This is a genomic window from Catenulispora sp. EB89 (genome assembly GCF_041261445.1).
GTDB lineage: Bacteria > Actinomycetota > Actinomycetes > Streptomycetales > Catenulisporaceae > Catenulispora.
Genome location: NZ_JBGCCU010000007.1, coordinates 115344 through 172452, shown reverse-complemented (window position 1 = coordinate 172452; position 57109 = coordinate 115344). Strand labels below are relative to the sequence as shown.

Here is a 57109-nt window from a genome sequence, read left to right as displayed (position 1 = left end):
AGGTACCGGGCGCTCCAGGTGCAGCACATGCCGGTGTCCGCGGTGAACACGGCGTCCTCGGCCGCGAGCTCGTCGATCACGGCGGCCAGGTGCTCGGGGTGGATCGGCCGGTGCTTGGCGATGTGGGTGCTGTACGTGTCGACGCTGTGCTGGACGGCCTTGGCGTGCGCGTGCAGCATCTTGTCCAGGAACCGCCGGTCGGTGCGCTGGTCGAGCCGCTCCAGCAGGGCGGTGATCGTCTGGCCGACGTCGGCGGCGACGCCCTGGACCAGCGGGGCGCGGCGGCCGAGGCGGGCCGGGTCGACATCCACCTGGATGACGTTCTTCGTCGGCAGGAAGTCGTCGTAGGGGAAGTCCGTGCCGAGCAGAAGCACCAGGTCCGCCTCGTGCAGGGCGTCGTAGCAGGCTCCGTATCCCAGCAGGCCAGTCATGCCGACGTCGTAAGGGTTCTCATACTGCATGACGTCCTTGCCGCGCAGCGTGTGCCCGATCGGCGCGTGCAGGCGGCCGGCCAGCGCCAGGACCTGCTCGCGGGCGTCGGTGCACCCGATGCCCGCGAAGATGGTGACCTTCTCCGCGGCCGCTATCCGCTCAGCCAGCTCGTCGACGGCGGCCGCAGCGGGAGCGGGCAGCGGCCGGGCCGTCAGCGTGACGCTGTGCGGCACGGCGCCGCTGGAGTCGTCGGCGAGGATGTCGCCCGGCAGCACCAGGACCGACGCCCCGCTGCGCCCGGTCGCGGCCTGGATCGCGCCGCGCGCCAGCCGGACGACCTGGTCGGGGTGCGCGACCGTCTCACAGAAGTGGCTGGCCTGCGCGAACAACGCCTCCGGCTTGGTCTCCTGGAAGTAGCCGGTGCCGATCTGCCGGCTGGGGATGTGCGAGGCCAGGGCGAGGACCGGCGCGCCGGAGCGGTGCGCGTCCATGACGCCCTGGATGAGGTGCGTGTTGCCCGGCCCGCAGCTGCCGGCGCAGACCGCGAGGCGGCCGGTCAGCTGCGCCTCGGCGGAGGCCGCGAACGCGGCGGCCTCCTCGTTGTGGACGTGGATCCAGTCGATGCCGCCGTTGGCCGAGCCACCGCTGCGGCGCACGGAGTCGCTGAACGCGTTGAGGCTGTCGCCGACCAGGCCGTAGATGCGGTGCACCCCGGCCTGGACGAGGACTTCGACAAGGTCGTCTGCCACGGTGTGGCTCATGGGCACTCCTGGAGCTGCGAAGCGGTGTGGATCATGCGGCGGGCTACGTTTCAGGGTACGGGTCGGAGCGCGCGGGGATGTCCTGTGGGTGCACCGGTTCTGTCTTCTTACAGATTGGTGACGGAGCCCGCGCCGTCAGCAGACCATCAGTCTTCCGATGCAGGATGAAGACGTGATCACTCTGGTTCTGATCGGGCTCGTCGGCGGACTCATCACCGGCATCTCGCCATGCGTCCTGCCGATGCTTCCGGTGCTGTTCTTCACCGGCGGAGCCGTCGGGGCGGAACCGGCAGCCCGTCCCGCACCGCGCCGAGCCAGCCGCCGTCCGTACCTCATCGTCGCGGGACTGGTTCTGAGCTTCAGCGTCTTCACCCTGCTCGGGACGCTGGTGGTGAGCGCGTTGCCGGTACCGAAGGACATCATCCGGTGGGCCGGCCTGGTCGTGCTGGTGCTGCTCGGCATCGCCATGATGTTCCCGCGTGTGGAAGACCTGCTGGAGCGTCCCTTCAACCGCATCCCGCAGCGCCGGGTCGCCGACGAACACGGCGGCTTCGTCCTGGGGCTGGCCCTCGGCACCGTCTACGTGCCCTGTGCCGGCCCGGTGCTCGCGGCCATCACCGTCGCCGGCGCCTCGGGGCGGATCGGGGTCGGGACGGTCGCGCTCACCGTCGCCTTCGCCGTCGGCACCGCGGTGCCGCTGCTGGCGTTCGCGCTGGCCGGCCGGCGGGTGGCCGAGCGGGTGCGGGCGTTCCGCACCAGGCAGCGCGGGGTTCGGATCACGGCCGGGGTCGTCGTCATAGCGCTGGCCGTGGCGCTCACGTTCAACGTCACCGACGCGCTGCAGCGTGCCGTCCCGGACTACACCTCGAACCTGAACGCCGCGCTGGACAAGTCAGGGGCCTCACACGCACTCGCGCCGGCGTCGCCCAAGGCGCTCGCGAACTGCGTGCAGTCGCAGATGACCGCGTTGGGCGACTGCGGCAGGGCGCCGGCGATCTCCGGCATCCAGCAGTGGTACAACACGCCGGCCGGCGCGGCGCTCACTCCGGCTTCGTTGAGCGGCAAGGTCGTCCTGGTCGACTTCTGGGCGTACTCCTGCATCAACTGCCAGCGCGCCATCAAGCACGTGCAGGCCTGGTACTCCGACTACGCCGCCGACGGCCTGGTGGTGATCGGCGTGCAGACGCCCGAGTACACGTTCGAGGCCGACCCCGGCGACGTCGCGGCCGGCGCGAAGCGGCTGGGCATCACGTACCCGGTCGCGCTCGACAGCAAGTACACGACGTGGAACAGCTTCGGCAACGACTCCTGGCCCGCCGACTACCTCATCGACTCCACCGGAGAAGTCCGCTTCGCCTCCGTCGGCGAGGGCGCGTATTCGAACACTGAGTCACCGATCCGCCAACTCCTCACCGCCGCGCACCCCGGCGGCCTGACCCTGCCGCCGGCCACCGACGTCCCCGACACCACGCCTACCGACGCGGCGCAGACCCCTGAGACGTATCTGGGCGCCGAGCGCGCGAACAGCTTCGCGCCGGGCCAGGCCGGCACGTTCCACACCGGGACGCAGTCCTTCGCCTACCCGGCGTCCGTCCCCGACGACGAGTTCGCTCTGACCGGGTCCTGGACGGTGGACTCGCAGTCGCTGACCGCCGGACAAGGTGCCGGCATCCAGCTGAACTTCATGGCCGGCAAGGTGTACCTCGACGTCGGCGGGACCGGCACGATCACCGCCACCGTGGACGGGAAGACCACCAGCTATCCGGTGTCCGGGGCGCCGAACATCTACACCCTCGTCGACCGCTCAGCCCCGGAACGCAGCACCCTGACAGTGACGCTGTCGCCGGGGCTGAGCGCGTACTCGTTCACGTTTGGATAGCGAAGGCAGTCTCTACACGATCGGCGTGAGCTCGAACCCGACCGTCTGGCCGGCAGTGTTCGAGGCCGTCCCGACGATCACACCGCTGTTGTTGATCCCCTCAGCGTTGCGCAGCGTGACCCCGGATCCCGGCGCGATCAGGCCGTTCAGGTCGGCGGCCTGGCCGCTCTGGTAGACGAACGCGTGGCCGTTGCCGCCGGCGCCGACGATCACGCCGCTGTCGTTGATCGCGTGCGCCACCGCGTCCCCGGCGCCGGTGCCGGGGGCGTTGAGGTCGGTGACGGTGCCGTTGGCGAAGAGGACGGCGTGCGCGTCGGTGTCGGCGTTCTCCACATCGGCGCCGACGGCCTGGCCGGCGGAGTTGACCGCCAGCGCCTCGGAGGTGAAGCTGCCAGGCAGCATGCCGAGCGCCTTGACGGTGCCGTTCTGCCACGCGGCGGCCTGGAAGACCGAGGTGCTGCTGTCGGCCTGGCCGACGATCAGGCCCGAGTCGTTGACCGCGATCGGCTCGACGTCGACGCCGCCGCCCGGCAGCGCCGGCAGCCTGGTGACGGTGTTCCCGCTGATCGTGAAGCCGACATCGCCCCGGTTGGAGCCGAACCCGATGATCAGACCGTTGTCGTTGATCGACGTCAACGCGGGCGAGGCGACGAGGTTCTGGAGCCCGACCCTCGCCCCCACATCGGTCGGGGTCGCGCTGCCGGCCCACTCGACCGCGGCCTGGTTGCCGGTGGTGAACGACGTGGCCGTGCCGACGACGGCCTTGCTGTTGTTGATCGCCTCGGGGCTGGAGACGGAGTTGGCGTTCGCGAGATCACCCGGCGACCCGAGGAACACCATCTTCGTGCTACCGGCCGCCAGCAGGAAGCCCTCCTGCACCCTGGCTCCCGTTTCGTCGGCGATGCCGAAGACGTCTCCGTTCTTGGTGATCCCGAACAATTCCGTGCCGGCACCGCCGACGATCGTCAGCTTGTACCGCGGCGTCGTCGCCGCGTGCGCGGGAGCCGCGAACGCGGGGGCCGCGAGCGCCGGGGCTGCGAGCGCCGCCGCGGCGGCCACCGCGGCCAGGCGTATGCGAGTCATCGATGTTCCCTTTCGTGGAGGGGTCGAGCCGCGTGAGTGTGTTCGACCGCGGCTCCGATCTCGTCTCGCTGAGTAATAGGAGCGCGGGTTACTCCACCGAACGCTGCGGCCATCTGTCACTGCGCCTCGCTACTGTCCTGCGCGGTGCAGTCAGGCGCGGCGCAATCGGGCAAGCGGTGGAGGGTTCGTGGAGCAGGTGGGAATCAGGCACCTGACAAGCAGCTCCACGCGTCCGACTCCGAGTACGCCGCGGTCCTGGCCGCGATGGCCCCGCTTCGCGACGGCAGCACGGAGCGCAATGCCCTGATATCGTTCCTGTTCCCGGACCGGCAGGACTGGGTGGACCAGGACGTCCTGCCGGGCCCCAGGGGAGTCGTCTCGCGCGGGGAACGCGCCGCGGCGCTCCTGGCCGGTGCGCTGTCGACCGTCGAGCAGGGCCTGGCCTTCGCGCAGGCGGCGCGGTGCTCGGAGGTCGTCGGCAACCGGACGATGGCGAACGTCCTGGCGGGGTTGGGTACCCGCGCGGTGCCGATGCTCGAACACTGGCTCGACGCCGGCGACGGCTCCAGCGCGGCGGACATCCACGGCCTGCTCGCGCGCATCCCCTGCGACACGGCGTTCGCCCGGCTGCTGGCGGTGGGACCGGACGCGACGCCGCAGCTCATCGCGGCGGCCGAGCGCTTTCCCCGGCGCGGGACGCGGATGCTGGCCGAGGCCGCTCCCAAAGACGCGACGATGCGGTGGACGGTGGCGTACGCGCTGCGGCGCCAGGTCCTCGCCCGGCGGGAGCTGGCCGAGGAGACCATGCCGATGCTGGGAAACGCCGCCCGCGCGCGTATCAAAGCTCTGCTGGAGCTGACCGCCGCCGTCCCCGACGCCGAACCCGACACGCTGCCGGTGCTGCTCGTCAAGCCGCCGTGGGTCATGGGTCAGAAACCTGCGAAGCAGGTGGTGTTCCGGGAGTTAGTGACGTCCGCGGAGAACGAGATGGCCTGGCGGTCCGCGACCTCGCGACCCTGGTCGCGGCCTGGCCGGCCACCGGCGGCGACCCCGGCGTGGAGACCGGCCTGGACGTGCTGACGGAGATCGGCGGTGACACCGCGCTGATCCACCTGCACCTGCCGTCCCGCAAGATCCGCAACCCGGGCCTGCGCGCTCTGGCGGAGCAGCGCGTCCAGACCATCGCCGACGATCTCCAGCTGACCACCGACCAGCTCGGCGACCGCCTGGTCCCGGACTCGGGACTGGATGATCAGGGTTCGATGACGCTGGACTACGGACCGCGGCGCTTCGTGGTCGGCTTCGACGAACAGCTGGCCCCGTACATGCGCGACGAGACCGGCAAGCAGCTGCGGACGCTGCCGAAACCGGGCCCCAAGGACGACCCGGAGCTGGCCGAGGCCGCGTATCGACGCTTCACCGGCATGCGCAAGGACCTGCGCACGCTGGCCGCCGACCAGATCAGGCGCTTCGAGCAACTGGCCCGGCAGACCCACGCCTTCACTCCCGCCGAATGCGACGAACGTGTCGCGACCCGGTTCGCCACCGCCGCGATACCGCCTTACAGGGCCCTGAGTCTCGAACACCACGGCTGGCACCGCGCGCCGGCCGGCTTCGGCGGCCTCATCCACCACCTGCTCCGCGAACTCCCGGACGGCCACACCGTCGTCGCCGATCTGGCGCCGGAGCTGGTGATCTCGGACATCGGCGAGTCCGGCGACCAGAGGATCGTCCGCGTCCGTCTGTGCGAATCCGCCTACGGCTACGAGGATCCGGATGAGGCGCTGTCCTTCGGGCCGCTCGACGCGGTGACGGCTTCGGAGGCGTTGCGGGATCTGATCGGGATCACCTCCGACTGAACCCTGCTACACCTCTACACCTCTATGCCGCTACCTCCAGGTCGATCAGCAGTCCGTCGAGCACGACCGAGGCCCGCCACGCCCGGGTCATGCCGGACGTCGCGGTGGCGCGGACGGCGGCCCGGACCTCGTCGGGTGTCACCCCCGCGCTGAGCGCGCGGCCGACGTGGATACGGAAGCTCTCCTCAAGGGTCTGGTAGATGACGTCGACCGTCACGCAGGCAAGTGCCCGCTCGCGGATGCTGATCCGGGACATGTCGGCGCGCATCCGGGACTGCAGGTCCATGTATTCGGCGAAGCCCGGGTCGATGGCGGTCATCTCGGCGCGCAGCGTCGCGGGCATGGGGCTGCCGGTGCCGTCGGCGTTCACCTGGTGGCGCCGGCCGGTCGGGCCGGGCAGGCCGTGCTCGCGCTCGACCTCGGCCAGGCGCTCCAGGGCGGCGAGCGCCGCCGGGTAGCCGCTGTCGTAGGAGACGAAGCGCAGCAGTTCGCGGAGGTCGTCGGCGTCGAGGCCGGCGTTCAGGGCGGCGTGCACGTGCAGTTCGAACGGCGTCCCGAGGATCTGCTCGCAGACGTCGGCGACTAGGCTGACGATGGTGCGTTCGCGCGGCGGCAGCTGCGCTCCCGACGTGGTGGGCCGGAAGCTCGCGGCGGCCATTTCGGCGAACACCGGGTCGAGTTCTTCCAGCGTGCTCTGGGTGGGCAGGGGCATGGTGACTCCCGTAGGTGAATATCCGTAAGGCTACAGCTGTAGCTCTACGAGAGTAGCCCTACAGGGCGTCGCCTACAATGGGAATCCATGGATGCGACCACTCCGGCGGAAACGGCCGACGACGACGCCGATCCCGCTGCCCCCGCCGCGCCGCGCGGCCGCAACCGGCGCGGCCAGGGCGAGCGGCTGCGCGCCGAGATCATCGACGCGGCGCTGCGTTTGCTGGACGAGCTCACCGACGACGAGGCGCTGTCCATGCGCGCGGTCGCCCGCGAGGTCGGCATCGCCGCGACCTCGGTCTACATCCACTTCGCCGACCGCGACGCGCTGGTGCTGGCCGCGCTCGAGCACTGCCACGCGGACCTGCAGCGCGCGGCGAGCGAGGCGGAGTCGGGCGCCGCCGACGCGGTGGCCGGGCTGCGCGCGCGGGCGATGTTGCTCGGCACTTGGTCGCGTGAGCATCAGGGCCTGTACAAGGTGCTGCACGAGAGCTCGCTCAACCGGCGTACGGACATGTCGTTCAAGGAAGAGATGGCGCTGCGCACGACGGCGGCGATCCGTCGCTGCATGGACGCCGGCCTGGTCCCGCAGGCCGATGCGGAGACCGTCTCTTTTGACCTGCGCACGGCCGTGCACGGTGCGGTCTCGCTGCGCGTCAACCAGCCGGAGCTGCCGTGGCCTCCGTTTGAGGAGCAGCTGGACCGGTTCCTGGTGAAGCTGGTTGGCGTTCCGCCGGTCGGTCAGTAGAACGAGTTGGACGAGCTGGACGAATAGCTGTCGGCGGCGCCAGTCAGGTCTGACGCGAGGGCCCCGAGCAGTGCCAGCCGTTCGGCGTCCGGGCTGCCGGGCTCGGCGCTGCCGACCAGCAGGTACTGCCCGGGGGCGTCCTGGAGCTCAAAGGTCTGATAGGTGAGGGTCAGTCTGCCCGCATCCGGGTGGTCGAAGGTCTTGGTTCTGCCGGCCAGACGGCCGACGTCCTGGCGGCTCCACAGCTCCGCGAACTCCGCGCTCTCGGTCACGAGTCCGTTGATCAGGGCTGGCATGCGGGGGTCGTGGAGGTCGTGGCCGTAGGCGGCACGGAGGGCCGCGACGGTGTCCTGGGCTACGGAAGACCAGTCGACGAAGAGGTCGCGTGCGGCGGGGTCGCAGAACAGCGCATGCACGATGCCGCGCGGGTCGGTGAGCGGCGAGAGCAGGGCGTCGGCGAGGGGGTTCGTGGCGAGGACTTCGAGGCGGCGGTTCACGAGGTAGGCGACGGCGCCGGGGAAGGCGTGCATCAGGCGGAGCAACTCTGGCTTCGGTTCGGACTCGGTCGTGGGCTCGGGCTCAGACGTCGCGGTCGCGGTCGCGGTCGCGATCAAGGTTTCGGTCCTCGGGACCAGGCCGGCCAAGCGGTAGACGTGCCAGCAGGCGTCGGAATCCAGGCACAGCGCCCGCGCGATCGCGTCGACGACCTGGCCGGAAGGATGACGCTCGCGTCCCTGCTCCAGCCGGGCGTAGTAGTCGGCGCTGACGCCGGCCAGGACGGCGACTTCCTCGCGCCGCAACCCGCGCACGCGGCGCCCCTGCGAGGTGGGAAAGCCGACGTCGGCCGGGAGGACGCGCGACCGGCGCGCCAGCAGGAATTCCCCCAGCTCGTTGCCGCTCATGCTGTTGATCGTACGCCGGTGATCCTAGGAGTCGGGCACCTAGGAAGGCCTGTCCTGCCGCTTTCGCCGGAGCAGACTCATCCTTTCGGTAGCGGTCAGCGCACGACGCGACCACCGACGCCCCGAAAGGCAGACCATGTCCCAGCCGTCCACCGAAACCATCTCAAAAGCGGTCCTGATCACCGGGGCCAGCAGCGGAATCGGCGAGGCCACCGCCCGACGGCTCGCCGCCGCGGGCCACCGCGTGGCGCTCGGAGCGCGCCGCACGGACCGGCTCGCCGTCCTCGCCGAGGAGATCGAGGCGGACGGCGGCAGCGCCCTCGCGCACGAGCTGGACGTGACCGACCTCGGCAGCGTGCAGGGGTTCGTCGCGGCCGCGCGCGAGCGGTTCGGGCGCGTCGACGTCCTGGTCAACAACGCGGGCGTCATGCCGTTGTCGCCGCTGGCCGCGCTCCGGGTCGACGAGTGGAACCAGATGATCGACGTGAACCTGCGCGGGGTGCTGCACGGTATCGCGGCCGTCCTGCCGATCATGCAGGAGCAGGGCTCGGGACACGTCGTGAACATCGGCTCGGTCTCCGGCCTGCGGGTCGACCCGACCTCCGCGGTCTACAGCGCCACCAAGTTCGCGGTCCGCGCCCTGTCGGAGGGGCTGCGCCAGGAGAGCCGCGACGTCCGGGTCACGGTGGTCCACCCGGGGCTGACGCGCAGCGAGCTGGCCGCGTCCATCAGCGACGACGGGATCAAGGGCGCGGTGGACGAGATGATGGCGATCGCCATCCCGGCCACCGCGATCGCCGAGGCGATCCGGTACGCCGTTTCGCAGCCTGCTGATGTGGATGTGAACGAGATCGTCGTCCGGCCGACGGCTCAGGGGTGAGGGCGCGCGATGCGGCGGCCGTCGCCGGAAACCGGATGGCTGCCGTAGTCGTGATCCGGCCTGGCAGAATTCAGCCCCATGACGGCTCCGCCCCTGCCGCAAGCGCCCCAGGCGCCGGTACTCGACGTTCCGCCGGAGCGGGATGTGCGGAGGGCCGCCGATGCGGTGCGGCTGATCGTGTCCGGTGCGGTGCTCGTGGCCACGGTGCTGCTCGCAGTGGCGACGCGGTCGTTCGCGCGGCAGGTGCAGCACGGGCTGATCACGGCGGTCGCGGCGCTGCCGGTCGGGGTGCGGGACGTGCTGGTCGCGGTGGTGCAGATCGCCGCGGTGCTCGGGCCGGTGGCGGCCGTCGTGGTGGTGGTCCGGCGGCGGCGCGGCGATGCGCTGCTGCGGGTGCTGCCGGCCGCGGCGCTCGGCGCGCTGCTGGCCGGGGCGCTGGTGCACACGGTCCTGACCCACAGCCGGCCGGCGGAGTGGCCCGCGGTGCTCACCGATCACCGGGCCCTGCTTCCGGTGGGGTGGCCGTCGGCGGTGTACCTGGCGAGCTGCGCTTCTGCCGCCGTGACGGCCGGGCCGTGGCTGTCGCGGCGGTGGCGGCATGCGGTGTGGCAGTCGGTCGCGGGGAGCGTGGTGCTCAGTGCGGCGGCGGCCGCGGTGCTGCCGATGGACGGGGTGGCGGCGTTGGCGATCGGGGGCGTCGCGGCCTCGATCGTGCTGCTGTTCGGCGGGGCGCCGCCGGATCGGCCGGGGCCTCGGGCTGTGGCGAACGCGCTGGTGGCCTGCGGGCTGCCGATCACGGTGCTGCACGAAGTGCCCGCCTCCGATCAGCGGGACAGCGAGGGGATCCGCTACCTCGCCGAGACCACTGAGGGACGCAACTCGGTGCGGGTCCTGGGCCGGGAGGACCACAACCGGGACTTGTTCCACCGGCTGTGGCGGCGCCTGTTGCTGACCGAGCCCGGGGATCTGGCGATCGAGCCGTTGGCGGCTGCCGAGCATGAGCTGGTGATGCTGGTCGCGGCCGGGCACACCGGGGCGCGGGTGGTGGAGCCGGTGACGGCGTTCCCGGTGGCCGGGGGCGGGGCGATGCTGGTCACGGATGATGATTCGCGGGAGCGGGTGCTTTTCGGGGGCGCGGCGGGCGGGGCCTGGTCCGGCTCGTTCGGCGGTTCCTCCGGCGGTTCCTCGGCCGGCCCCGAGGATGCGGCCGGTTCGCCCGACTCCGAGGACGCGGCCCTCACCGACGCCTGGCGCTCGGTCGCGCACCTCCAACAGCACCGCATCGCCCACAGAGCCCTGACACCCGACCACATCCTCGTCGCCCCCGACGGCAGCACCCGGCTGGAGGCCTTCGCCCGCGCCCGCCTGGACGCCTCCCCCACGCAGCTCGGCACCGATCTGGCCGTCCTGCTGGCGACGTCCGGCGCCCGGATCGGGCCCGAACGCGCGGTCGCCTGCGCCCTGGCCGGCCTGGGCCCGGACCGTCTGGCGACGGTGCTGCCTTACCTGCAGACGCTGGCGTTGATAGGGAGCCCGGCCCGGCACGCCGTCGCCGAACACGACCGCGCCGCGGCCCAGGCGGCACGCGCGGCGGCGAAGCACCGGACGCTGCGCGCCGGCGGCGGGCCGAGCCTGCTGCGTGACCTGTCCGCGGCGGTGCGCGAGGCGTGCCATGTCGAGGAGCCGAAGAAGGCGCACCTCGCGCGGCTGACCTGGAAGAAGGCGCTGGCCCTGGTCGGGGCGCTGCTGGTGATCCACCTGATCCTGCCGCAGCTGGCCAACGCCGGGACCGCGACCGCGGCGCTGAAGACGGCGGACTGGTGGTGGGTGCTCGCGGCGGTGCCGATCGTGCTGCTGTCGCAGGTCTTCTCGGCGTTCCTGCAGGCCGGCACGATCCCGGAGCGGCTGCCGTTCCCGCCGAACGTGCTGGTGCAGTTCGCGTCCTCGTTCCTGAACCGCATCACCCCGAACAACGTCGGCGGCATGGCGCTGAACCTCAGGTTCCTGCAGAAAGCGGGCGTCGAGACCGGCTCGGCCACCGCGGCCGTCGGCCTGCAGAGCGTGGCCGGCGCGCTGGCCAGCGGCATCGTGTCAGTGACCTTCTTCGCCTGGACCGGCCAACGCCACTCCGGCGTCCACCTCGGCACGCCCTCCGGCCACTGGCTGCTGCCCGCGATCTGCGCGCTCCTGGTCGCCGCCGGCCTGCTCGCCCTGACCGGCCCCGGCCGCCGCTTCGTCCACGACAAGGTCTGGCACTTCCTGAAAGCGGCCGGCCAAACCGTGGCCGCGGTCGCGACCAGCCCCACCCGCCTCACCGAGATCGCCGGCGGCGCCCTGGGCCTGCCCCTGATCCAGATCAGCGCCCTGGCGATCTGCCTGCACGCCTTCGGCGTCCACATCCCCCTCGGCCAAGTCGGCGCCGTCTACATGGCCTCCCGCATAGTCGCCAGCGCCACCCCCACCCCCGGCGGCCTCGGCGCCCTGGAGGCCGCGCTGATCACGGGCATGACGGCGCTCGGCGCGGCCGCCGGACCGGTGACGTCGGCGGTGCTGGTGTACCGGCTGATCAGCTTCTGGCTGAACATTCCGGTGGGGGCGGTCGCTTTGCAGATCGTGCAGCGGCGGGGGTACGTCTAAAAGCCCCGCTACCGCAAAGCCCCGATGACCGTCCCGCCGACGCCGGCCAGCAGGATGCCGGCGAGCGCCGTGCGCGCGGCTGGGGAGCCGGGGGCGGGGACCTTGAAGAGCCAGATGCCGACGCCGGCGTTCACCAGCAGGCTGAGTTGGGCGATGGTGAAGCCGACGCCGGTGCCTACGCGGGTCACCAGTGCGAGGAGGGCCACGCTGCCGACGCCGAGGAGGAGGCCGGAGGCGAGCAGTGCGGGCAGGTGGCGGCGCGATGGGAGCGTGAGGGCGTTTTCGCGGGCGGCGAGGGCGGCGGCGGCGAGGAACATGCCGATGGCGAGGGGGAAGTTGCCGAGTTGGGATGGGACGTGGGCCCACTGGGCTGGGATGAAGTAGCCGCCCCACAGGATGCCCGCGATGAGCGCGTAGATCATGCCTGATCGGTGGGGTCGCGGCAGCCCGGCGGCGGCGTCGGCGGGCGCGTTTGCGGGCGCAGCGGCGGCAGGCGTCCCGGCCGCGTTCGAACCCTGCGATCCGATGATCAGGAACACCCCCGACAGCACCAGCGCCAGACACCCGCCGAGTAGCGCGTACCGCACCGCCCCGAAGCCCTTGAGCTCGCTGAACAGCAGTGCCCCGAAGATGAACGCGACCACGATGTTCAGCGGCGTCCACGTCCCCGCCGCGCGCGCCAGCCCGATGCGCTCCGTGGCCCGGAACGCGCAGAAGCTGCCGAGCGACCACACCATCCCGCCGACGAGCGGCAGCCAGAACACCTTCCAGCCGAGGGTGAGCTGGCCCGCGCTGCCGCCGACCACCAGGGCGATCGCCGCGAAGACGAGGTTGCCCGCCGTGACGTAGAACGTTCGCGTGGCCTGCTTCGCCCCCGGCACCGCCTGCGCCAGCGGGATCCACGACCCCCACGCCGCCACGATCGTCAGCGACAGCAGCAACGTCGTCATGTCTCGCGCCCGACCATCGACTCCGTGATGCGGCGCAGGCTGTCGATCCGCAGGTCGCCGATGACGCCCTTGAGTGCCGCGACGGTGGCGCCGGCGGCCCGGCCGGCCGCGACTCCGGGTTCGGTGTCCTCGACGACGAGGCAGTCGCCAGGTGCCACGCCGAGCAGATCCGCCGCGCGCAGGTAGCCCGCCGGGTCCGGCTTACCGACCGGTACGTCGTCGGTCGTGATGAGAATGCGAGGGCTGATGTCCGCCGCCGCCAGGCGCAGCTTCGCCAGGCGCTCATCCGCGCTGGTGACGACGGCCCACGGGACGCCGCGCGAGTCCAGGGCCGCGATCAGCTCGGGGGCGCCGTCGGTGGCGGTGACGTCGGCGAGGTCTTCGTACTCCAGCGCCAGCTGGCGGGCCGCGGCCTCGGCGATCGCCGCGGGGTCGGCGTCGAGGAGGATCTTGGCGATGGTGTCGGCCGCCGGGTGGCCGGGGGCGATGGCCAGGGGCAGCGCCGGATCGACGCCGTACTCCTTCGACCAGGCGATCCAGGAGCGGTCGACCGCCGCGTCGGAGTCGACGAGCGTCCCGTCCATGTCGAACAGCACGGCCGCGACGGTCAAGCGGCGGGAACCGTGGATGAGGTGCATGACGTGCATGGGCCACTCCTGACGAGTATTATCCTCGATCACCGAGTTTAAAAGGGGGCGAGCCGGATGACAAGACCGCGTGACGCACGCTGGCCGGGCCCCCTCGCGGTCCTGAGCGAGGTCCGGCGCACGCCGGGCGTCACCCGCGCCGAGGCCGCACGCCGCCTCGGCCTCGGCAGCGGCTCCGCGACGGAGATCACCGCACGCCTGCGCGCCCTCGATCTGCTCGACGAGGTCCCGGCGCCGGCGGTCGGCCGCGGACGCCCGACGACCCGGCTCCTCCCCCACCCGCGCGGCCCGCTCGTCGCCGTCGTCGAGGTGCGCTACGAAGGGTGGCGCTGCGCGCTCGCCGGCATCGACGGCCGGCCGGCCGCGGTCGCCGCCGGACGGCCCGCGCACGACGCCGAACAGCAGGTCGTGCGAGAGATCGCCGACGCGCTGCGGGACCTGAGACAACGCCACGGCCACCGCCTGCGCGCCGTCTCGGTCAGCGTGGCGGCAGCCGTCCGCCACCGCCGGCTCGTCCGCCCCACGATCCTCGGCTGGGACCCGACCGACCTGTCCGGGATCCTCCCCGACGGCGCCGGCGCCACTCCCCTGGTGATCGGCAACGACGCCACGCTCGCGGGCCTCGCCGAGGCGCGCGGCGGCGCCGGCCTCGGCGCCGGTACCGTGCTGCACCTGACCGTCGAGGTCGGCCTCGGCGGCGTACTGGTCATCGACGGCGTCCCGGCCGTCGGCGGCAGCGGCGCCGGCGGCGAGTACGGACACATGCCCTTCGGCGACCGGTCGCGGCGCTGTCCGTGCGGAGCGCGCGGATGCTGGGACAACGAGGTCGATGGCAGGGCCCTGGCTCGCCATCTCGGCGCCGGGACGCCCGACGATCCGCGGGCGTTCGCGCTGGACGTCCTGCAGCGCGCCGAGCACGACGCCGAAGCAGCCGGCGCGGTACGCAAGGTCGCCGACGCACTCGCCACAGGCATCGCAGGGCTCGTCAACGCCCACGACCCGGACGTCGTCACCCTCGGCGGCCTGGCCCCGCTGATCCGAGCGGCCGCGCAGCCCGACTTCGACGCCGCCTACCTCGACGGGCTGATGGAGTTCCGCCGCGCCGACCCGATCCCGCTGCGGGCGGCCTCCCTCGGCGACGACGGCGCGCTGATCGGCGCCGCCGCCGCCGGACTGGACGTGGTGCTGAGCGAATCAGGCCTCGACGACTGGGCCGCGGACCTGGATCCGGACCGGCCGGCTACGACCGGTAGCGGAACGTGATCCGGCCGCGCGTCAGGTCATAAGGACTGAGCTCCACCAACACCCGGTCCTCCGGCATGATCCTGATGTAGTTCTTGCGGATCTTCCCGCTGATGTGCGCGAGCACCTTGTGTCCGTTGTCGAGCTGCACCCGGAAGTTGGCGTTGTACAAGCACTCGATGACAGTGCCCTCAACCTCGATGCCCCGATTCAGTCTTGCCACATCAACTCCATGCTGTTGCTCGTACGGCGCGCGCCGGCGCCTTCTGCCAAAACGATCGCCGCGGTGTCGTCCTCGGCGACGTCGGCCGATGCCAGCCGGAACCCGCGCTCGCGCAGGGCGTCCAGCGCGTGGGCCAGGAGTGCCCGGCCGATGCCGCGGCGCCGGTGATCGGCGTGGACCTCGATGGACGCGATCCGCGCGATGCGCGGCGTCCCGTCGCTGCTCATCAGGGGGATGAGACGGACCAGGCCGACCTCGGAAGCATCAACTTCGGCGCGGTACACGTCGTCACCGCCACCGAAGGTCACGCCGGCGGGAGGCTGCACAGTGATCCGCGCTTCGAGAGGCACCAGATAGTGCCGCTCACGTCGCCGTTCGACGAAGCCGACGCGGCGCCAGTTCTCGGCGGTCGCCGAGTCCTCGGCGTCGAGCACCGTGTAGAGCGGCGCCGGCAGTTCCGCGAGCATGACGGCGGCGAGTTGGTCGAAGACCGTGTCGTGCCACGCGTCGATGCTGATGAACAGCCGTCCGTCGGGACGGCGCGAGGTGTTCCCGCGGCCGACTGTCAGGTCGTCTTCGATAGCGTGCCACTGATCTGCCGCGACCCTCGTGATCACAGGCGTCACGGGGTCGGGAATGAGATGTGCGATGGCGTTCATAGCTGTCGCCTTCCAGGAGTGCCTTGGGGCGCTCCGGCGACAGCTGCGTCAGTCGCCGGCCGTGACCGGCAGGAGGAGCACCCACGTCGAACGAGTGTTCACGGGTACCACCTCCCTTGATGATCTGTCACGGCCTGGAGGAGACGTTACTCGATGCGGTGGCGGTGCGCGTAACTGTTTTTCAGGACCGGTCCTCTCGCGCTCCGCATAGCCTCAGAACTCGTACAACGAGGCTATGACGTGCAGAAGGAGTCGCCATGGGACGGGTTATCCGGTACTCCTGGCTTATGGCAGCGCTAGCGGTCGCCGGATGCTCGTCTTCCGGAGTCATCGGCGCGTCCACATCCGCCGTGCCCACGAGCCCAATTGCGAGCACGAATACGAGCACCAACAGGGCCTCCAACGCGCCCTCGGCAGCGCAGCTGCAAGCAGCGCTCCTGGCCAGCACGGACTCCCCCGCCCTCGGAACCAGCCACTCCCTCGACTACCGCATCGGGATGAACCTCTACCCGACCAACGGCACCTGCGCTCCCATGGACCAACTCGCCCAGAAGATGCAGGACGGCGGCGCCGACTTCCCAGCCCCCACCGCGTCGATCGGCTTCGACCTCCCCTCGCCCGACGGAGGCTCCTCGTCGGACCTGCTCGGAGAGAGCGTCGAGTGCTACGGCAGCACCGAGGCCGCAGCACTGATCAGCCAGTTCCACGCGATGGAAGCCCAATGCCAGAAGCCCTTCCAAGCCCCCGAAGCCGGCTCCCCGTCGGACTCCTACACGGTCCAGCCGACGCCTGACCACGTCGCAGAGAACTGCGTCGAGTACTACTTCGACAAGGCCGGCCAGCAGCCGCACTACAGCTACGTCGTCGATCAGGTCGGCGGCCTGCTGCTGACGTTCTCGGCCTGGTCGCTGGACGGACCTCCGCCTCCGGTCGACGCCTCGCTGATCGCCGCGGCCGAGAAGAAGGCCCAAGCCGCCGACATCACCGGCTAACGCGATCTCACCCCGGCCTCCCCCGCGATCCCACCTCCCGGATACCCGACGGTAACAATCTCGCCGCAGCCCTTGCCAGCGCCGGACCGGTCTGCCAGTTTCACGGAACGAGGGACGCGACGCGGCCGATCGGTCCCGGCAAGGAACAACCACCTGTCGGGTTCTTGAGAGGTCACAGCATGAGCAGGCTTCATCGGGCGCGTACTCGTCTGCGCGCTCTTGTCACCGGCGCGATCCTGGTCCCCGTTCTCGCCGGTACCACCGCCGTCGTCGGCACCGGTGCCGCGCACGCGGCCACGCCGGGCGGGGCGCCGTGGGTCGTCTCCGTCGGCGACAGCTACATCTCCGGGGAGGCCGGCCGGTGGGCCGGCAACACCAACGACAGCAGCTCGGAGATCGACGCGCTGGGCCCGACGGCCTACTACGACAACCCGGGGCACACCGCCGAGACCATCCCGCGCTGCCACCGGTCGCAGTCCGCTGAGATCTACATCGGCGGCGGCGTGAACGGCCTGAACCTGGCGTGCAGCGGCGCCGAGACGGCGACGTACACCGACAGCGGCAACTTCAAGCCGGGCCTGGACTTCTACAACTCCGGCGGCAACCAGGGCCAGGCCCTGATGCTGCAGAACTTCGCCGCCACGCACAAGGTCACCATGGTCGCGGTGTCGATCGGCGGGAACGACTTCAACTTCTCCTCGATCGTCACCACCTGCGTCGAGGACTTCCTGACCACGCCGTCGTGGTGGCCCTCGTACTGCAGCCAGGACTCCTCGGTGACCGGCAACTTCTCGGCGTCCAACGTCGCCACGGTCACCACGCACATCGCGCAGGCGCTGCAGAACGTGCACCAGGCCATGGCCAACGACGGCTACGCCGACGGCGACTACACGATCCTCGTGCAGAACTACCCCTCGCCGATCCCGAACGGCTCGGGCTTCCGCTACTCGCAGTCCGGCTTCACGCGCCAGTCCACCGGCGGCTGCGGATTCTGGAACACCGACGCCAACTGGGCCGACGGCACGGCGCTGCCGACGATCTCCGGCGCGGTCTCCAACGCGGTCGCGCAGAGCGGGCTGAGCAACGTGCGCAAGCTCGACATCTCCTCGGCCTTCAACGGCCGCCGGCTCTGTGAGAACACCGTCGGCCTGCTGGAAGAGGAGGGCCTGAACTCCTGGACCAACCCGGGCGCGGTCAACCAGACCGAGTGGGTCAACCAGATCCGCACGGTCACCACGATCGGCAGCAGCCCGTACTACATCCAGGAGTCGCTGCACCCGAACTACTGGGGCCAGCTCGCCCTGCGCAGCTGCGTGCGCCAGGCCTACAACAACGGCGCGGTGCGCGGCGGAAGCTGCACGATCGCCGGGACGGGTTTGGACGGTAACGGCGATCCGGTGATGTCGCTGCACTAGGCAGCGATCGTCTCTTCTTCCCGGGGGCGATGGCGCCCTCACGCCATCGCCCCCGGGGATGTCAGTGAGCATCAGAGGCTGAACACCTCACGCAGCACGTCCGCCAATTCGGCCTTCGCATCGCTTGCCCCGCCGCCCGAGCGCCAAGCGACGAATCCGTCCGGCCGCACCAGCACCGCACCGTCCGGCTCGATGCCGTAGGCCTGCTGCCAATAAGTGTCCGTATTCGGCGCGTGGCACTCCAGCGGCACCCCGACCTCCGCCGCCACCGGCGCCGCAGCCGCGTGCCACGCGCTGTCGTGCGCTGTCAGCAACACCGGGACGCGCTCGAACAGGTCGAGGGTCGACACCTTCGCGTCGTCCCCGTCCAGCCACAGGTGCGGGGCTCTCGTCCCGGGCTCGCCGGTAGCCGCGAAGTTCTCGGGAACGGTCGGCGCCTGCACATTCGCCCCGACAAGAGCGCCTGCCGTATACCGATAGCCGAGCACGGCCGGCAGCATCGACGTCCGACCCGGACCACCGCCAGGCGCGTCGAAGCCTGGGTGGCGGTGCTCGGCCGAGCGGAGCACCGCGCGCGAGGCCGTCTCCACGGCCACCGGCCGACGCTCGGCCCCGTACGACTCCAGCAGCTCCGGTCCCGCCCAACCGCCCAGCACCGCGGCCAGCTTCCACGCGAGATTGTGCGCGTCCTGGATGCCGGTGTTCGAACCGAACGCACCGGTGGGAGGCATTTCGTGTGCTGAGTCACCGACTAGGAAGACCCGGCCGGAGTGGTACCGGTCGGCCACGCGCTCGGCCGCGTGCCAGGGTGCGCGGCCGGTGATCTCCACCGGTAGATCGGGGACGCCGGCGGCCGCTCGGATGTGCGCCGCGCACCGCTCGTCGGTGAAGTCCTCGATCGTCTCGCCGCGGTCGGGATGCCACGGCAGGTGGAAGACCCAGTTCTCGCGGTTGTCCACCGGGAGCAGCGCGCCGGCGCCGTCGGGGTTGGTCACGTAACAGGCGATGAACAACCGGTCCCCCACCACCTCGGCGAGCCGGCTCGACCGGAAGGTGACGCTGACGTTGTGGAACAGGTCGCCGCGTCCGCTCTGGCTGATGCCGAGCCGTTCCCGGATCGGGCTGCGGGGTCCGTCGGCGGCCACCAGAAAGTCGGCGTGGACCGTGCTGCGCTTTCCGGTAGAACGCTCAACCAGTTCCGCGGTGACGCCGCCGCCGCCATCACCGCTACCGCCGCCATCACCGTCGCCGTCCTGTTCGAACGAGACCAGCTCGGTGCCGAAGCGGACCGTGCCGCCCAGATTCTCCGCGTGCCGCAGCAGCACCGGTTCGAGATCGTTCTGACTGCACAGACACCACGCGGCGGGGCTGAACCCGGCCGTCCGGCCGCCCGGATCGATCTGCCGGAACAACCACTCCTGCTCGGTCCCGGCGAGGGTGTCGGCTTGCAGGATGCCGTGGTTGTCGCGCAGGACTGACGCCGCCTGCCGGATGTCGGCGTCCACGCCGGCGACCCGGAACAGCTCCATGGTCCGCAGGTTGTTGCCGCGGCCCCGCGGGTGGTGCGAGGTCCGGGCGTGCCGCTCGACCAGCAGGTGGGGGACGCCGAGGCGGCCCAGGAACACCGACGTCGACAGGCCCACGAGGGAGCCTCCGACGACGAGGACCGGCACCCGGTGCGCGCTTGGCTGGTTCACGGCGTGGCTCCATTCGTGGCGTTGCCCGGCGGTCGCCGGCGACCGCCGGGCAGTTCTCGGCGGCTCCCGGCAGACCTCTCCCCTTCTCCATCCCCCGCGAGCGTCCCGATTGTGCGAATTTCGCCCGGATGGATGCGAATCGTCGCGCCATCCGGATACCTCGGAAACGATCTGGTGGTCAGGCAACCCGAAAGAGAGACCGACCATGGCTCAGCCGTCTCCCGTCCTCGACGAGCGCGCCCGCCCGACGACCGACTCCCGCTTGCGGGTCGTCCTGTTGCTGGATGTGCAAGACGGCGCGCAACAACGCTTCCTCGACGCCTACGAGCAGATGCGGTACCAGGTCTCGGCCGTGCCGGGACATGTGATGGACCAGCTCTGCCAGTCCACCGAGGACCCGTCGCGCTGGCTGATCACCAGCGAGTGGGAGGCCGCCGAGCCGTTCCTGAGCTGGCTGGACAGCCCGGAGCACCGCGAGGTCGTCAGACCCCTGAGCAGCTGCGTCCGGGATACCAGATCCCTGCGTTTCACCGTGTTCCGGGAGACCTTCGGCAAGCGGGGCGTCGACAGCGCCCTGCCGCCGAGGGAGCGCAGCGGATCGGCGCACCCCGTGGCGCTCGGGCCCGGACCGGACGGCATCACCCGGCACGCACTCACCTTCGCCGTGAAGCCCGGCAGCGAACAGACCGTCGCCGGCATCCTCGCCGGCTACGCCTCCCCCGCGGCCAAGGTCGACGACACCACCCGGCTGGTCCGCACCTCCCTGTTCATGCGCGGCAACCAGGTGGTCCGTTCGGTCGAGGTGATCGGCGACCTGGTCGCGGCCCTGCGCCACGTCGCCGCGCAGCCCGAGGTGAGGGCGGTCGAGGAAGCGATCAATCCGTATCTGGAACAGGCCCGGGATCTGAGCGACCCGCTGTCAGCCAGAGGCTTCTTCCTGCGCGCCGCGCTTCCTGCCGTCCGTCACCACGCGCGCGCCAAGCAGCCCGCGTCCGCGCAGGAGCCGAGCCGGTACGCGTTCTCCTATCCGGCGCGGCCGGGCTGCGGCGCCGCGACCGCCGAATTCCTGTCCCGCCAAGACAAGGCGGCCGTGAACGACTCGGGCTCGCCGCTCGTGCGCAGCACCGTGTTCCAGCGCGAGGACTGCGTGGTCCGGCTGGTCGACCTGACCGTGCCGCCGCAGACCGATCCGGCAACCGCACTCGGCATCACCGCTCCGCGAGCCGGCGCCGTGCTGGCCCGGCTGCTCAGGTCCGCGCCGGAGCTGCGCGACGACGCCGGCCGCCGGGCCGCGCTGGCCGGCTGGGAGCTGACGCCGATCACCGACCGGCGCTCGCCGCAGTCCTGACGGCCAGGCCCGACAAGCAGGCCCGACAAGCCGGCCTGACAAACGGGCCTGACAGCGGACCTGACAAGCGGGCCCGACGCCCGATCTGCGAACACTGCGAACACTGCGAAACCGCGAACACCCGACACCCGGTGCCGGGCCACCCGAAGCGCAAGGGGAAGTTTGCCATGACCACGCACCTGCCTGTCGTCGTCAATGTCAGCGACGCTCCGTCGAACCGCCGGCGCGGCGGAGATCTGCGGGCCATGCTCACGCCGTCCGCGGTCGGCGCGACGAGCGGGTTCATGGGCGTCGCCATCGTGCAGCCCGGCGAACGCATCGGCGAGCACTACCATCCCTTCTCCGAGGAGTTCGTCTTCGTCGTCAGCGGCGACCTCGTGGTCGATCTGGACGGCACGCCCCAGCCGCTGCGCCCGGACCAGGGCCTGATGATCCCGATCGGCATGCGCCACCGGTTCCGCAACGTCGGCACCACCGAGGCGCGCCTGGTGTTCCACCTCGGCCCGCTGGCCCCGAGCCCGGAGCTCGGCCACGTGGACACCGAGCAGGAGGACGCGCCGGTACCGGCGGAGGCTGTCCGATGACGAGCCCCGCGATGGCCACCCGCCGGGCGGCGGTGACGGGGATCGGCGTGGTGGCGCCCGGGGCGACGGGCGTCCCGGCGTTCTGGGACCTGCTCTCGGCCGGCCGCACCGCCACCCGCGCCATCACCTTCTTCGACGCCGAGGGCTTCCGCTCCCGCATCGCCGCCGAGTGCGACTTCGACCCCGCCGCCGGCGGCCTGAGCGCCGAGGAGATCGACCGCAACGACCGCTACGTCTGGTTCGCGCTGGCCGCCGCGGCCGAGGCGATCCAGGACAGCGGCCTGGACCTCGCCGCCGCCGATCCGTGGCGGCTCGCGGTGTCGCTGGGGACCGCGGTCGGCGCCACGACCCGGCTGGAGCACGACTACGTCGCGGTCAGCGCCGAGGGCCGGGCCTGGGACGTCGACCACCAGAAGGCCGGTTCCTACCTCGCGCGCGCCTTCGCGCCGAGCACCCTGGCCTCGGCGGTGGCCGAGCGTTTCGGTGCCTCAGGGCCCGTACAAACGGTCTCCACCGGCTGTACCTCCGGCCTGGACGCCGTCGGCTACGCCGCGCAGGCGATCGAGGACGGCCGGGCCGACGTGGTCATCGCAGGGGCCTGTGACTCCCCGATCTCGCCGATCACCGTGGCCTGCTTCGACGCGATCAAGGCCACCTCGGCCCGCAACGACGACCCCGAGCACGCCTCCCGGCCGTTCGACGCGGGCCGGGACGGCTTCGTGCTCGGCGAGGGCGGCGCCGTGCTGGTCCTGGAGGAGCTGGAACACGCACGCCGACGAGGCGCTCAGATCTACGCGGTGCTCAACGGCTTCGCGACATTCGGCAACGCGCACCACATGACCGGGCTCACGCAGGAGGGCCGGGAGATGTCCGAGGCGATCGACCGCGCCCTGGACCACGCCCGGCTCGACCCGGCGGACGTGGACTACGTCAACGCCCACGGCTCGGGCACCAAGCAGAACGACCGCCACGAGACCGCCGCCGTGAAGCGCTCACTCGGTGCGCACGCGTATCAGACCCCGATGAGCTCGATCAAGTCGATGGTCGGGCACTCGCTCGGGGCCATCGGCGCGATCGAGCTGGCCGCCTGCGCGCTGGCGCTGCGCCACGGTGTCGTGCCGCCGACAGCCAACTACAGCAAGCCCGATCCAGAGTGCGATCTGGACTACGTCCCGGGCAGCGCACGCGAACTCCCGCTGCGCCATGTCCTGTCGGTCGGCAGCGGCTTCGGCGGCTTCCAGTCGGCCGTGGTGCTCAGCCGCGAAGGAGCCTCCTTATGAACGGCTCCGCGGGCCGCCGACGCGCGGCGATCACCGGGATCGGGGTGGTGGCGCCCAACGGCGTCGGCACCGACGACTTCTGGAAGGCCACGTGTCAGGGCACTTCCGTACTCGCCCCGATCGATCGGGAGGGCTGCGAGCAGTTCCCGCTGCGGATCGCAGGCCTGGTCAGGGGATTCGATCCGGCGCAGTTCGTCGAGGACCGGGTTTTGGTCGCGACCGACCGCTTCACGCACTTCGCTTTGGCCGCCGCCGGCATGGCGCTCGACGACTCGGGACTGCCGATCGATCCGGACGGCGACCCCTTCGGCATCGGCGTGGTGACGGCGGCCGGCTCGGGCGGCGGCGAGTTCGGCCAGCGCGAGCTCCAGCAGCTGTGGAGCCAGGGCCCGCACCATGTCGGGCCGTACCAGTCGATCGCCTGGTTCTACGCGGCGAGCACCGGGCAGATCTCCATCCGCGGCGGGTTCAAGGGGCCCTGCGGGGTGGTCGCCAGCGACGAGCCCGGCGGCCTGGACGCGCTCGCCCACGCCGCTCGTGACGTCGTGCGAGGCACCAGCGCGGTGGTGGTCGGCGCGGCCGAGGCGCCGATCGCGCCGTACTCGATGGTGTGTCAGCTCGGGTATCCCGAGCTGAGCACCGCCGCCGAGGCCGAGCAGGCGTATCTGCCTTTCGCGAAGCAGGCCGACGGATTCGTGCCGGCCGAAGGCGGTGCCTTCTTCGTGCTCGAAGACGAGACAACCGCGCGGGCTCGCGGCGCACGGATCAGGGCGGTGGTCGCCGGGCACGCCGCGACGTTCACCGGCGCGTCCCGGTGGGCCGAGTCGCGGGAAGGACTCGCGCACGCCATGCGGAGTGCGCTCGCCGAGGCCGACTGCCCGCCGGAGGACGTGGACGTCGTCTTCGCCGACGCGCTCGCGGTGCCCGAGGCCGACCGTGCCGAGGCCCTGGCGCTGGCCGACGTGCTCGGTGCGCACGCCGCGCGGGTCGCGGTGACCGCACCAAAGGCGGGTATCGGCCGGGCTTACTGCGGGGCCTCGGCGCTCGACACGGCCGCCGCCGCGCTGGCCCTGGAACAGGGGCTGATCCCGCCGACGCCGAACGCCGGCGGCTGCGCGTACGACCTGGACCTGGTCACGGGTTTCGCCCGGACCACCGCGCCGCGCACCGCGCTGGTGCTCAGCAGGGGGCTGATGGGCTCCAACTCCGCTCTGGTCCTCAGAGCCGACTCAAGGTCCTGACAGTCCCGACGACCCCACAACCGTCCCGGCAGGGACATGACGAATGGAGCCATCCCATGACCGTCGAACTGACCTCCACGGACCTGGCCACACTGCTGAAGCAGAAGGCCGGGGTCACCGTCAGCCCGCTGGACCTGGACCGGCCGGGCGCCACCTTCGAGGACTTCGGGGTGGACTCGCTCGGGCTGCTGGCCGTCGTCGGGGAGCTGGAGAACCGGCACGGCCGGTCGATGACGTCCGCGGAGACCTCCAAGTCCTCGGCCGAATTCCTGCAAGCCGTGAACCTCTCGTTAAAGGAAGGGTCCTGACATGCCCGGACACACCGACAACACCGTCGTCATCAACGCCCCGCTGGATCTGGTGTGGCAGATCACGAACGATCTGGAGAACTGGCCCAGCCTGTTCAGCGAGTACGCCTCCGTGGAGGTGCTGGACCGCACCGGCGAGCACACGCGCTTCCGGTTGACGATGCATCCCGATGAGAACGGCAAGGTCTGGAGCTGGGTCTCCGAGCGCGAGACGGACCGGGAGGCGCAGGCCGTCCGCGCGCGCCGGGTCGAACCCGGGCCGTTCGAGTACATGGACATCCGGTGGGAGTACGGCGAGGTCCCCGAGGGCACCAGCATGCGCTGGATCCAGGACTTCGCGATGAAGCCGACCGCGCCGGTGGACGACGCGGGAATGACCCAGCGGATCAACAAGAATTCCCTGATCCAGATGGACCTGATCCGCGAGAAGGTCGAGAAGCGCGCGGCGGAGGTGTGACAGCCGTGCATCGCACCCTCATCGTGGCCCGGATGAAGCCGGGTTCCGCGGACGGTATCGCAGAGGTCTTCGCCGACTCCGACCGGGGAGAGCTGCCGGACCTGATCGGGGTCCGGGGTCGCAGCCTGTTCCAGTTCGGCGACGTGTACCTGCACCTGATCGAGTCCGAGCAGCCGGCCGGGCCGCAGGTCGCGCGGCACGCGGGGCATCCGGAGTTCCGGTCCGTCAGCGAACGGCTGGCCGCGTACGTCAACGCCTACGACCCGGAGACCTGGCGCGAGCCCAAGGACGCCATGGCCCGCGAGTTCTACCGCTGGGACCGGGCCGGCTCGGGCCACGGGCCATGACCGCCGTCGAGGGCGCGCGGGAGTCTTCGGCGTCGCACTGGGTGCGGTGCGAGGGCTGCGAAGGGCTGCTCTACGCCAAGCGCTTCATCAGGATGCTGAAGGTCTGCCCGGAGTGCGCGCGGCACGGACGGCTGACCGCGCCCGAACGGCTCGACCAGCTGCTCGACCCCGGATCGGCCGTACCGATCCGGGGCGGTCCGACGGTGCACGATCCGCTGGAGTTCGTGGACAGCCGGCCGTATCCGGACCGGTTGCGGGACGCCAGGGCCGACACCGGGTTGTCCGATGCCGCGGTCTGTGCCAGTGGCCTGATCGAGGGGCATCCGGTGGTGGCCGCGGTGATGGACTTCCGGTTCCTCGGCGGCAGCCTCGGGTGCGCGGTCGGCGCGATGATCGCTCAGGCTGCTGCGACGAGTCTGGCACGCCGGGTCCCGCTGCTGGTCGTGACCGCCTCCGGCGGGGCCAGGATGCAGGAGGGCGTGCTATCGCTGATGCAGATGGCGAAGACCGCGCAGGCGTTCGCGGCGTTGGACGAGGCCGGGATCCTGACGGTGTCGCTGATCACGGATCCGACGTACGGAGGGGTGGCGGCGTCGTTCGCGAGCCTGGCCGACGTCATCTTCGCCGAGCCCGGGGCGCGGATGGGGTTCGCCGGGCCGCGGGTGATCGAGCAGACGATCGGCGAGCGGCTGCCGGAGGGGTTTCAGACTGCTGAGTTCCTGCTGCGGCACGGGATGGTGGACGACGTCGTGCCTCGGGCCGGGCTTCGGCCGGCGTTGGCCCGGGTGTTGAGCATCGGCGATCGATCCGATCCAGCCCCGGGCACACCTCCCACCGTCGTCGGGGGCGCCGATGAGGCGATCTTCCGCACGGCCGACCAGCTGATCGAGCGCCCGCCCTGGGACACCGTGCGTCTGGCGCGCCATCCCGAGCGCCCGACCACGCCGGACTACATCCGGCACGTCGTCGACGACTTCCAGGAGCTGCACGGCGACCGCCTGGCCGAGGACTGCCCGGCCATCGTCGGCGGGACCGGCCTGGTCGCCGGGATCCCGGTGATGCTGATCGGCCACCACAAGGGCGGACCGGATCTCACCGAGCGCCGGCGGCGGCGGTTCGGCATGGCGACCCCGGCCGGCTACCGCAAGGCGGCGCGGCTGATGCGGATGGCCGCCAAGCTCGGGCTCCCGGTCGTCACGCTGATCGACACGCCGGGGGCGAATCCGGGTCCTGATGCCGAGCGGGCCGGGCAGGCGGTCGCGATCGCCGAGAACCTGCGGCTGATGGCGCGGCTGCCGGTGCCGATCGTGGCCGTGCTGACCGGCGAGGGCGGCAGCGGCGGGGCGCTGGCGCTGGCGGTGGCCGACCGGGTGCTGGTGAGCGCGAACGGGATGTACTCGGTGATCAGCCCGGAGGGCTGCGCCGCGATCCTGTGGAAGGCGCCGGAGGCGGCGACGGCGGCGGCCGCGGCGTTGCGAGTGCAGGCCGGCGACCTGCTGCGGCTCGGGATCGTCGACGGGGTCGTGCCGGAGCCGCCGGACGGCGCGCACCGGGACTCCGCCGGGGCGGCGGTGCTGCTGGAGAGCGCGTTGAAGACGACGCTTCAGGAGCTCATGCCCTGGGACCCGAAGCGGCTGATCGCCGAGCGCAGAGACCGTTTCCACCGGTTCGGGACCGAAGCGGTCCTGCCGGCGGGACCCGAGGAAAGGAGCAGGCCGTGACCACCGACCTCAGGGACGAGGCTGCCAAGAACGGCGTGGTGCGACGCCACGCGACGGGGGTGATGCGGGCTGCGGCGGTCGGGCCGGAGACGGCTGATCTGGCGGCGATGTGCCACCACGTCGCGGATCTGGCTCGGACGCGGCCCGAGCCGCCGAGCCGGATCCGGTTGGAGCATCTGGGGACGGCATTGGAGATCGAGTGGCCTTCGCCGCCTGTAGAGCGAGGCGCGCCTGTATCAGTGCCCGGAGTTGATCTGGAACCTTCTTCACCACACACGGATTCTGTCGCTGCCGATGCTGCCGACGACGGGCTCCAGCGCGTGTGCGCGCCGATGATCGGCACGTTCTACCACTCCCCCGAGCCGGGCGCGCCGCCGTTCGTGGCGGTCGGCGACAGCGTCGTGCCGGGGCAGCGGATCGGGATCCTCGAGGTGATGAAGATGATGAGTCCGGTCGAGGCCCAGGTCGCCGGGATCGTGCGGGAGGTCCTGGTGCCGGACGGCGGCGCGGTGGAGTTCCAACAGCCGCTGATCGTCGTCGAGCCGGCCAGCGAGCGCTGAGCGCCGTGTTCGGGACCGTGCTGATCGCCAACCGGGGCGAGATCGCCCTGCGGGTCGCCCGCACCTGCCGGGAGCTGGGCATCCGCACCGTGGCCGTGCACTCCACCGCGGACCGGGAGTCCGCGGTGGTGCGCTTCGCCGACGAGTCCGTGCAGATCGGACCGCCGCCGGCGAAGGCCAGCTACCTGCACATGCCCTCGGTCATGGAGGCGGCGCTACGCACCGGCGCCGACGCGATCCACCCCGGGTACGGCTTCCTGTCGGAGGACCCTGATTTCGCAGAGGTCTGCGAGGCGCACGGGATCACGTTCATTGGTCCGCCGCCGCACGTCATCGAGAAGCTCGGCGACAAGGCCCTGGCCCGGGCGCTGATGGCCGAGGCCGGACTGCCGGTGCTGCCGGGCTCGGTGGGCGCCGTGACCGGGCTGGCCGAGGCCCGCAAGGTCGCCGACGAGATCGGATACCCGCTGATCCTCAAGGCGGTGGCCGGCGGCGGCGGACGCGGCATCGCGGTGGTCCGGGCCGGCGACCAGCTGACGCAGGCCTTCCGCCAGACCAGCGCGCACGCTCGCGCCGTCTTCGGCGACGACCGGCTGTATGTGGAGCGCTTCGTCGAGGACGCGCGCCACATCGAGGTGCAGGTACTGTGCGACCGGCACGGGGCGGCGGTGCATCTCGGCGAGCGGGACTGTTCGGTCCAGCGCAGGTATCAGAAGCTGATCGAGGAGGCGCCGGCGCCGAACCTGCCCGACGCGCTGCGTACGGAGATGTGCGACGCGGCGGTGCGCGGGGCGCTGGCGGTGGGGTATGTCGGCGCGGCGACGTTCGAGTTCGTACTCGCGGCGGACGGCGCGTTCCACCTGATGGAGGTCAACTGCCGGCTGCAGGTGGAGCACCCGGTCACCGAGATGACTACGGGGATTGATCTGGTGCGCGAGCAGCTGCTCATCGCGGCCGGGCTGCCGCTGGGCTTCGAACAGAAGGACGTCACGCCGAGGGGCTGGGCGATCGAGAGCCGGGTGAACGCCGAGGACCCGGACCAGGACTTCGCACCGGCACCGGGGCTGCTGACGGAGTTCGTGCCGCCGGGCGGCCCGTTCGTCCGCGTGGACTCGCACGCCTACCCGGGGTGGCTGGTGGGGCCGGACTACGACTCGCTGCTGGCCAAGACGGTGGTCTGGGCGCCCGACCGGGACCAGGCGCTGGCCAGGATGGACCGCGCGCTCGGGGAGTTCCGCGTGGAGGGGCGGGGGCTGCGGACGACGATCGGGTTCCTGCGCGAGATCCTCGCGCACCCCGCGCATCGGGCCGGGCGGCATACGACGGGGTTCGTCGCGGAGATGGCGGCGGAGCGGGCCAAGTAGGCAGGGCGCGCTCGCTCGCTTCTCGCCGCACGCCGCACGGCCTACCTCGCACCGCACTGTGCACCCCCGCGCACCGCACTGTGCATCCCCGCACCGCACCTCGTGCCGCCGCAGTTCGCCTCGCCGTTGCGCGTCGCATCGCCGCGCCTCGCCGTGCTGTGCCGCGCTGTGCCCCGCCGTGCCTCGCCGTGCCTCGCCGTGCCGGGCCGTGCCGTGCCGGGCCGCGTCGTGCCGTGCCGGGCCGTGCCGGGCCGTGCCGCGCCGCGCCGCGCCCTGCGGAGCCTCGCCTAGCGTCGCAGGATCCTGCCGCGCGCCGCTCCCCTACCTCCGCGCAAATCAGCATTCCCCCAGGTCACATCCAGAGTTCAAACATTCGCTTGACAGGGTTGCGCGATCCGGGCCATGCTTCTAACTGTTCAAGCGAGCGCTTGATTTAATAACTTGGGAGAAGGCCATGAAGTCGCTCACCCGCAAGACGATCGTCACCGCCGCCGCCGTCGCCAGCCTGACCGGCGTGGCCGTCGCCGCCGCGCCGGCGCAGGCCGCGAGCCCGGCCGGCGTCACGCAGTCGCACGCGGCCCTGAGCCGCGGCCAGCTTGCCGCGCTGCCGCTCACCAATCGGCACCTGACCGCGCACGAGATCGCCAACCTCGCTGTGGTGCTGGGCGCCTACCACGATGCCGAGGGCAAGAGCCTGAATGTGAAGGCGTTCATCAACAGCTTCACCAAGGACGGCGTCTTCAACGACAAGGTCGCCGGCCAGAGCTACCAGGGCCAGGCCCTCGGCGATGTGCTGACCCGCATGGCCGGCATCTTCCCCGACGTGCACCGCGACCTGAAGAGCATCACGGTCAACGGCGACACGGTCACGCTCGAACTGTCGATCCAGGGCACCTTCGAGGGTCCGGCGCAGACTCCGGCCGGCGTCCTGAAGCCGAACGGCGCGCGGATCGACGCCCCGACCGCTGACTTCTGGTACCTGCACGACGGGAAGATCACGAAGTTCGACTGCTTCGTCGGCTACACCGACATGTACGCGCAGATGGGCGTCAACCTCGACTGGGCCGGCGCGGTCGCCAAGGGGTGAGCGGGTCCCGTAGCCCGAACGGCGTACCACCCGGCGGCGGACCGCCACCGCGCGCGGCATGTTGGCACCAGCCCGACACCCCGGCAGGACAGGAGCTGGCTCGATGGACGTCCAGTACAGGCACCCCAGCCGAGCCAGCCGCCGCGAGTTCGAAGCACGCCAGGCCCGGCAGCTGCGCAACCGCAAGGTCGGCGCCGCTGTCGGCGGCCTGTCGGTGGCGGTGACCGCCGCGTTGGCGGTCCTGCGTGCGGCCGGGGTCGGCGGGCCGTCGTCCGGGGCGGGTCGGACCGCCGGCCGGAGCTGAGAGGGTCTAGCCGGCGGCCCGCGCCTCCAGCGCCGCGACCGCCTCGGCGACGGCCCCGGGGCTGTTGACCGACGTCAGGTGCTGAGCGCCGGGGATGACGGTCGGGGCCGGGGCGCCGATCCGGGCCGCGGTGGTCTGCGGCGAGCTCGGGTCGTAGGAGGAGTCGGCGCCGCCGAACACGACCGACTTCGGGATCGGCAGCGTGGCCAGTTCGGCGAGGCGGGCCGGCGGGAGCCCCGCGACCCCGAGGTTGACCATGCTCCACAACGCTTCCTCGGCGCCGGGCACCTCCAGCGGACGGCGCCACTGGTCCAGCCCCGCGGCGTCCAGCTTGGGGCAGCCCGAGCCGCACGTGGCGCCATAGATGGCGCGGACGATTGTGTCGGAACGGATCGCCAGCCGCATCAGGGTCGTGCGATACGGGTTGAGGAACAGGTGCGTGAGCGGCGTCTTCTGCCCCGCGCCGGTCGCCAGACCGTCCCCGTCGAGGAACATGACGCCGCTGACCTCGCCGGGCTTGTCCAGCGTCGCGAGCGCCGCCACGGCCGCCCCGCTGGAGTGGCCGACGAGCAGCGGCTTGTCCAGGTGCAGGGCCTCGATGAACGCGTCGAGCTGGCGTGCCTGGTGGCCGACGTCGAACGGCGCGACGCGCTGCGTGTAGCCCCAGCCGTCGATGTCGAGCGCGTAGACCCGGTGCCCCTGCGCGGCGAGGAGCGGCGCGAGGTACTGCCAGGTGTCGGCGGACTCGACGAAACCGTGGACGAGGACGATCGGCGTGCCGCTCGTGCCCCATTCGCGGTAGCGGGTCGAGACGTCGCCGGCCTGGACGTAGGTCAGGCCGGCCGGCACGGAGGCGCGGCCGTTCGTGGCGGCGTTGTACGCGGTGGACAGGAAGGTGCTGGCGACGAACAGCACGGCGACGGTCTTCGCGGCCCGGCGCAGCCAGCGTCTGCGGCGGCTGCGGTAGGGAATGAGCCGGACCGGCTCGGTCGGCTCGGTCGGCTCGGTCGACGCCGCCGCCGACGACGCCGGATCTTCGGGCGGGTCCTCGTCGAGGAGATCCGTCGCAGTCACGTCCACCTGGTTGACGATAACCGACGGCGTGCCGTCAGCTCTCGCCTGACAGCACGCCGCGTGTGCCGAGCCGACCGCGAAAGGCCTGCTCGCGTTCCTCTAGCTCCTCCTCAAACAGTTCCTACTCAAGTGAGAACTTCTGCGCCGCGGACTGGTTACAGGTGTAGATCTGCAACTGCGTCCCGCTCGCGGTGTTGTCGCTCGGGTCGTCGAGGCACAGGCCCGACTGCGGGTTGAACAGCGAGCCGTCGGACCGCGACTGCCAGACCTGGCCGCCGACGCCGTTGCAGTCGTACAGCTCGACCTTCGTGCCGACCGCAGTGCCGTTGCCGTCGATGTCCAGGCAGCGGCCCAGGGTCTCCAGCGAGCCGTTCGCGTTGTGGTACCAGTGCTGGTCGGCGGCGTAGGGCTGGCAGTCCCACAGCTGGACGTGCGTGAGGTTGCCGCCGTTGTCGTCGCCGGCCACGTCCACGCACTGGTTGCCGGGGCCGTTGACGGTGCCGCCGCCGTTGACCGAGAACTGCTGCGCGGTGGTGTTGTTGCAGGTGTAGATCTGCAGCTGGGTGCCGTTGGAGGTGTTGCCGCTCGGGTCGTCGAGGCAGAGCCCTGACTGCGGGTTCAGCAGCGAGCCGTTGCTCTGCTGGATCCATTTCTGGCCGCCGACGCCGTTACAGTCCCACAGCTCCACCTTGGTGCCGACCGCGGTGCCGTCGCCGTCGATGTCCAGGCAGCGCCCCAGGGTCTCCAGCGAGCCGTCGGAGTTGTGCGTCCAGTGCTGGTCGATGGCGTTCGGCTGGCAGCTCCAGAGGTTGACCTGGGTCAGGTCGCGGCCGGAGTCGTCGCCGAGGACGTCCACACACTGGCCGCCGGTCAGGGTGATGGTGCCGCCGGAGGACTGCGGGCTGCCGCCGCTGTTGCCGCTGTAGTTCTGCGCGACGATGTTGGCCTGGACGGCGGCGTCGGCGGCGTCGCTGGGCACGCCGGCGGTCATCACGCCTTCGAAGAAGGTCCCCATGTCGCTGTTGCTGTTGTCCCCGCCGGTGCCGAGGACGATCGCGCCTTCCAGCGACATCGGCGTGTAGCCGTTCGGTGGCAGTGAGCCGTTGTACCAGATGCTCAGCCCGCCGGATTGCGAGTTCCCGCCCTCGACCTCGAACGTCGACTGGTTGTTGCTCTTCACCATCCCGGTGACGAACTCGCTGTTGTTGCCGGTGTTCCCGAGGTTGCTGCCCGCACCGGTGTAGAGCCCGTTCTCCAGGTCGCCCTGAACCCACGGACCGCTGCCGGCGCATGGGCTCTGCCCGCATCCGGTGCCTATGTAGACCGACTCCATGTGGCCGTTGCCGGTGTCCTGGTTGTTGGTCTCGGCGTTGCCGTAGTCGAAGCAACAGCCGTTGTTGACGTGCGTGCCGCTGGCGACCATGTACGCGCCCTGAGGTTGGCCGCCGACGGGTACCGCCCTGGTGTTGTCGTCCCGGTAGCCGACGCCGGGCCCGACGTACAGGCCGTAGGCCTTGGAGCCGTTGACGAGGATGTGCGCGGCGTTGGCGTTCGCCGCGACGTCCGGATTCGGTGCCGCGCCGCCGCCGCCCTCGATGGTGAGGTCGTTGTGCTGCGGCGACTGGTCGTAGACCTTGTTGATCGTGCAGGCGGTCTGCACGCAGAAGACGTCCTGCGAATCAGCGTTCGCATAGCCGCCGGCCGAGGTCAGGCCGACGTCCATGGTGGCGCCGTCGGAGGCGCGCCGGACCTGGTAGAGCGGCCCGTTGTAGGACGCGTAGAGCGCCCGGACCGTGCTGTGCGCGGCCACGCACGGGGTTCCCGCGGAGGCGTAGATGTCGCAGGGTTCTTGCGAACCCGCGGCCCGGGCGGCGCCGGGGCCGGTGGTGAGGACGCCGAGGATGAGGAGCACGACCGCGCCGATCGACATCGCGAGGCGGTGCCAGAGGCGCGCGTGCGGCACGGCGCCCCGGTCGGCGGGGCGGGCAGGTGGAGATGAACGCATGGGCGATGCTCCCTGGGGACGGGGATACACGTAGCCTTACAACCACGCGGCCGGTCGACGGCACGCGCGGCTGGACACCCCGAGGGTGTGGGTAAGCGTCCGAACGGCACGGTACGGCGGGCGTTGCTTTCCGTCAATAAGTGCTCTGTTTTGCAGATCGATGTTCGATCTTTACGAATCCATGGGGTCCCGGGACATTGACGCAAGACTGCCGGGTTTCCATACTCTGAGGCGACCCGCGTTTCGTAAACGTTTCCGGCTCGCCCCCCACACCCCCACACACGCACCTCCCCCACAATCGGTGCACACCGCTCCCGAGGAGCGCCTCATGATGAATCGCAGAAAGCTGCTGTCCTCCGCCGCCGCGATCGGCGGCGCCGCGCTCGGTCTGGGTACCGGCGCACTGGCCTTCCGGGCCTCGGCGACCACCCCCACGCTGCAGATCGCCCTGCAGAACACCACGACCTCGAACCAGGTCTACGCCTACGTCACCGGCCAGGCGATCGACAACAACAATGCCCTGATGCTGTTGGAGTCCGACGGGCACACGGTCTACTACCCGTCCTCGCCCGGCTCCCCCGGCAGCCCGCTTGGCGCCAACTGCGCGATCGCCCTCGGCGCGCCGGGCAGCGCCACCACGATCACCATCCCGCATATCGCCGGCGGCCGGATCTGGTTCTCCGTCGGCGCCCCGCTGACCTTCCTGCTGAACCCGGGCCCCGGCCTGGTCGAGCCGTCGGTGAGCAACCAGTCGGACCCCAACATCAACATCATGTGGGACTTCTGCGAGTTCACCTACAACGACGCGCAGATGTACGCCAACATCAGCTTCGTCGACTTCGTCTCGCTGCCGATCTCGCTGACCCTGACCAACGGCTCCGGCGGCACGCAGACCGCCGCCGGCCTGCCGGCCAACGGCCTGGACACCGTCTGCTCCGGCCTGAAAGCGCAGCACGCCTCCGACGGCGCCGGCTGGGACCAGCTGGTCGTCACCTCCGGCGGGGCCAACCTGCGCGCGCTGAGCCCGAACAACGGGATCGTCATCAACAGCTCGCTGTTCTCCGGGTACTACCAGCCCTACGTGAACCAGGTGTGGTCGCAGTACTCGAACCAGACCCTGACCATCGACACCCAGGCCTCCTGGGGCACCGTGACCGGCCAGGTCTCCGGCGGGCAGCTGAACTTCCCCGGCGTGGGCAGCTTCTCCCAGCCCTCGGCCGCCGACATCTTCAGCTGCAGCACCGGCCCGTTCGCCAACGCCGCCGGCGAGTTCGGCACGCTGATCGCGCGGATCAGCGCCGCGTTCAATCGCAGCACCCTGCTGATCGACGCCAACCAGCCCGACGGCGAGAACCCGGCGAACTACTACCGGAACGCGATCACCAACCACTACTCGCGGATCGCGCACGCGGCCAGCCTGGACGGCCGCGGCTACGGCTTCCCGTACGACGACGTCGCCCCGAACGGCGGCACCGACCAGTCCGGCGCGGTGTCCGACGGCAACCCGACGCTGCTGACGGTGGCAGTCGGCGGCGGCACCGCGACCGGGCCGGGCGGCGGCGGGCCGAGCCAGAGCTCCAGCTCCTCCAGCCCCTCCAGCGGCGGGGGCGGCGGCAGCGTCAGCGCGTACTCGACGATCCAGGCCGTGAGCTACAACTCGCACAACGGCACGCAGAACGAGGCCACGTCGGACTCCGGCGGCGGCCAGGACGTCGGCTGGATCGCGAACGGCGACTGGCTCGCGTACTCGAACGTCGACTTCGGCAGCGCCGGCGCGACGCAGTTCAAGGCGCGGGTCGCCTCCGGTGCCGCGTCCGGTGTCAGTGGCCTGGTTCAGGTGGCGCTGGACAGCCCGACGGCCGCGCCGATCGGCAGCTTCGCCCTCGGGAACACCGGTGGGTGGCAGTCGTGGGAGACGGTGCCGGCCAACATCGGCAGGGTCACCGGCGTGCACACGGTCTACCTGGTGTTCTCCAGCGGGCAGCCGGCCGACTTCGTGAACGTGCACTGGTTCACCTTCGCGCAGTCCTGATTCCCGTCTCCGCACGTCCCCGTTCCAGTCCGGCGTCCCAGGAGGTGCCCGGCATGCGCAGGATCCTGATTCTCATCACGGCCCTGGTCACGGCGATGGCTCCGCTGCTGCTCGGGACACCGACGCGGGCCGGCGCGGCGACCACCGTGTGCGCGCTGTACTGCGACACCCGCGATCCGTCGCTGGCCCAGCAGGAGACGTTCCCGACTCCGAACGTGTACGTGAACGGCCGCGTGGTCGAGCTGCACGTGGACGACGTCGACGGGATAGCCTGGGCCAGCATCGACGACGGCCAGCTCAACGACTCGGTCTGGATCGACCGGTCCTGGGACGCCGGCAGCAGCTGGGACGGCCTGCTGGGGAAGGCGTGGATCCCGAGCACGTGGACCGGTACTCGAACCCTGATGTACAACATGGCCGACCCGTCGAACCACCGGCGCGCGGTGGTGCGGGCCTGCGGTGACGCGAACGGCGTGGTGTGCACCGCCTGGGTTCACCTGCAGGTGTGCGCGGCACAGTGTGACGGCGCCGGCTCGGGCGGCTCGACCGGGAACACCTCGCCGGTGCCGGACACCACGCTGGCCGGCCGCGACATCGCGCTGCACGTCGACTCCGGCGGCATGGCGTGGGCGTCGATCTCCGGCGGCGCGGCCGGGGACGAGGTCTGGATGGACCGGTCGTGGGACGGCGGGGCGACGTGGCCGGACGGGTCGAGCGAGGGGCGGGTGAGCACGCCGTCCGGTGCGACGGGGACTCAGACTGCTGAGATCAACATCGACGATCCGCTCGGCAAGCTGTACGGCGGCGCGGTGCGGGCCTGCGGGCGTGCGGTGACCGGGCAGAACGGGAGCTGTACGTCGTGGGCGCGCGCCGATGCCGTGCCGACGCGAGCCGCCGCCGACGCGCTGATGTGGTCGTACGATCCGTACACCGCGTGGTGGCCGTCGAGCTGGTGGAATTCGGCGGTGGCGCTGACGTCGGTGATCGACTACATGCGGGCTTCGGGGGACACGTCGTACCAGTGGATCGTCGATCGGACGTTCCAGGTCAACAAGGTGGCGTTCCCGGCCGGGGCGCGGAGTTCGGACGCCATCCAGGGCGACTTCATCAGCCAGGCCACGGACGACACCGAATGGTGGGCATTGGCCTGGATCGACGCTTACGACCTGACGGGGAACCAGACGTATCTCAACGAGGCCGTCACCATCATGAACTATGTCAGTTCCCTGTGGGACACGAGCAGCTGCGGGGGCGGCGTCTGGTGGAACACGCAGAAGACGTATAAGAACTCGGTGACGAACGCGCTGTATGTGGACCTGACGGCCGCGCTGCACAACCGGATTCCGGGCGACACGGCCTGGTTGGCGCAGGCGACGACGGCGTGGAACTGGTTCCGGTCCAGCGGGCTGATCAACGGGTCGGGACTGGTTAACGACGGGCTGACGAGTTCGTGCACGAACAACGGGCAGACGGTCTGGACGTACAACCAGGGGCTGGCTATCGGGGCGGCGCAGGAGATGTACCGGGCCACCGGCGATGGCGGCGATCTGAGCGAGGCGCGGTATCTGGCGGATTCGGCGGTGAACTCGCCGACACTGGTGTCGAACGGGCTGCTCACGGAGTCGTGCGATGCGCTGACCGCGACGTGCGATGACAATCAGAAGCAGTTCAAGGGGATCTTCATGCGGTTCCTGGGGCAGCTGAACGGGGACGGCTCGGTCGGGGGTGCTTACAGCTCGTTCATTCAGGCTCAGACGGGTTCGCTGTGGGCTTCGGACCGTGACTCGCTGAACCGGATCGGGGAGCGGTGGTCGGGGCAGGGGTCGGGTTCGAACCCGAATGTGAGCGATTGGCGGACGCAGGCCAGCGGGTTGGAGGCTTTGGACGCGGCGCCTTGATCGGCTGGCGGTCCCGGTAGCCCTTGCTATAGACCCGCCTCCGCGGCCGCGGCCCCGATCACGTCGCGCAGCATCTGCGGGGTGAGGCGTCCGGTGAAGGTGTTCTGCTGGCTGACGTGGTAGCAGCCGTGGATCGCCAGGCCGGCGCCGCCGTCGGCCGCGCCGAGCTCGACGCGGGTGGCGTGCCCGAAGGCGGGGCGGGGCTTCGGGACCGTCCAGGAGCCGGCGGCGGCGATGGCCGGGAACAGCGCCTGCCAGCCGAACGCGCCGAGCACCACCATCGCCCGCACACTCGGCCGCATGAGCTCCAACTCGCGCACCAGCCACGGCCGGCACGTGTCGCGCTCGCCGGGCGTGGGCTTGTTGTCGGGCGGCGCGCAGTGCACCGGGGCGGTGAAGCGGACGCCGCGCAGCTCCAGGCCGTCGTCGGCGGCAACCGAGGTCGGCTGGCTCGCCAGGCCGAGGGCATGCAGCGCCTCGACGAGGATGTCGCCGGACCGATCGCCGGTGAACATGCGACCAGTCCGGTTACCGCCATGCGCCGCCGGCGCGAGCCCGACGATGAGCAGCCGCGCATCCGCCGGCCCGAAGCCGGGAATGGGACGCGCCCAGTACGTCTCGTCGGCGAAGGACTTGCGCTTGACCCGCCCGACTTCCTCCCGCCACGCGACCAGCCGCGGACACGCCCGGCAGTCGCACAGCTCGCGGTCGAGGACGGCGAGGTTCGGGGCGGCCGGTGCCTGCTCGCTCGGTTGCACATGCGCAACTTACCGGCCGGGGTGGCCGGGCGCGCGGTGGGTGAGGCGGGGGCCAGCGCGGCGCTAGCCAAGAATGCGACGAGCAGGGCGGCGAAGCACGGCTGACACAAGGGTGCGGCAGGGCCGGCGTCGCGCACGGTAGGCGGGGATACGCGGTGCGCCGGAGCAGGCATGCCGCCGCGAGAGCCTTGGCCGGGCCGATCGCACTCGGCGCAGTGAACCGGCAAGCGGCGGGGCACGCGGGCGGCAAGGTCGAAGTCTGCGGTGCGAACCGCTACCCACGCGGCGGCAGCTGCTCCCGGATCGGTGTGTGCGGCGGCATCACGAAGTCGCGCCGCAGGTGGTTGCCGCCGTCGATGACCAGGGTGTGCCCGGTGAGGAAGGCTGCGTAGGGGGAGCACAGGTAGGTCGCGGCCCAGCCGAGTTCGTGGCGGCGGCCGGTGCGGAGGGCTGGTTGGCGGGTGGCGTCGGTGTCGGGCGAGGGGCGGAGGGCCTTCAGGTCCTCGCGCATGTCCTCGTGCGGGAACAGGCCGGGGGCCAGGGCGTTCACGCGGATGCCGTCGGGGGCCCATTCGACGGCCAGGGACTTCGTCAGGTTGCCGACGGCGGCTTTGGCCGCGGCGGCGTGGGACATGCCGGGGCCGCCGGTGAGGGCCTGGGTTGCCAGGATGTTGAGGATGGCGCCGGGGCTTTGGCGGGTTGTGCAGCGGCGGTGGAGTTCCTGGGAGCACAGGAAGGTGCCGTCCAGGACGATGTCCGTCACGGCGCGCCAGCCGTTCGGCGACAAGTCTGCGGCGGCGATGGGGAAGTTGGCGGCGGCGTTGTTGACCAGCACCGTCACCGGTCCGAGCGCCTCCTCGGCGGCGTCGAAGGCCGCGCGGATGGCCGCCGGGTCGCGCACGTCGCAGGGCACGCCGATGGCCGCGCCGCCCGCCGAGCGCACCTCCGCGACGCCCCGCTCCCGGTGCCCGGCGTCGCGGCTGGCTATGGCGACGGCGGCGCCGCAGCGGGCGAACTCCGCCGCCATCGCGCGGCCCAGGCCCGTGCCGCCGCCGGTGATGAAGACCGTGACGCCGGCGAACGCGCCGGGCGGGAGCATCGCGGTGCCGGGCGGGGGCGGTTCGGGGAGGCCGGGATACATGGGGCTCCTTAAGGAGGAAGAGGCAAACACAACACTCAGTCGCGCCGCGGTTCGACGTACCACTCACGGCGCCCGAGCAGCGCGGCGAACAGCGGCGTCGGCATCCGGACCAACATGCGGTGGAACAGTCCGCCCCGCCCCTTCCCCAGCTGCGTCCGGTGCTCGGCGAGCGCTGCCTGCTTCACCCCGGCGTACCGGCGCACGTCGTACCGGTGTGTGATGGCCGCACGCGGGCTGCCGAACCAGCTGGCGTCGGAGAAGTCGTAGCGCCGCAGAACCCGCACCGCCTGCAGCGCCTTGCCCAGCCGCACCACCGGCTCGCGCGGCACCGTCGCCTCCAGCACGCGCACGCCGGTCAGCTCGGCGGCACGCGCCCCGACCTCGTGCACCCGCACGTGATCGCGATGCCCGTAGCCCCCGGCGGCGTCGTAGCTGAGGAGCAGATCGGCACGCTCCTCCTCGATGACGGCGGCCAACCGCCGCGCCGCCTCCTCAACCGGCGCGCGCATGAACCGCGGCCGGTCCGGAGGGTCGGGGTAGAGAATCGCGCCGTGGCCGCTGTCGGCGTAGCCGAGGTGGTGCACGCGTGCCACGCCGAGCACCCGCGCACTGGCCCGCAGCTCGTCGAGCCGCACCAGCGCGCCAGGCTCGGTGGCGTCGCCCATGGCGCCGTCGCTGGCCACGACGACGACCGTGCGGTGCCCCTCGGCGGCGAGGCGCGCGAGCGTCCCGCCGGTAAGCAGCACCTCGTCGTCGGGGTGGGCATGGAAGGCGACGACAGTCTTAGGAGTAGACATGCCGGGAGGACGCCGAGCGCAACCACAGCGGTTGCGAAGCGATTCACCCGGACGCCGACCCACGGCGACCTGCCCGGCCGGCCCCCTCATTTCCCCTCGAACTCCGCCGCCCGCCGAGCCGCCTTCGCCGCATACCCCACCGGCGCGTCCTGCGACACGAACGTCGTCGCCGCCAGCAGCGCCGCCTGCGCCATCGCCTCGGCGAGCCCGCGATCGGCGAACGCGTCCACCGACCGCTTGATCGCCTGCACCGCCAGCGGTGCGTTCGTCGCGATCTCCCCCGCCAGCGCGTAAGCCGCCGGCAGTAGCTCCTCCGGCGCGAGCACGTCCTGCACCACGCCGATCCGGGCCGCCGTCGCCGCATCGATACGCCGGCCGGTCAGCGCCAGCAGCTTCGCCCAGCCGCTGCCGGCGTCGCGGGCCAGGCGCATCTCGCCGCCGGCGTCGACCGCCATCCCGATCGTGGCCTCGGGCAGGGCGAACACCGCATCGGTGGCGGCCAGCCGGATGTCGCACATCAGGGCCAGTTCGAAGCCGAAGCCGAGGCAGTAGCCGTGCACGGCCGCCACGATCGGCTGCGGCAGTGTAGCGAAAGCCCGGAACTGCTCGTGCACCCACCGCAGGCCCTCGGCGAAGTTGCGGGCCCGTTCGGCGTCCGAGCGGCCGGTGATGCGGTCCTCGGGCAGCCCGAGGTCCACGCCGGCGCAAAAAGCCCGGCCGGATCCGCGTACCACCAGGACCCTGATGCGGTCGTCGAACCGGATCCGGGTCGCGATCCGCGCCAACTGGCGCGAGGCCTCCCAGCTCCAAGCGTTCAGCTTCTCCGGGCGGTCCAGGACAAGAGTGGCGACCCCATCGGGCGAGTCGCCGATCTCCAGCCGCAGCTGCCACTCCTGCTCCGGCAAAGCCGGTTCGGTCCGGAACATCGGCGCTCCCATCTGACGGTACGTCAGATTACCCAACGGCGTGTCGCAGCTGGAAGGGCCACCGCATACAGTTTCCTGACCTGCGTGTCATTAGAACGCTCGCGTGTGAAGATCCGCGACGCCCAAAGCGCCCTGCGCAGAGCCCCCCACACCGGCCGAGCCCTCGCCGCCTACTCCCGCTACTACCGCATCGACCTGCGCGATGCGGCCAGCGCCGTGGTCTACTACAGCACCCTGTCACTGCTGCCGGTCCTCGTCCTCGGCTATCTCGGCCTGGCCTGGCTGGCCCAGCGCCACCCCCACCGCTACAAGAACGCCGACCAGAACCTGGCCAAGACCATCGGCATCCCGGTCCAGGACGTCAGCTCCCTGTTCAACGCCCAGGCCCACGCCCTGCTCACCGCCACCACCTCGATCATCGGCACGATGGGCGTCCTGTACGGCGCCTGGGCCTGGATGAACACCCTCGCCCGGGCCCAACGCACCATCTGGGGCACCGAGGACGACCCGGTCCCGTGGCGCCGCGGTGTCCGCGACACCGTCGCCGCCCTGGCCGCGATCCCCTTGATGTTCCTCGGCTTCGCCGTCTCCGGCATGAGCTGGGGCCGCCTGCGCGTGCGCTGGCACCACTCCGGCGCGAGCTGGCAAACCCTGGCGACACTCGTCGCCTCCATCGTGCTCCTCGCACTGGGCACGGCGCTGTTCACCGTCATCAGCCACCAGCTGTGCCGACGCCTCGGCGGCGCCCCGGCCACCAAGGACCTGTGGCTCAGCGCCGCCGCGACCGGCCTGTGCACCGCCGTGATGTCCGCCGCCGCGCAGGAGATCGTCCGCCACACCGCGTCCAACCCCTACGGCATCGTCATCGACTTCGTCGGCCTGATGGTGTGGGTCAGCATCGTGATCCGCGTCCACCTGTCGCTGACGCTGTGGGCCGCCGAGGAAGATCCCTCGACGGCCCACAGGAACCAGCAGATTCAGCTCATCACAGCGCGAGCGCAGCCAGCGCCGCGTTGACGATCGCGCCGGGCACCAGATCGTGCTGCGCGTACAGGTCCGCCACGGTCCCGGACTGGCCGAAGCTGTCCACGCCCAGCGGCACCGCCGGCACCCCGACCGCCGAGCCCAGCCAGGCCATCGCGTGCGAGGCGGCGTCGTGCACGGTGACGATCGGCGCGCGCCCCGGGAACAGCTCCTTGAGCACCGACGGCCGCCGCGGGCCGGAGGCGCTGCGGTAGTCCTGCTGTAGCGAGCGCCGCCAGCCGGTGTACAGCCGGTCCAGGCTGGTCACGTCGACCACGTGCGCCGCGACACCCTCGGAGGCCAGCTCGGCGGCGGCCTCCAGCACCTCCGGCAGGACCGCGCCGGAGGCCGCCAGGTGCACCACCGGCGCGCCGGCGAACTCCAGCTCGGCGGCGATGTGCAGGCGGTAGCCGCCGGCCAGCACCTGCGCGCGCAGCCGCTCCTCCCCCACCCGGGCCAGGGCGGCCTCGAACGGGGCCTGGTCGATCGGGCGAGTGGTGAGCCGCAGGTAGGCCGAGGAGCCGGCCTCGCCGCGGCCCATCCGGGCCAGCGCGTCGCACAGCACCCAGTCCAGCGTGCGGGTGTAGGCGGGCTCGGAGAACACCACGTTCGGCAGCTCCAGGCCGATCGAGGCGGTGATCGTGGACTGGTGCGCGCCGCCCTCGGGGGCCAGGGTGACGCCGGAGGGCGTGCCGGCGATCAGGAAGCGCGCGCCGGAGTAGGTCCCGTAGATGAACGCGTCCAGGCCGCGGCAGACGAAGGGGTCGTACACCGTCCCGATCGGCAGCAGCGGCTGGTCCGACAGGTCCCAGGCCAGGCCGAGCTGGCCCAGCAGCAGGAACAGGTTCATCTCGGAGATGCCCAGCTCGATGTGCTGCCCCGACGGCGATTCGGTCCAGCGCACCGGGGAGTCGGCGGCGGTGTAGTTCTGCACCTCGGCCGGGGCGAACACGCCGAACTTGTTGATGAACCCGGCCAGGTTCGTCGAGGTCGCCACGTCCGGCGCCGTGGTCACCAGGTGCCGCGCCACCTCCGGGGTGCGGGCCAGGCCGGACACCAGGCGGCCGAAGGCCTCCTGGGTGGAGGTCGGCTTGGCCGGGGAGCGGGTCTCGACCTGGGCCGGGACCGGGATCGCCGGGTGCGCGGTGGGCAGCGGCCGCTTCAACTGCTCGGCGCGGGCCGCGGCCAGGCGGCCGGCGGCGGTGTCCGGGGACAGGCGGTCCCACTCGGTGGCCTCGGTCAGGCCCTGGGCCGCGCGCAGGACCGCGATCTGCTCGGTGCTCAGCAGCGCGGAGTGGTTGCGGGGGTTGCCGGCGATCGGCAGGCCCCAGCCCTTCACCGTGTAGGCGAAGACCACGCTCGGCCGGTCGGTGACGGCGTCGCACGCGGCGTAGGCGTCGAGCATCGCGGTCAGGTCGTGACCGCCGAGGTCGGTGAGCAGGGCGCCGAGGTCGTCGTCGGGGACCACCGCGATCAGCGGGGCGACCTCCGGCGGGGCGCCTTCCAGGAACGCCGAGCGCAGGCGCGCGCCGTCCAGGCCGAACAGCGACTGGTAGCGCTCGTTGGGCATGGCGTCGATCCAGGCCTTCAGCGCGCCGCCGCCGGGCCGGTCGAAGACCGCCTGCAGCCGGCGGCCGTACTTGACCTCGACGACGTGCCAGCCCGCGGCCTCGAACTGCAGGCGCAGCTGGCCCTCGCGGATGCCGGGGACCACGCGGTCCAGGGACTGCCGGTTGAAGTCGACGATCCACATGACCTCGCCCAGGCCCGCGCACGCGGGGTCGGCGATGGCCTCCCAGACGTTGCCCTCGTCCAGTTCGGCGTCGCCGAGCAGGGCCACGAAGCGGGAGCGCGGCCGGGCGCCGAAGTGCGCGTCGACGTAGCGGCGCGCGGCGGCGGCGAACAGCGGCGCGGCCGGGCCCAGGCCCACCGAGCCGGTGGAGAAGTCGACGCGGTCGGGGTCCTTGGTGCGGCTCGGGTAGGACTGCAGGCCGCCGAAGGCGCGCAGCTTGGTGAGGTAGCCGGCGTCGAGCTCGCCAAGCAGGTACTGGATGGCGTGGAAGACCGGGGAGGCGTGCGGCTTGACCGAGACCTTGTCGTCCGGGCCCAGGTAGCGGAAGTAGAGCGCGGTCATCGCGGTGACCAGGGAGGCCGAGGAGGCCTGGTGGCCGCCGACCTTGACCCCGTCGCCGGTGGCGCGGTCGTGGTTGGCGGCGTCGACGATCCGGGTGGCCAGCCACAGGACGCGCTGCTGGATCTCGTTCAGCGCGGCCAGGTCGGCGGGGGTCGTCGGGTCGGTCAGGGGAACGGCTGCGGGCATGGCGCATCCCTCGCGGTTCGGGGGCGGACGTCGTTGTCACACGCCCGGCTTCACGGGGTCACCGCGCCAGGCTCGTGGCCTCATTATCGGACGTCGGCTCGGCTGCCGGAAACTCCGAGGTCGGGCGGGAGATTCTGATCCAGGGATCGTGTCTTCGCTCCCGGGCGCGGTTGGTCCTGGTCAGCGGGTACAGGCACAGCCCGATGCCGAACGCGACCAGGTGCCCGAGCGGGGTGTAGTCGATGGCCGCGTCGAAGTTCTTCAGCGAGGCCTGGTAGAGCAGGTAGGCCAACATCAGCGACCACACCGAGAGCCGGAACGGCCAGCGCAGCCGGTAGGCCAGCAGCGCGGCGCAGGCGTAGGCGCCGTAGCTGATGCCGACGTCGATGGTGCGGGCGTAGACCCGGTCCTGCTCCGGGGTCAGGACGACCGTCTCCTCGATCCACAGCGCTATCAGGAGCGTGGCGCCGATGTGGCCGGCCAGGAACGCCAGCACGGTGCGCCAGGTGCCGATCCAGCGCTCCAGCGGCGCCAGGTAGATGAAGGCGGTCAGGGCCATGAAGACGAGCTCGTTGACGTCGGTCCACATCGCCGAGCCGAACAGCACGGTCAGCGGCTCTTTCTTCAGGTGGGCCAGCGTGGTGGAGTGCGTCAGCAGGACCTCGTCGCGCAGCCGCGGGGACAGCCCGATCAGCATCCAGGCGTGCACCGCGACCAGCAGCGAGAGCACGGTGGTGAACGGCGCCAGCTTCGCCCAGGCCTTGAGCCAGTTCCAGACGCTGCGCACGTGGCGGCTGGCCCAGGTGTTGGTGCGCAGGAGATACACGACCAGCAGCACCGCCGGAATGGCGGCGAGTTCGATCCAGCCGGTCCTCATCGCTTCGCTTCTCCTTGTCACCCGATCAGTGCTCGCGCTTGGTGCTTGTATTCCCAAGACACAGCAGCACTGTGCAGCTTCCCGCTGAGAAGGCGATGAAAAGCGCGGGAACGTGGTGCGGACGGGGCCCGGATCCCTGACGGACCCGAGCCCCGGACGCACTACTTACCTCTTTATACCTGCCGATATCCGGGGACGCCTGTCGGTGGATATCGGCAGGTATCGATGGGTGTCGGCGGGTATCGACGATCAGGCCCCGGCGCGGCCGGAACCTAGCGCGTGCGGGCCGGCTTGAACTTGCGGTACATGAACGTGCCGCCGCCCATCAGCGCAGCGCCGATCGGCGCCAGCATCAGGGCGTCCGCGCCGGTGTGCGCGAGCATGCCGGTGGTCGCGGCCGCCGGGACCGCGCTGCCGGTCTCGGCGCCGGTGGTGTGCGGGGCGACCCAGCCGCCGGGGGTGCTGGTGGTCGGCGGCGGGGTGGTCGTGGTGGGGGGCGTGGACGGCGTGTTGTTCGCACACGCGTTGCCGTTGGCGTCGTTGCCGACGCCGACCACGTTCACCGAGTCGCCGCAGGCGTTGACCGGCACGGAGATCGGCAGCTGAACGGTGTTCCCGGACAGGATCCCGGGCGAGCCGACCGAGCTGCCGACCGCGGTCGCGCCGCCGGTCGAACCGCCGGTGGCCGAGCCGCCGGCGTTGTGGCAGTGGTTGCCCTTGGCCCCGTTGCCGACACCGACCACGTTGACGGTGTCGCCGCAGAGGTTGACCGGGACGTCGACCGGGACCTGCACGGTGTTGCCGGACAGGATCCCGGGCGAGCCCACCGAGCTGCCGACCGCGGTCGCGCCGCCGCTGCCGCCGGTCGTCGCACCGCCGCCGTTGTGGCAGTGGTTGTCCTTGGCGCCGTTGCCGACGCCGACCACGTTCACCGAGTCGCCGCAGACGTTGACCGGGACGTGCACCGGCGCCTGGATGGTGTTCCCGGACAGGATCCCGGGCGAGCCGACCGAGCTGCCGGCGGCCGTGGCGCCGCCGCTGCCGCCGGCGGTCACGCCGCCCGCGGTGGCACCGCCGTCGTTCGAGCAGTGGTTGCCGGCCGCCGGGTTGAGCAGGCCGATCACGTTCGCCGTCACGCCGCAGACGTTGATCGGGATGTCCACCGGGATCTGGATGGTGTTGCCCGAGAGGATGCCGGGGGAGCCGGCGGTGGTGGTGCCGGAGTCGCCGGAGCCGGCGCTCGAGGCGTCCGCGTGCGCGAACCCGGCGCCGCCGGTGGCGAGCAGCCCGCCGGTGGTGAGCCCGAAAACGATCCGCCGCTTCACTTGCGATTGCATGAAAGCCCCTGCCTTGTTCCGTCTGTCGTTACTTCAGACGAGCCGATAGACCTATCCAGCTAACGAGGCGGATTGCGGGAGGTTTTTCCGACTAAACCCGGAATCGTTCGTACGAGTGAATACCGGCACCCCGGGGGCAACCCTGCGCGCAGCTGGTCGTCGGCGCGCGCGCAGGGCCCGCCCCGGGACGGAAACGACCGCCCTCAGAGCGCGAAAAGGGGCGGCCCCGAGAACCCGCCAGGGATCCTCGGGGCCGCCCACCGCCCACCGCGCGCCGCGCAGCCTGTCAGCCGTTGACGCAGGTGTTGCCGAACGCCTGGTCCAGGATGCCGATGACGCTCACGGTGAGGCCGCAGGCGTTCACGGGCACCTGCACCGGAACCTGGATCGTGTTGCCCGAGACGATGCCCGGGGAGTCCTGGGCGGAGCCGTGGGCGGTGGCCTCGGCGCTGGCCATGCCGGCCCCGGCCATCACCAGACCGCCGGTGGCGGCGACGAGCGCGGCGATCTTCTTGGTCTTCAGCACTGGTACTTCCTCCTGTGTAGCGGCGGCACCGATCACGTGCCGCTCGTCCGGAGAAACGACCACCTGTCACCGGGCGAAACGCCCAGCGACCGCCGATCAACCGATCTGGTGAAGGTCCGACTTGTGAGTGGTTGGACGACAAACCGGGCGGCGACGCGGGGCGCGGCGCCTGGCCCGCGGCCGGCCCGGCGACGGGGATCGGCCAGAGGAGCGCTGGTCAGAAGAACGCCGAGACAGCGGTGACGCCGAGGCGCTGTTCGGCGGCGCGGCGAAAGACCCGGACGACTCCGTCCACCATCTCCGCCCCATCGAACGCCGAACCGTCGGCGGCGAGGGCGAGCCACCGGCTGGCGCGCTCGATCAGCTCCTCGCGGCGCGGGCCGGCGTCGCGCTCCTCGTCCGCGGCCACCGTCACGATCCAAACCCCTGTGACACTCACCCTCCGATGAGACCAGAAGCCCCCGACAACGTTCGCCGCCCGAAGCCCCGCCCCTCAGATCCCCAACAGCGCCGGATCGCTCGCCACCGCCGCCAGCCGCTCGGCCGGGCTCGGGACCAGCTTGCGCGCCTGGAGGTCCAGGATGCCGCCGACCACGATGATGTCGGCGCAGACTGTGCCGTCCTTCTTCAGGACCTGCTGCTTGAACTGGAAGACTTTGCCCTCGGCCCAGGCGAGCTCGCAGGTGACGTCCACTTCCTCGCCTCCGCGCAGCTCGCGCAGGAACTTGACGTTCAGCTCGAGGACGACCGGGCCGATGCCGCCGGCGATCAGGTCGTTCTGCTGGATGCCGGCCGCGCGGAGCAGTTCCCAGCGTGCGTGCTCGGAGTACTGGAGGTAGACGGCCTGGTTGAGGTGGCCCTGGGTGTCGAGTTCGTAGCCTCGGACGGTGACGGGGACCGAGAAGACCATGGTCGTCTCCTTGCTGGGCGTGTGCAGCGTGCGGTGGCGCTGGGCGGATATGTACGCGGACGTGCATCAGGGGCGATCATAGTGATCGCCCCTGATATGTTACCCGCCGGTAGCTTCAGTTCCCCTCCGACAGCGGCTCGCCGGTCTCCAGCAGCGACTTCAGGCTCGCCACCACGGCCGGCCAGCCGTGGCTGACCATCTCGGCGAACTTCGACCCCGGGTCGAAGCCGTCGTGCACGACGGTCAGCTTCACCACCTGGCCGGCTTCCTCGTCGATGGTGAAGGTGACCTTCGAGCGGGCCTCGGCGGAGAGCTTGGCCAGCGTCTCGTCGTCCCACTCGAAGCGCTTGGCCAGCTCCGGGGTGACGGAGTGCCAGGTGTAGGAGAGCTTGCTGTAGGGCTCGGCCTCCAGCACGACCTGCTCCGGGTCGGTGATCACGACGCCGTGGTTGTCCCAGGTCATCGGCGAGCCGACCTGCCAGTCGGTGGTGAACTCCGTGGACCAGTAGCGCTGGGTGAAGGCGGGCTCGGTCAGGGCCTGCCAGAGCTTCTGCGGAGTGGTGCGGATGTAGGTGGTGTAGACGAAGGTCGGGGCGTCCATCGGGGTCTCCTCCAAGGCGAGTTTCAGGTCCGCCAGGGCTTGGACCCTGGCCTGGTCGAAGCGGCTGATCCAGCGGTGGGCGATCTCGTGCACGGGAGCGGCGTTGAGGTAGTGCAACTTCTCGCGGCCCCGCCACACGGTGGTCACCAGCCCGGCCTCCTCCAGCACCGCGAGGTGCTTGCTGACGGACTGCCGGGCCATCTCCAGGCCGGCGCACAGCTCACGCAGCGTCTGCCCGTTGCGGGCGTTGAGCGTGTCGAGCAGCGCGCGCCGACTCGGGTCGGCCAGCGCCTTGAACACGTCGTCGAGCGCGTCGTCCATGCCCGCCCACACCTCCGGTCCGCCGAGCTTCGATATGCAGCCTTTCGGCTGCCTTTAATTTAGGCAGCCGAAAGGCTGCATGTCAAGGTGAAAGAAAGATCGTGGGGCCCGGACCAGGCCGCCTCGGCCTGGCCCCAGCCCCACGATCTGATCTCGGTTCGGAGCCCGAACTACCCTGTTACTCGCCTACTCGCCTACTCGCCTACTCGCCTACTCGCCTACTCGCCTACTCGCCTACTTGCCGAAGCACCCCGTCCGGAAGTCCTGCGTCACGTAGCCGTGGTCGGCGGCGATGTAGTGCCCGTAGCACCCGGACCGGTCGGCGCCGACGTACAGCTCGGAGTCCGAACCGTCCGCCGCCGTCACCACACCGTTCACGCGCTGCAGACTCCCCTTGGCCTGCACATGGTCGTCGACCGCTGAGATCGGCTTCCACGCGTCGCCGTGGTCGGTCTCGGTGCTGGTCAGCTGGCGCGTGACGCTGACCTGCCCGTCGGCGGTGTACGAGTCCGAGTTCGCCCCCGGCACGTAGGTGCTGCTCATGTCGATCGGGTACGACCAGCTGTCGTTGCGCACCTGCCGGTTCCCCAGCCCCGGACCGCGACCGGTGGTGGTCTGGGTCCAGCCGGAGTCCCGCTGCTTCACGGTCTGTACCGCGCCGGCCTGCGCGACGTCGTCGGAGTTCGAGTACGCGCTGTGCCGCACCACGCTCGTGGTGATCCGGCCGTGCGAGGTGTCGACGTAGCCGGCGACGGTCCAGTCCCGCGTCACCGCCGCGGTGATCAGGTCGCTGCCGTCGGACTGCGTCGCGACCGTGTAGTTCACGTCCGGCGACGGCGTGATCGTGTCCTGCGTGACCGCGCCGGAGGTCTGCGCCGAGCCGGCGTCGACGTTCACGAACAGGCTGCCGTCCATCAGCCACGTGTCGCTGATGTCCGAGGGCGGCACCAGGGTCACGGTGTGCGGCTTGCCGTCGGCCAGCACCCCGGCGAACGGCGTCAGGTCCAGGTCGTACGGCTGGGTCCGGAACGCGTCGATGCTCGGGATCGGCCGCCACATCAGCGGACTGACACCGCCGGTGTAGATCACCGGGAACGGCTGCGCGGTCCCGGCCGGCTTGCCGTCGACCAGGACCTGCACCTCGCGGTACGTTCCGCCGCCGCAAAGTCCTTCGCTGGAGTGCGACGCGGCGTAGGAGTCGGGCACGTTCGAGTACCAGAACTCCTCACACCCGCCGCCGCGCGCGTACAGCTGCAGATCAGCGCTCTCGGTGTTCCGCGGCAGCGTCACCGTGGCGCTCGCGGTCTGCCCCTTGGTCAGGCTGTACCAGCCGGCCGCCGACGTGCTCTGCGAGATCGGCACGACGACATCGCTGTGCGCGGCCTGCGGGTTGTGCTTGTCGGCCTGGTAGTACGTCACGGTCATCGTCATGTGATACGTGGCGGTGTACGTGCTGTTCACGACGTTCCCCAGGTCCACCACCACCGGCTGGGGCGTCCGCAGCAACGGGATGAACGCTGAGATGTCCTGGTCGACGTGCCAGCTGATGCCCGCCGGATCCGGTTCGGGGGTGCTGGTCCGGAACACCTCCGAGCCGCCGATCCACACCCCCGCCAGCCGGTCGTACTGCCGCCCGGCGGCGTTGCCGGACCAGTCCAGCACCACCTTCGACCACGGTCCGGGGCAGGCCGCCGGCGGTGTCAGGGTGCCGACGAAGGGCTGGCCGTAGCTGTTGGCGAAGTCGTGCTGCATGGCCGTGACCGTGCAGCTCGGGGTGTCCGGCCGCGCGATCGGCGGCAGCGCCGTCACCGGGTTCTGATAGTTGATCTCCACCGTCGGCGCGGCGGCCGCGGCGGTGCCCGCGAGCGTGCCGGCGACGAACATGGCCGCGGCTGCGGCCAGAACCAGGGGTCTCCACATGGCTGACACCCTGGCGCGGGCCCTTGCTCGACACAAGAGCTGGATCCCTTATTTGATCTCTTCTTTCCATGTGAGGGTGCGTCCGGCTTCCAGTTCGGTCTGTGCCTGAGGGTCGGACAGGGACGAGCGGATCCGCAGCGTCGTGTCGCGGTCGGCGGTCAGCGAGAGCTCCGTGGCCTTCCCGTCGGCCCAGGCGATGTCGACGCGGACGCCGCCGCGCGCCCGCAGGCCGCTCACCGAGCCGGTCGGCCAGGCCGCGGGCAGCGCCGGCAGGATCTCGATCTCCCCGAGCTCGCTGGACACCAGCATCTCGGCGATGCCGGCCGTGGCGCCGAAGTTGCCGTCGATCTGGAACGGCGGGTGGGTGTCGAACAGGTTCGGCAGGGTGCTGCCGGCGAGTTGTTCGGCGAGCAGCCGGTGTGCGCGGTCGCCGTCGCGCAGCCGCGCCCAGAAGTTGATCTTCCAGGCCTTCGACCAGCCGGTCCCGCCGTCGCCGCGGGCGTTCAGAGTGGTCCGCGCCGCCGCGGCGAACTCCTCGTCGTACCGGCCGTCGATGGCCGAGCCGGGATGCAGCGCGTACATCTGGGAGACGTGGCGGTGCTGGTTCTGCGGGTCGTCGAGGTCTTCCTTCCACTCCTGCAACTGGCCCCAGGAGCCGACGCGCAGGCCGGGGTCCAGGTCCTCGCAGGCGTTCTTGAGCCGATCCCAGCGATCGGTGTCCAGCTCGTACCTGCCGGCGAGGACGACCGCGGTGTCGAACAGCCCGTGCACGATCTGCTGCGCCATCGAGCCGCCGGCCGTGTATTCGCCCTGCTCCGGGGAGAAGCTCGGGTTCGCGACGAGCTTGCCGTCGCGGGGGTCCCGGCGCAGGTTCGCGAGCCAGAACTCGGCGGCCTCCATCATCGCCGGATACGCGCGCTCCCGCAGGAAGTCCTCGTCCATCGTGAACTGGTAGTGCTCCCACAGGTGCAGACACAGCCAGGCCGCGGCCTCGGGGAACCAGAACGCATCCGGCCAGTCGTGCACGCCGGTGAAGCCGAACGGGTTCGTTTCGTTGTGGACCACCCAGCCTTCGGTGCCGAACACCGTGCGCGCCGAGACCCGGCCGGGCTCGCGCAACGCCTCGATGAAGTCGAACAGCGGCTCGGCGCACTCCCCCAGCGCGCACGGTTCGGCCGGCCAGTAGTTCATCTGCAGGTTGATGTTGACGTGGTAGTCGGCGGACCACGGCGGCGTCGGCGAGGCGTTCCAGACGCCCTGCAGGTTCGCCGGCAGCAGGTTTCCGGGGCGGGAGGAGGCGATGAGCAGGTAGCGGCCGTGGTCGAAGAACAGCTGCTCCAGGGCGCGGTCGGCGTCCGGGGTCGAGTCCGGCGTGCCGTAGGCCGCCTGGAGGCGGTCGGTGGGGACGTCCTCCGGCAGGCTGCCGCCGAGGTTCAGGACGACGCGGTCGAACAGGGCGCTGTGGTCGGCGACGTGCGCGGCGTGCAGGTCTTCGTAGGCGGTGGCCGCGGCTTTGGCGACGGCGTCGGCGACCGGTCCGGACGGGTCGATTCCGTTGCGGTAGGCGGGATAGGCGGCGGCGTAGTCGGTCGCGGCGGCCAGGATGACGACGATCCGGTCGGCGCCTTCGACGGTGAGGCAGCCTTCGTACGCGGTGCCGGGGCCCTGATGCGCGGTGACGCGGCCGCCTTCCGCGATCACCTGGATCCGGGCGGCGTGGCGCAGGCCGTTGTCGGGCAGGGCGCCGTGGACGACGATCGCGGCGTCCTCGGTGGTGACGGTGACCTCGTCGATGCCCGGTTCGTAGCGCAGGACGCAGTCGAGGGCGCCGGGCCGGTCGACGGCCAGCCGGCCGACGAGGACGCCGGCCGGGTGGCTGACGAAGTATTCGCGGTGGTGGCGCACGCCGTCGGCCTCGAAGGTGACGCCGGCAAGGGCGTCGGAGATGTCGAGGGTGCGGCGATAGTCCTGGACGCCGGTGTTCAGCGTCGGGAACTCGATGATCAGGTCGCCGTAGTTCTGGAAGTTGCCGAAGCCGGTCTTGGGCTGCCCGAGCAGTTCGGTGACGGTCGCCTTGGGCAGGAAGCCCTCTTCCTCGATCCGGCGCCGCACCTCCTCCAGCGCGCCGGGCCGGGGTTCGCGCCAGTCGCCGTGGTCGTAGCCGGGGTGCCCCGGTCCCCCGGTCCACAGCGTCTTCTCGGTGAACTGGACGCGCTCGGCGGCGATCCCGCCGAAGACCATCGCGCCGATCCGGCCGTTCCCGATCGGCAGCGCCTCGCGTTCCCAGTCGGTCGCCGGGGCGTCGTACCACAGCAGGTGTTCCATGGTCCGCGATCCTGCCGTCTGGACGACGCCCCCTGCCATGCAGTCTTGTCAGGCGTATACCGGAGTTTCGACCGGGCCCCCGGTCTCCGGCTGGTGCAGGTAGCGGCGGCCCGCGACCTGGACGAGCACCGCGGCGCCGATGCCGGCCACGGCGGTCACGGCCGCGGCGGACAGGCCGGCGTGCGCGATCACGAAGCCGCTGATCGCCGCGCCGGTGGCGGCGCCGACCTGGAACAGCGTGATCAGCCAGGCGAAGGCCTCGGTGGCGGTGCCGGCCGGGGCGAACTCCCCGGTGAGCATGAACAGCACGGTCAGCGACGGCGCGAAGCAGACGCCGGAGACCACCATGATCGCCACCATCAGCGGCGGCGCCGGGACCAGGAGCAGCAGGGCGTAGGCGGCGCCGAGGCCGAGGCGCAGCGCGAGCAGGTGGCCGGTGGCCGAGCCGCGCCACTTGCGCGAGCCGTAGACGAGAGCGCCGATCAGCGAACCGAAGGCGTTGATCGCCATCAGGGTGCCGGCGCCGCCTGGGAACCTGTGGTGCTCGGCGTAGTCGACGAGCACGACGTTCAGCGTGCCGATCGCGATGCCCAGACCGATCAGCGAGGTCAGCAGCACCACCAGGCCGGGGCTGCGCAGCGGCCCGAGCCAGTGCGCCGCGCGCGGCTCCGGACGCCAGCCGCGCACCGGCCGGGTGGTCGCGACCACCAGCACGCCGATCGCCCCGAGCGCCGCGCCCAGCCACAGCGCCGCCACCGGCGAGGCCCAGGCCACGCAGCCGGCGACGACCAGCGGCCCGGAGACGAAGATCAGCTCCTGCGCGGCGGAGTCCAGCGAGTACGCCGAGGCCAGGCCCTCGGCCGGCACCAGCGAGGGCCACAGGATGCGGATGCACGGCTCCAGCGGCGGCGCGGCGGCCCCGGCCAGCACCACGCCGAGCAGCACGGTCGGCCGGTTCCCCGGAGCCAGCGCGAGGATCGCGAAGCCGACGCCGGAGGCCGCGGCGGACGGAACCAGGACCCTGACTTGCCCGACCCGGTCCACGAGGCGGCCCAGGACCGGGCCGCCGACCGCGGCGGACACCGCGAGGGTGCCGGAGGCGATGCCGACGAAGCCGTAGTCCATGCCGGAGCGGCGCAGGGCCAGCGGGATCATGAGGATGGACATCCCGCCGGGGAGGCGGCCGATGAGGGAGCCGGTGAGCAGGCGGGTGATGAAGGGTAGGCGGAGGAGAGCGAGGTAGCCCAAGGGGGATCCTTGTGTCGAAACGGCCGAACGATCCAGCCGCGTTCGGGGCAGGGGTTGCCTACGCCACGCATGTTCTCATATTCGGCGTAGGGGTCAATAGTCGGTTTCGGGCATGACCAGACCTTGCGACAACGTGTGAAAGCTGGCAGAAATGAGCCATGCCGGAGCTGAGCGCGGAGCAGATCGCCGCCTACCTCGACCGTGTCGGCGTGACCGGCCCCTTGAAGCCGGACGTCGACACGCTGCAACTGCTGCATCGCGCGCACGTGATGACGATCCCCTTCGAGAACCTGAGCATCCACCTTGACGAGGAGATCTCGCTGGAGCTGGACGCGCTGGTCGACAAGATCGTGACCCGGCGGCGCGGCGGCTTCTGTTACGAGCTGAACGGCCTGTTCGCGGCTCTGCTGGAGGCGGTCGGGTTCGGCGTGGACCGGCTGGCGGCGCGTACGTACTCTGCGGAACTCGGCGCGTTCACCAACCGGCCCCTGGACCACCTGGCCCTGCGGGTCACCGACGCGGCTGGCGGGGTGTGGCTGGCCGACGTCGGCTTCGGCAAGCACAGCGAGCTGCCGCTGCGCTACGCCGAGCGCGGGGAGCAGCGCGATCCGTTCGGGACGTTCCAGCTCGTGGAGAGCGCCGACGGCCACCTCGACGTACTGCTCAACGGCGCACCGGAGTACCGCGTCGACCCGCGCACCCTGGCGCTGGCGGACTTCGAGATGGGCCGCTGGTGGCAGGTCACGGCGCCGACGTCGCTGTTCCGGCGGAACCTGATGTGCTCGCTGCCGACCCCGGACGGCCGGGTGACGCTGACCGGCCGCAGGCTGCTGGTGACGGACGCCGACGGCAAGCGCGAGCGGGTGCTGAAGGACGACGCGGCGGTGCTGGCGGCTTATCGGGACTTGTTCGGGATCGAGCTGGCGGCCGTCCCCACCCTCAGCTGACCAAGGGAAGTCGCCCCTCACCGGAAATCCCGAGCCTTCCGCCCCACCCCCGCCCGCAGCGCCTCGATCCGCCCGGCCACCACGTTCACCGCCCCGTCGGTCCGCTCCAGCGTCCCGTGGATCAGCAGCGCCCCGTGCTCCAGCGCCACGCGGCGCTGCGCCTCCCACACCGGAGGCGGGCAGATCACGTTGATCAGGCCGGTCTCGTCCTCCATGCTCAGGAAGCAGGTGCCGTGCGCGGTCGGCGGCCGCTGGCGGTGCGTCACCAGCCCCGCGACCCGGACCAGGCTGCGGTTGCGGGCGGTGCGCAGTTCGGCGGCGGGGGTCACGCCGCGCAGGGCCAGGCGGGGCCGGAGGTGGCCGATCGGGTGGTCCTCCGGGGTGGTGCCGGTGGCCCACAGGTCGGCCAGGGTGACCTCGACCGGGGTGAGGGGGTCCAGCTCCGGGACCGTCGTGCCCGGGGCGGTGCCCGGCAGGTGTCCGGCGGTGGTGCCGGCCAGCGCTCCGGCCGTCCAGAGTGCCTCTCGGCGGTCCAGACCGAGGCCGCCGAAGGCCCCGGCGGTGGCCAGCGCCTCCAGCGCCGAGCGGGACAGGCCGGTGCGCACGATGAAGTCCTCGACGCCGGTGAACGGCCCCGCGGCCTCGCGTTCGGCGACCACCCGCTCGGCCGCGTCGTCGCCCAGGTCGCGCACGCTGCTCAGGCCCTGGCGGATGGCCGGCTGCGGGATCGGCGAGGCGTGGCGGTGCCGGCGCCGGCCTCGCGACCCGGAGCCGTTCCGGTGCGGCGGATCAGGGCTCTGCAACGTGGCCTTGGCCCCGGAGGCGTTCACGTCGACCCGCAACACCTGCACCCCGTGCCGCCGCACGTCCGTGATCAGCGAGCCGGGGCTGTAGAAGCCCATCGGCTGGTTGTTCAGCAGCGCGGCGGTGAACGCGGCCGGGTAGTACCGCTTCAGGTAGCAGCTGCACCACACGATGTAGGCCATCGACACCGAGTGCGACTCGGGGAATCCGTACCCTGAGAAGGCGTGCAGCTTGGCGTAGATGTCCTCGGCGACCTCGCCGGTGATGCCGCGCTCGGCCATCCCGGCCAGCAGCCGCCCCCGCAGCTCGGCCATCCGCTCCGGCGAGCGCTTGGAGCCCATGGCCTGCCGCAGCCGGTCGGCCTCGGCGGCGCTGAACCCGGCCGCCGCGATCGCCATCTGCATCGCCTGCTCCTGGAACAGCACCACCCCCAGCGTGCGCCGCAGCACCGGCTCCAGCGCCGCGTGCGGGTAGGTGACCTCCTCGTCGCCGTTGCGCCGCCGCAGGTACGGGTGCACGGCGCCGCCCTGGATCGGCCCCGGGCGGATCAGCGCCACCTCGACCACCAGGTCGTAGAACGTCCTGGGCTTCAGCCGCGGCAGCGTCGACATCTGCGCGCGCGACTCGATCTGGAACACCCCGACGGTGTCGGCGTCCTGGATCATCTCGTAGACCGCCTCCGCCTCCGGGTCCCCGTCCTGCGGGAGGTCGTGCAGGCCCAGCCGGGTGCCGTGGTGCTCGGCGATCAGGTCCAGCGCCTCGTGGATCGCGCCGAGCATGCCCAGGCCCAGCAGGTCGAACTTCACCAGCCCGGCGGCCGCGCAGTCGTCCTTGTCCCACTGCAGGACGGTGCGCCCCTCGCGGCGGGCCCACTCGATCGGCACCACCTGCGCCAGCGGCCGGTCCACGATCACCATGCCGCCGTTGTGGATGCCCAGGTGCCGGGGCCGGCGCTGCAACTGCCCGGCCAGCTCCAGCACCTGCTCGGGGACGTCCTGCGA

General features: G+C 71.2%; 51 protein-coding genes (2 of these 51 only partly in view). 25 read left to right on the top strand and 26 right to left on the bottom strand.

Going from position 1 to position 57109, the window contains the following annotated elements:
• Positions 1–1193 carry the 5' portion of a thiamine pyrophosphate-dependent enzyme gene (locus ABH920_RS17360; protein ID WP_370350036.1) on the bottom strand. Its footprint begins 559 nt before the window's first position, so only the first 1193 of its 1752 coding nucleotides appear in the window; its start codon is at positions 1191–1193; its stop codon lies beyond the left edge, outside the window.
• A 172-nt stretch (positions 1194–1365) separates the two neighbouring features.
• Here ABH920_RS17360 and ABH920_RS17355 point away from each other — a divergent pair, with 172 nt between their 5' ends.
• Positions 1366–3072 carry a cytochrome c biogenesis protein CcdA gene (locus tag ABH920_RS17355; protein ID WP_370350035.1) on the top strand — a complete coding sequence of 569 codons (1707 nt, stop codon included), beginning with the start codon at positions 1366–1368 and terminating at the stop codon, positions 3070–3072.
• Between the two features lie 12 nt (positions 3073–3084).
• Here the strand turns inward: ABH920_RS17355 and ABH920_RS17350 are convergent, their stop codons facing one another.
• Positions 3085–4155, bottom strand: a complete 1071-nt coding sequence (locus ABH920_RS17350) for a hypothetical protein (protein WP_370350034.1) — start codon at positions 4153–4155, stop codon at positions 3085–3087.
• A gap of 144 nt (positions 4156–4299) precedes the next feature.
• Here ABH920_RS17350 and ABH920_RS17345 point away from each other — a divergent pair, with 144 nt between their 5' ends.
• A complete protein-coding gene (locus tag ABH920_RS17345; protein ID WP_370350033.1) occupies positions 4300–5235 on the top strand; it encodes a hypothetical protein in 936 nt (311 codons plus the stop codon).
• Positions 5211–6014, top strand: a complete 804-nt coding sequence (locus ABH920_RS17340) for a DUF4132 domain-containing protein (RefSeq protein WP_370350032.1) — start codon at positions 5211–5213, stop codon at positions 6012–6014. Before ABH920_RS17345 ends, ABH920_RS17340 begins: the two co-directional genes overlap by 25 nt.
• A gap of 22 nt (positions 6015–6036) precedes the next feature.
• On the opposite strand, the gene ABH920_RS17335 is transcribed toward ABH920_RS17340, so the two are convergent.
• Positions 6037–6726: a carboxymuconolactone decarboxylase family protein gene (locus ABH920_RS17335; protein ID WP_370350031.1), complete on the bottom strand. Its 690-nt coding sequence runs from the start codon at positions 6724–6726 to the stop codon at positions 6037–6039.
• An 87-nt stretch (positions 6727–6813) separates the two neighbouring features.
• Between ABH920_RS17335 and ABH920_RS17330 the strand changes: the two genes are divergently transcribed.
• The gene (locus ABH920_RS17330) at positions 6814–7473 is read left to right on the top strand and encodes a TetR/AcrR family transcriptional regulator (protein WP_370350030.1); all 660 of its coding nucleotides are present in this window, start codon (positions 6814–6816) and stop codon (positions 7471–7473) included.
• Here the strand turns inward: ABH920_RS17330 and ABH920_RS17325 are convergent.
• The gene (locus tag ABH920_RS17325) at positions 7467–8375 is read right to left on the bottom strand and encodes a helix-turn-helix domain-containing protein (RefSeq protein ID WP_370350029.1); all 909 of its coding nucleotides are present in this window, start codon (positions 8373–8375) and stop codon (positions 7467–7469) included. The two genes, ABH920_RS17330 and ABH920_RS17325, sit on opposite strands and share 7 nt — an antisense overlap.
• 136 nt (positions 8376–8511) lie before the next feature.
• On the opposite strand from ABH920_RS17325, the gene ABH920_RS17320 reads away from it, so the two are divergent.
• Both ABH920_RS17320 and ABH920_RS17315 read left to right on the top strand, forming a co-directional pair.
• The gene (locus ABH920_RS17320) at positions 8512–9255 is read left to right on the top strand and encodes an SDR family oxidoreductase (protein ID WP_370350028.1); all 744 of its coding nucleotides are present in this window, start codon (positions 8512–8514) and stop codon (positions 9253–9255) included.
• A 78-nt stretch (positions 9256–9333) separates the two neighbouring features.
• Positions 9334–11892: a flippase-like domain-containing protein gene (locus ABH920_RS17315; protein ID WP_370350027.1), complete on the top strand. Its 2559-nt coding sequence runs from the start codon at positions 9334–9336 to the stop codon at positions 11890–11892.
• 8 nt (positions 11893–11900) lie between these two features.
• On the opposite strand, the gene ABH920_RS17310 is transcribed toward ABH920_RS17315, so the two are convergent.
• Entirely contained in the window at positions 11901–12842 is a 942-nt protein-coding gene (locus tag ABH920_RS17310; protein ID WP_370350026.1) for a GRP family sugar transporter, read from the bottom strand.
• Entirely contained in the window at positions 12839–13489 is a 651-nt protein-coding gene (locus ABH920_RS17305) for an HAD-IA family hydrolase (protein WP_370350025.1), read from the bottom strand. The genes ABH920_RS17310 and ABH920_RS17305 overlap by 4 nt, the downstream gene beginning before the upstream one ends.
• A gap of 57 nt (positions 13490–13546) precedes the next feature.
• Between ABH920_RS17305 and ABH920_RS17300 the strand changes: the two genes are divergently transcribed.
• The gene (locus ABH920_RS17300) at positions 13547–14752 is read left to right on the top strand and encodes an ROK family protein (protein ID WP_370350024.1); all 1206 of its coding nucleotides are present in this window, start codon (positions 13547–13549) and stop codon (positions 14750–14752) included.
• Here the strand turns inward: ABH920_RS17300 and infA are convergent.
• Positions 14730–14954 carry a translation initiation factor IF-1 gene (gene infA / locus ABH920_RS17295; RefSeq protein WP_370350023.1) on the bottom strand — a complete coding sequence of 75 codons (225 nt, stop codon included), beginning with the start codon at positions 14952–14954 and terminating at the stop codon, positions 14730–14732. The two genes, ABH920_RS17300 and infA, sit on opposite strands and share 23 nt — an antisense overlap.
• Positions 14942–15613 carry an N-acetyltransferase family protein gene (locus ABH920_RS17290; RefSeq protein ID WP_370350022.1) on the bottom strand — a complete coding sequence of 224 codons (672 nt, stop codon included), beginning with the start codon at positions 15611–15613 and terminating at the stop codon, positions 14942–14944. The genes infA and ABH920_RS17290 overlap by 13 nt, the downstream gene beginning before the upstream one ends.
• Positions 15614–15963: 350 nt before the next feature.
• Here ABH920_RS17290 and ABH920_RS17285 point away from each other — a divergent pair, with 350 nt between their 5' ends.
• Complete coding sequence (locus ABH920_RS17285; RefSeq protein ID WP_370350021.1) at positions 15964–16605, top strand: hypothetical protein; 642 nt, start codon at positions 15964–15966, stop codon at positions 16603–16605.
• 179 nt (positions 16606–16784) lie between these two features.
• Complete coding sequence (locus tag ABH920_RS17280) at positions 16785–18020, top strand: hypothetical protein (protein WP_370350020.1); 1236 nt, start codon at positions 16785–16787, stop codon at positions 18018–18020.
• A gap of 71 nt (positions 18021–18091) precedes the next feature.
• Here the strand turns inward: ABH920_RS17280 and ABH920_RS17275 are convergent, their stop codons facing one another.
• Complete coding sequence (locus tag ABH920_RS17275) at positions 18092–19717, bottom strand: FAD-dependent monooxygenase (RefSeq protein WP_370350019.1); 1626 nt, start codon at positions 19715–19717, stop codon at positions 18092–18094.
• Between the two features lie 205 nt (positions 19718–19922).
• Between ABH920_RS17275 and ABH920_RS17270 the strand changes: the two genes are divergently transcribed.
• From ABH920_RS17270 to ABH920_RS17215, 12 genes are all read left to right on the top strand, one after another.
• Entirely contained in the window at positions 19923–21065 is a 1143-nt protein-coding gene (locus ABH920_RS17270; protein ID WP_370350018.1) for a SchA/CurD-like domain-containing protein, read from the top strand.
• 167 nt (positions 21066–21232) lie between these two features.
• The gene (locus ABH920_RS17265; protein WP_370350017.1) at positions 21233–21649 is read left to right on the top strand and encodes a cupin domain-containing protein; all 417 of its coding nucleotides are present in this window, start codon (positions 21233–21235) and stop codon (positions 21647–21649) included.
• Positions 21646–22929 carry a beta-ketoacyl synthase gene (locus ABH920_RS17260; RefSeq protein WP_370350016.1) on the top strand — a complete coding sequence of 428 codons (1284 nt, stop codon included), beginning with the start codon at positions 21646–21648 and terminating at the stop codon, positions 22927–22929. Before ABH920_RS17265 ends, ABH920_RS17260 begins: the two co-directional genes overlap by 4 nt.
• Complete coding sequence (locus ABH920_RS17255) at positions 22926–24170, top strand: beta-ketoacyl synthase N-terminal-like domain-containing protein (protein WP_370350015.1); 1245 nt, start codon at positions 22926–22928, stop codon at positions 24168–24170. Before ABH920_RS17260 ends, ABH920_RS17255 begins: the two co-directional genes overlap by 4 nt.
• Before the next feature lie 56 nt (positions 24171–24226).
• Entirely contained in the window at positions 24227–24478 is a 252-nt protein-coding gene (locus tag ABH920_RS17250; RefSeq protein ID WP_370350014.1) for an acyl carrier protein, read from the top strand.
• A gap of 1 nt (position 24479) precedes the next feature.
• Positions 24480–24935, top strand: a complete 456-nt coding sequence (locus tag ABH920_RS17245; RefSeq protein WP_370350013.1) for an SRPBCC family protein — start codon at positions 24480–24482, stop codon at positions 24933–24935.
• A gap of 5 nt (positions 24936–24940) precedes the next feature.
• Positions 24941–25282: a TcmI family type II polyketide cyclase gene (locus ABH920_RS17240; RefSeq protein ID WP_370350012.1), complete on the top strand. Its 342-nt coding sequence runs from the start codon at positions 24941–24943 to the stop codon at positions 25280–25282.
• Positions 25279–27003 carry an acetyl-CoA carboxylase, carboxyltransferase subunit beta gene (gene accD, locus ABH920_RS17235; RefSeq protein WP_370350011.1) on the top strand — a complete coding sequence of 575 codons (1725 nt, stop codon included), beginning with the start codon at positions 25279–25281 and terminating at the stop codon, positions 27001–27003. The genes ABH920_RS17240 and accD overlap by 4 nt, the downstream gene beginning before the upstream one ends.
• Positions 27000–27563 carry an acetyl-CoA carboxylase biotin carboxyl carrier protein subunit gene (locus ABH920_RS17230; RefSeq protein WP_370350010.1) on the top strand — a complete coding sequence of 188 codons (564 nt, stop codon included), beginning with the start codon at positions 27000–27002 and terminating at the stop codon, positions 27561–27563. The genes accD and ABH920_RS17230 overlap by 4 nt, the downstream gene beginning before the upstream one ends.
• Before the next feature lie 5 nt (positions 27564–27568).
• The gene (locus tag ABH920_RS17225) at positions 27569–28927 is read left to right on the top strand and encodes an acetyl/propionyl/methylcrotonyl-CoA carboxylase subunit alpha (protein ID WP_370350009.1); all 1359 of its coding nucleotides are present in this window, start codon (positions 27569–27571) and stop codon (positions 28925–28927) included.
• A 454-nt stretch (positions 28928–29381) separates the two neighbouring features.
• A complete protein-coding gene (locus ABH920_RS17220; protein WP_370350008.1) occupies positions 29382–30014 on the top strand; it encodes a nuclear transport factor 2 family protein in 633 nt (210 codons plus the stop codon).
• A 103-nt stretch (positions 30015–30117) separates the two neighbouring features.
• Positions 30118–30318, top strand: a complete 201-nt coding sequence (locus ABH920_RS17215) for a hypothetical protein (protein WP_370350007.1) — start codon at positions 30118–30120, stop codon at positions 30316–30318.
• 6 nt (positions 30319–30324) lie between these two features.
• Here ABH920_RS17215 and ABH920_RS17210 read toward each other — a convergent pair whose 3' ends face one another.
• Both ABH920_RS17210 and ABH920_RS17205 read right to left on the bottom strand, forming a co-directional pair.
• On the bottom strand, positions 30325–31398 hold the full coding sequence (locus tag ABH920_RS17210) for an alpha/beta hydrolase (RefSeq protein ID WP_370350006.1): 1074 nt from the start codon (positions 31396–31398) through the stop codon (positions 30325–30327).
• Between the two features lie 115 nt (positions 31399–31513).
• Entirely contained in the window at positions 31514–33397 is a 1884-nt protein-coding gene (locus ABH920_RS17205) for an arabinofuranosidase catalytic domain-containing protein (RefSeq protein ID WP_370350005.1), read from the bottom strand.
• 328 nt (positions 33398–33725) lie between these two features.
• Here ABH920_RS17205 and ABH920_RS17200 point away from each other — a divergent pair, with 328 nt between their 5' ends.
• Together ABH920_RS17200 and ABH920_RS17195 are read left to right on the top strand one after the other, a co-directional pair.
• On the top strand, positions 33726–35429 hold the full coding sequence (locus ABH920_RS17200; protein WP_370350004.1) for a beta-1,3-glucanase family protein: 1704 nt from the start codon (positions 33726–33728) through the stop codon (positions 35427–35429).
• Positions 35430–35482: 53 nt separating this feature from the next.
• A complete protein-coding gene (locus ABH920_RS17195; protein WP_370350003.1) occupies positions 35483–37327 on the top strand; it encodes a glycoside hydrolase family 76 protein in 1845 nt (614 codons plus the stop codon).
• Positions 37328–37353: 26 nt separating this feature from the next.
• Here ABH920_RS17195 and ABH920_RS17190 read toward each other — a convergent pair whose 3' ends face one another.
• From ABH920_RS17190 to ABH920_RS17175, 4 genes are all read right to left on the bottom strand, one after another.
• A complete protein-coding gene (locus ABH920_RS17190) occupies positions 37354–38085 on the bottom strand; it encodes a uracil-DNA glycosylase (RefSeq protein ID WP_370350002.1) in 732 nt (243 codons plus the stop codon).
• A 274-nt stretch (positions 38086–38359) separates the two neighbouring features.
• Positions 38360–39226: an SDR family oxidoreductase gene (locus ABH920_RS17185; protein WP_370350001.1), complete on the bottom strand. Its 867-nt coding sequence runs from the start codon at positions 39224–39226 to the stop codon at positions 38360–38362.
• Positions 39227–39261: 35 nt separating this feature from the next.
• Positions 39262–40023, bottom strand: coding sequence for a PIG-L deacetylase family protein (locus ABH920_RS17180; RefSeq protein WP_370350000.1), 762 nt, complete (start codon positions 40021–40023; stop codon positions 39262–39264).
• A gap of 86 nt (positions 40024–40109) precedes the next feature.
• Positions 40110–40949, bottom strand: a complete 840-nt coding sequence (locus ABH920_RS17175) for an enoyl-CoA hydratase/isomerase family protein (RefSeq protein ID WP_370349999.1) — start codon at positions 40947–40949, stop codon at positions 40110–40112.
• 105 nt (positions 40950–41054) lie between these two features.
• On the opposite strand from ABH920_RS17175, the gene ABH920_RS17170 reads away from it, so the two are divergent.
• Positions 41055–41966, top strand: a complete 912-nt coding sequence (locus tag ABH920_RS17170) for a YhjD/YihY/BrkB family envelope integrity protein (RefSeq protein ID WP_370349998.1) — start codon at positions 41055–41057, stop codon at positions 41964–41966.
• Here the strand turns inward: ABH920_RS17170 and ABH920_RS17165 are convergent.
• The 10 genes from ABH920_RS17165 to ABH920_RS17120 all read right to left on the bottom strand — a co-directional run bounded on the left by ABH920_RS17165 (position 41935) and on the right by ABH920_RS17120 (position 54357).
• A complete protein-coding gene (locus ABH920_RS17165) occupies positions 41935–44292 on the bottom strand; it encodes a pyruvate dehydrogenase (RefSeq protein WP_370349997.1) in 2358 nt (785 codons plus the stop codon). The genes ABH920_RS17170 and ABH920_RS17165 overlap by 32 nt on opposite strands.
• Positions 44293–44350: 58 nt before the next feature.
• Entirely contained in the window at positions 44351–45169 is an 819-nt protein-coding gene (locus ABH920_RS17160) for a rhomboid family intramembrane serine protease (protein ID WP_370349996.1), read from the bottom strand.
• A gap of 272 nt (positions 45170–45441) precedes the next feature.
• Complete coding sequence (locus ABH920_RS17155; protein WP_370349995.1) at positions 45442–46506, bottom strand: chaplin; 1065 nt, start codon at positions 46504–46506, stop codon at positions 45442–45444.
• A 286-nt stretch (positions 46507–46792) separates the two neighbouring features.
• Positions 46793–46978, bottom strand: a complete 186-nt coding sequence (locus ABH920_RS17150; protein WP_370350284.1) for a chaplin — start codon at positions 46976–46978, stop codon at positions 46793–46795.
• A gap of 271 nt (positions 46979–47249) precedes the next feature.
• Positions 47250–47447, bottom strand: coding sequence for a hypothetical protein (locus ABH920_RS17145; protein WP_370349994.1), 198 nt, complete (start codon positions 47445–47447; stop codon positions 47250–47252).
• 78 nt (positions 47448–47525) lie between these two features.
• On the bottom strand, positions 47526–47942 hold the full coding sequence (locus tag ABH920_RS17140; RefSeq protein WP_370349993.1) for an acyl-CoA thioesterase: 417 nt from the start codon (positions 47940–47942) through the stop codon (positions 47526–47528).
• 115 nt (positions 47943–48057) lie between these two features.
• Positions 48058–48864 (bottom strand): ArsR/SmtB family transcription factor, encoded by an 807-nt coding sequence (locus ABH920_RS17135; protein WP_370349992.1) that lies wholly within the window; start codon positions 48862–48864, stop codon positions 48058–48060.
• 234 nt (positions 48865–49098) lie between these two features.
• On the bottom strand, positions 49099–50784 hold the full coding sequence (locus ABH920_RS17130) for a peptide-N4-asparagine amidase (protein ID WP_370349991.1): 1686 nt from the start codon (positions 50782–50784) through the stop codon (positions 49099–49101).
• 48 nt (positions 50785–50832) lie between these two features.
• Entirely contained in the window at positions 50833–53109 is a 2277-nt protein-coding gene (locus ABH920_RS17125; protein WP_370349990.1) for a glycoside hydrolase N-terminal domain-containing protein, read from the bottom strand.
• A 48-nt stretch (positions 53110–53157) separates the two neighbouring features.
• Positions 53158–54357 (bottom strand): MFS transporter, encoded by a 1200-nt coding sequence (locus tag ABH920_RS17120; protein WP_370349989.1) that lies wholly within the window; start codon positions 54355–54357, stop codon positions 53158–53160.
• A gap of 158 nt (positions 54358–54515) precedes the next feature.
• Between ABH920_RS17120 and ABH920_RS17115 the strand changes: the two genes are divergently transcribed.
• Positions 54516–55304 (top strand): arylamine N-acetyltransferase, encoded by a 789-nt coding sequence (locus ABH920_RS17115; RefSeq protein WP_370349988.1) that lies wholly within the window; start codon positions 54516–54518, stop codon positions 55302–55304.
• Between the two features lie 17 nt (positions 55305–55321).
• Here ABH920_RS17115 and ABH920_RS17110 read toward each other — a convergent pair whose 3' ends face one another.
• Positions 55322–57109, bottom strand: partial view of an error-prone DNA polymerase gene (locus ABH920_RS17110; protein WP_370349987.1) — the 3' portion only. The gene runs 1575 nt beyond the window's last position; only the last 1788 of its 3363 coding nucleotides appear in the window; its start codon lies beyond the right edge, outside the window — the gene reads right to left on this strand; its stop codon occupies positions 55322–55324.

Coding starts and splice junctions, on each gene's coding strand:
- ABH920_RS17200 (WP_370350004.1), top strand. CDS start 33,726: ATGATGAATCGCAGAAAGCTGCTGTCCTCCGCCGCCGCGATCGGCGGC.
- ABH920_RS17280 (WP_370350020.1), top strand. CDS start 16,785: ATGAGCAGGCTTCATCGGGCGCGTACTCGTCTGCGCGCTCTTGTCACC.
- ABH920_RS17165 (WP_370349997.1), bottom strand. CDS start 44,292: ATGCCCGCAGCCGTTCCCCTGACCGACCCGACGACCCCCGCCGACCTG.
- ABH920_RS17150 (WP_370350284.1), bottom strand. CDS start 46,978: ATGGCCGGGGCCGGCATGGCCAGCGCCGAGGCCACCGCCCACGGCTCC.
- ABH920_RS17220 (WP_370350008.1), top strand. CDS start 29,382: ATGAAGTCGCTCACCCGCAAGACGATCGTCACCGCCGCCGCCGTCGCC.
- ABH920_RS17265 (WP_370350017.1), top strand. CDS start 21,233: ATGACCACGCACCTGCCTGTCGTCGTCAATGTCAGCGACGCTCCGTCG.
- ABH920_RS17185 (WP_370350001.1), bottom strand. CDS start 39,226: ATGTATCCCGGCCTCCCCGAACCGCCCCCGCCCGGCACCGCGATGCTC.
- ABH920_RS17325 (WP_370350029.1), bottom strand. CDS start 8,375: ATGAGCGGCAACGAGCTGGGGGAATTCCTGCTGGCGCGCCGGTCGCGC.
- ABH920_RS17245 (WP_370350013.1), top strand. CDS start 24,480: ATGCCCGGACACACCGACAACACCGTCGTCATCAACGCCCCGCTGGAT.
- ABH920_RS17130 (WP_370349991.1), bottom strand. CDS start 50,784: ATGTGGAGACCCCTGGTTCTGGCCGCAGCCGCGGCCATGTTCGTCGCC.
- accD (WP_370350011.1), top strand. CDS start 25,279: ATGACCGCCGTCGAGGGCGCGCGGGAGTCTTCGGCGTCGCACTGGGTG.
- ABH920_RS17300 (WP_370350024.1), top strand. CDS start 13,547: ATGACAAGACCGCGTGACGCACGCTGGCCGGGCCCCCTCGCGGTCCTG.
- ABH920_RS17315 (WP_370350027.1), top strand. CDS start 9,334: ATGACGGCTCCGCCCCTGCCGCAAGCGCCCCAGGCGCCGGTACTCGAC.
- ABH920_RS17320 (WP_370350028.1), top strand. CDS start 8,512: ATGTCCCAGCCGTCCACCGAAACCATCTCAAAAGCGGTCCTGATCACC.
- ABH920_RS17260 (WP_370350016.1), top strand. CDS start 21,646: ATGACGAGCCCCGCGATGGCCACCCGCCGGGCGGCGGTGACGGGGATC.
- ABH920_RS17135 (WP_370349992.1), bottom strand. CDS start 48,864: ATGGACGACGCGCTCGACGACGTGTTCAAGGCGCTGGCCGACCCGAGT.
- ABH920_RS17250 (WP_370350014.1), top strand. CDS start 24,227: ATGACCGTCGAACTGACCTCCACGGACCTGGCCACACTGCTGAAGCAG.
- ABH920_RS17175 (WP_370349999.1), bottom strand. CDS start 40,949: ATGTTCCGGACCGAACCGGCTTTGCCGGAGCAGGAGTGGCAGCTGCGG.
- ABH920_RS17180 (WP_370350000.1), bottom strand. CDS start 40,023: ATGTCTACTCCTAAGACTGTCGTCGCCTTCCATGCCCACCCCGACGAC.
- ABH920_RS17140 (WP_370349993.1), bottom strand. CDS start 47,942: ATGGTCTTCTCGGTCCCCGTCACCGTCCGAGGCTACGAACTCGACACC.
- ABH920_RS17335 (WP_370350031.1), bottom strand. CDS start 6,726: ATGCCCCTGCCCACCCAGAGCACGCTGGAAGAACTCGACCCGGTGTTC.
- ABH920_RS17255 (WP_370350015.1), top strand. CDS start 22,926: ATGAACGGCTCCGCGGGCCGCCGACGCGCGGCGATCACCGGGATCGGG.
- ABH920_RS17310 (WP_370350026.1), bottom strand. CDS start 12,842: ATGACGACGTTGCTGCTGTCGCTGACGATCGTGGCGGCGTGGGGGTCG.
- ABH920_RS17125 (WP_370349990.1), bottom strand. CDS start 53,109: ATGGAACACCTGCTGTGGTACGACGCCCCGGCGACCGACTGGGAACGC.
- ABH920_RS17290 (WP_370350022.1), bottom strand. CDS start 15,613: ATGAACGCCATCGCACATCTCATTCCCGACCCCGTGACGCCTGTGATC.
- ABH920_RS17270 (WP_370350018.1), top strand. CDS start 19,923: ATGGCTCAGCCGTCTCCCGTCCTCGACGAGCGCGCCCGCCCGACGACC.
- ABH920_RS17215 (WP_370350007.1), top strand. CDS start 30,118: ATGGACGTCCAGTACAGGCACCCCAGCCGAGCCAGCCGCCGCGAGTTC.
- ABH920_RS17330 (WP_370350030.1), top strand. CDS start 6,814: ATGGATGCGACCACTCCGGCGGAAACGGCCGACGACGACGCCGATCCC.
- ABH920_RS17205 (WP_370350005.1), bottom strand. CDS start 33,397: ATGCGTTCATCTCCACCTGCCCGCCCCGCCGACCGGGGCGCCGTGCCG.
- ABH920_RS17160 (WP_370349996.1), bottom strand. CDS start 45,169: ATGAGGACCGGCTGGATCGAACTCGCCGCCATTCCGGCGGTGCTGCTG.
- ABH920_RS17155 (WP_370349995.1), bottom strand. CDS start 46,506: ATGCAATCGCAAGTGAAGCGGCGGATCGTTTTCGGGCTCACCACCGGC.
- ABH920_RS17195 (WP_370350003.1), top strand. CDS start 35,483: ATGCGCAGGATCCTGATTCTCATCACGGCCCTGGTCACGGCGATGGCT.
- ABH920_RS17115 (WP_370349988.1), top strand. CDS start 54,516: ATGCCGGAGCTGAGCGCGGAGCAGATCGCCGCCTACCTCGACCGTGTC.
- ABH920_RS17305 (WP_370350025.1), bottom strand. CDS start 13,489: ATGCACGTCATGCACCTCATCCACGGTTCCCGCCGCTTGACCGTCGCG.
- ABH920_RS17350 (WP_370350034.1), bottom strand. CDS start 4,155: ATGACTCGCATACGCCTGGCCGCGGTGGCCGCCGCGGCGGCGCTCGCA.